Genomic DNA, 57,671 nt, shown 5'->3' on the forward strand with positions numbered 1-57,671 from the left:
ACCCTCAAAGGCGCCAGCTACCGGCTCCGCAACCGCGGCATCGACACGCTGCCCAGCATCAGAACCCAGGACACGGCAGACTAGAAACCACGAACCGGTGGCCTCGATTTAGAACGTCGGATCGGCCTCATTTTCGAGCGTTGTCGACAACGGTGCGCTGCACGGCGACGGTGAACCTGCCCGGCTTGGAGGCGAGACCCCGGCCATCCTCAGAAGGGGACAGTGACCTCATGGAGCCTCCAGACCTCTTGGAACCACCCCGCATCGACGAGCAGAACAGACGCCTGTGCCACGCCACCAGCAAGCGCACGGGGGAGCCGTGCAACGCCCCTGCCATGCACGGCATGGACGTCTGCCGCATCCATGGCGGGTCGGCCCCTCAGGCCCGCAGGAGCGCCCGCCAGCGCCTGCTCGACCTCGTCGACCCGGCGATCGCCACTCTCGCCCGCGAAATGGAGCAAGCCGAGAGCAGCTCAGACCGGCAGAGGGCCGCCAACAGCATCCTCGACCGCGCCGGGTACGCGCGCCTGCCCAAGATCGACGAAGACGAAGCCCGCGACATCCTCGTCCAACGCCTGATCGAACTACGCGACGCTCGGGTGAGCCGTGCGACTCGCGGCGCGAACGTGATCGAGGGTGCCGTCACCGAGCCGAGAAAAGCGCACTCACGAGAGACGGAGTAGGGCGGGTCCTCCGCGTGAAGACATAGCCGGAGTCCGACCGGACCCATTGGCCACCTTCCTGGCCCGCGGGCCGTGATGCGATTCACGCATCGTTGGGACCTTCGACTCTGACACACCTTGTTGGCAACGCGTTGGCTGAGGCCGACGGGGGCTACGTGCGTTGAACCTCTTGCATCATTTCGATGAGGGCTTGCTCCGATAGGGCCTCCAGCCGCTGATATCCGGCACGCAGCCGCACTTCCTTGGCCAAGTCCTTAATCGCTTGCCCTTGGTTAGGAGCTGTCGAGCCTTGCATCGCCTCAACGACAGCCCACATCACTGGTGGGCTTGATCCCAGCTCACGTTCGAATATGGCTTGCACCCGATCCTCGTTTGCGAAGACCCATCGGGTATAGGCGTGAGGGTCACCGGAATTGCGACTTATTGGTCGACTCATCGAGGAGTCATGCGTCAACTCCGCCATCCACCAAAGCCGTGCAATGCCGTGGCGCACCAAGCCTTGCCGGGTTGGCCGTAGCAGCAGCCAGCGGTCAAGCACCCGCCCCTTCCAGTTGCGCACGCCCTCCAACTGCCAACGTCCGAGCATGTACTCACGCTGGGTCGTGAGTGCGAGATAGGTCCACAGTCGTGGGTCGGCCGCGTTCGCGCGGTCGACGAGTCCAAGGCCTTGAAAGACGAGCACGGCGTTCTCGCCGTCGTCTTCGGGAACGAGCGAGTCCGAGAACTCGATGGCGCCCGCCAGTGGCAGCGTGTTGAGCGGGTCCAACACCAGGTTGTCGACCGCGGCGAAGAAGTCTTCAGGGTTCTCCGCTTGGTCCAACCGCTCCCTGATGAGGTTCAGGGAGTTATAGGTGAATACGAAATCGGATGTCAGGCCGGTCATCTAGTCCTCATCTTCCGTAAACAGTGGGTTCACCAAGGTGGAAGTGATGGCGTGGTCCAAGATCAGCTGCGCGGCCACAAGTGGTGAGGTTGCCCGGGCCGCGAAACGGTCGGCCAGATCCTGTATCGTCGAGTACCACGCTTTACCGGACAAGTCCTCGCTACTGGCATCCGCCGAATTTCGCTCCATGAAGGAGAGGGTCTCCATCAGGGCCGGCAGCACGACGAGCGATATCTGCAGGTCCGGCCTGTGTCCGAGGRCCTTGAGCCCCTCGGCCATTTGCACTGACATCACGATCACCACTTGCTCGTCGTCATCGAAGCGCAGGCGCAGATCTCGCGGGCATAGTGGGTCTGGAACGAGTCGGAAGCATGAGCCAAGTGGCGGCTGCATGGGGTCGAAGAGTTTGTCGGCGAAGAATTCGAATCCGTACCCGTCGGCGAGATAGTCCCCTACAGCGACGGCGAACGACTGGGTGCCGTAGTCAGTGTGTTGTCGCGTCCAGCGAAGATCCGACAGTGCACGCGCCGCGACGACAGCGACATCGACGCGCACTCGATCACGGACCATCCTTTGATCGATCCACCCTGCGTACGTCTTTCCATCCACGTGGTCGGCGATGACGTCGACCGCGAGGTCACCACTTGCCAACGTTGCGGCGCAACTCCACCGCACGACGAGCTGAGCGTCCCCCGCGCTGAGCATCGATCCAAGGTCCGGATCGTCCGAGCGGAGTCTGAACCTCACCTCGACGTCATCAACCAAGGGGGTCACGGCGATGTTCACGACATCGAAGACCGACGCCACGTCGTCCGCATGGCCCAGTACTGGATGCGGAAAGGAACCGTCGCGCACGACCACGTCACATCACCCCCAGCCTGAATCGTCGATTCTCGTTGAGCTTGATGCGCAACCGCACTGGCGATCCCGCCCGGATCGCCACATCCCTGATGGCGTTGCCGTCGACTTCAAGGTCGACCGGGCTGCCGTTGCTCTCGTCCGTGACGGCAGCGATCGGGAGCACGTAGTCCTCCTCCACCTGACCACCAGATCCCAACGCGCGAAGCCAGAGATCGCCTTCCACGTCATCGTCTGCCCTCAATGCGGCGATGATGTCGCCTGTGGCTTTGTCCGACCAACTGCGCATGCGCACTGAGCCCGCCGCGATCTTCGCCCGCCCCTCACCCGCCGCACCGTGGCCGGGAAGCCCGATGTCCCCCTTCTTGCGCCGCCCGTCCCCACCGGTGTCCTTGCCTTTGGCGATCGGATCGTCACCGCCCGAACTGGCGGGTTTCTGGACCCGGACGGCGACCGACCCGCCCCTCGTGTTCGTGACTCCCAGTTCATCGGCCGGCTTGCCCTGGATCCCGGCCGACTCACGGTCCGTACCCTCGGAGTTGGAAGGACGGCCGCCGTTGCCATTGGCGGGATCCCCTTCCACGCCAAGCGAAGACGGCAGGAAGCGGCTTAGACCCTTGATCTTGATTTCAGCGCCGATCTGCTGACCGACCTTGGCCTTCAGACCTCGACCGATGAAGTCCTTGACTGCCTTGACCGTCGCAGTCCCTCCTGCCGCCCGGCCAGGATCCCACTCGTTGTGCAGCGGAGGCTCAAGGACCCGCAGCTTGTCGTTTCCCTCGTCGTTGGAGCATTCCATGATCGCCGCATACTTGGCGGAGATCGAGTTGTGGCGGTACGTCGTGACATGCATCAGTTGTTTGCGCATCGTGATGGTGTTGAGTTTGTGAGGAAGCGCGTCGTCAACCTCGACAAAGAGACGCATCTCCCCGAGGCCGCCGACGACCTCGACGTAGGGGTCCGGGTCCATCATGGCCCGGTAGAAGGGCGCCGCTTCGGCGACCAGCGGGACACAATCACTCAAAGAACTCTTGTCAAGAACCCATTTGCGCGTGGGAGTGTGGCCCTCGACGATGAGCCGCCCGCGGTGGATCGCGACCATGAAGTCAGACACGAAGGCGTCGCGGATCGCGGTGAGTTCCGGATCGTCGCCAGCCTTCCCGTAGCCCAAGATGTAGACGTCGGTGCCTTGTTCCGTGCGGACGCCGAACGGGCCGATCGGACCGGGGGAGCGCAAGTAGTGGAAGTCGGTCGTGTCGTTCTTGTCCGTGAAGAAACCATCCGCTTGGCGGTACGCGCCGTTGATCTTGTGCGTTGCCAGCTGGCTGTAGCCGGCAAACACAACCTCTGAGGAGCCACGAGGGAGCGACGTCCAGAGAACGGTGCGCAAGTCGGAAGACATGGTGCCGACCGAGGAGCCGACGCCGAAGCTCCCTCCCCCACCGCCCTTCCCGGCGCTGATGCCTGCACCGCGGGTGAGCGCTACCAAGGGTTCGGCATAATCGTCCGCTCCCTCGCCACCCGTCAGTCCCAAGGTCCCGTAGTCCCCCACCCGGAGCACCATGATGGAGTCTTGGTCGACGGCATCTGCAGCGGCTTGGAGTCGCGTGTTCCCGGCGTCGATAGAGCGGGTCGCCTCATCCGCGGCTCGGAGATGGAGCCGAAGGGTTTCAAGGTCCGGGATGTCCGCGGTCGGCATCTCTGCCAACTCAAAGACCATTCGGACGACGCCGCTTCCGTCCTTGTCGACTGCGTCCAGCGAGTTCTGGCCCAACTCACGGGCCAAGGACATATCGGACTTGGACCCCTTGAAGTGCTCCTCGTCCGCGGAGGTTGCGCCTTGGGGTCGCGACAGGCCGGCCTCCTCGAAGTAGAACCCGTAGTTGCGCTTCACCTGAACTGAACCTTCCTGGTTGAGGGGGCCTGCGGATCAAAGAGTGCTCGGACCTCGCGCAGTTCTCGCTCGATCGGCTCGAACAGCGCGTCCACCTCAGCCTCGCCGTAGTCGTAGTTCTTTCGGTTGGACAGGTTGCCGAGCAGGTTGATCTCTCGTATCAGCCGATCCCCGCGGCTCACCGCGAGGCGTCTGAAGCGCTCGTTCTTGGACTCAACTGCCATGCCGATCCTCTCCCGAAGCCTAGGACAAGGCTACATATCCAGCATTTAGCCGTCAAGTATCAGCCCCCCGTCGAGGGCGAAGCGCCTTGGCGGCGTACCCGACCCGCGGCGTCGACATCCATGGCCGATATCGCTGTGCCGGAGGTCCGCTTGGGCAGCACCGACACCGAGGTGTTGCGGCGCGTTCAGCAGGCATGGCACCAGCTCATAACTGCGGCCCGGCTCCAGCGTGCCGACCGACTGGAGAAGAAGGTGAACTGGCTCATCACAGTTGACGGCGTGGGGGTCTGCGGCGCGCCGGTGGCTAGGTAGGCGTCGAGGTCTCCTGAAGAAAGAAGTTCTGACACTGCCCATCTGGAAGACCTCGGCATGCCCGACGCTACCTTCACCCGCCTTGGCCTCACCACGTTCTGCGTCTCGACGAGCTTGGCCTTCAGGTCGTCGGTCAACGACTCGAACCCGGCCGGGCCGTGCTGGCCTGCCGTGTCCTCGAGCCCGACCGGTCGTGCCGAGCCTGCGGTTGCGAAAGGACCGCTTGGGACAGCGTCACCCGGAATTGGCCCACGAACCCTTCGGGTGGCGACCCACGACGCTGGTGGTGACGGCCTGCCAGGGTGTCTGCGAAGTGCGCCGGGGCCGTGAAGTCCATGCGACCATCGGCGCATGGACAAGGTCACGGTGGCTACGCCCCCATCGTGGGTTCGTTCCACGCGGTCGTCGTTCGCGACGGTGAGGCCATGGCCCGGAACAACCAACTCTTCTATGCCTTATGAGAGTTGAGAGGCCTGCGGTGAACCCATGTTCGAGGGGCAGTTCGCCGATGGGACCAGGATCTTGGTCACCCAAGCGGATCATGCCTTCGCGGCGGGCCGTGGAGACCAGAAGCGACCGGACATGACATGAACGTCCATCCGGAGACCGAGCCCACGCAGCCACCGGTCAACCCGTCGGTTTCAGCGAGGTTCGCAAGGACGCGTGGTAAGGACACCAAGCCCGAGATGCTGGTGCGCCGCGAGCTGCACAGTCGCGGATTCCGTTACCGCGTAAATATGAGGCCGATCCCGGACCTTCGGCGCACTGGCGACATCGTCTTCCCGAGACAGCGTGTGGTGGTGCTCATCGACGGATGCTTCTTTCACGCGTGCCCGGTGCATCACGTCCCGCCCAAGACAAGGGCCAAGTTCTGGGCAGACAAGGTCGCGGCCAACGTGGAACGGGACAAAGACACGACGGCTCAGTTCGAGGCCGCGGGCTGGAACGTCCTTCGTTTCTGGGAGCACGAGCCTGTTGGCGGAGTGGTGGCACGGATCGTGTCAGCAGTCGAGGGGAGAAACGCAAATAGTCCTTAGACCGCGGTGCGGCATCCGCGGCGAGATGCGAGCCTTGCGGCAAGATCCGTCGGATGATGCGGAGCGAAGATCGAGATGCACTGTACGAGTCGTGGGCTCGATCAAGAAGCCTCCGTCACGTAGCAGAACTCCTACTTTCTCGTCGTGTCGATAAGGCCTACGTGAAGTTCCTGCCGCCTAGACAGGACAACGACAAGAACCAGATCTACCTAGGAAAGGACCTCGCAGGTGCGGCCTCTCTCCTCCCCTACGGCCACATCAAGGTTCGTGTCGGTGGCTCGCAAAAAGTAAAGGCTGATGGTAGGCCCATCTACCATGCCGACGTCCGGTTCGCTTGGCTGCTTCCGTTCGGCGGCATCGCCTTCGCTCCCCACGCCAAACTGACCTACCACCCTCAGTATCCCGAGGTACGGCTCTCCGGCCTGATTGAGGAATGTACGTGGCCACCTCGGAGCATGTATGTGCGCAGTCCCACCTCTCAGGTTCCGGGACGCGTCCTGGTTCTCGGAGTGGCAGGAGAGCAGGTCTTTGGGCTCCTGCTGCCGCCGACTTCGCTTGCAGCGCGTGAGCTGGCAGACCTCCGCAGTTCAATGACTTCCGAGGGGGTGCTTTATGCCTGGCCCTTCGCGCCCACGGCAGAACCTTCGATCGTGGAACGAGAGGTCCTCCTCGGCGAACTGCATGGGGTGGCGCAGCGACTCATCGTGCCCGGTTGTCGGATCGACAAATCAGGGACTCTGGTCCTGACCAACGCACCGAATGCAGGAGGAGCGACTCTGGAGGCCCAACTCGGGCTGCAGTCAAACCCTCAAAGCCGGCCAGACTTCTATGGCTGGGAGTTGAAGGCACATGTGGCCAAGAAGTTGGATCCAGTGACCGGTGCTGGATCGTTGACGCTGTTCACTTCCGAGCCCAGCGGGGGACGGTACAAGAAGTCGGGATTCGACGATTTCATGAGGGCCTATGGGCACGAAAACCCGTCCAAGGTCAACCGCTACAACCACGCCGGCACCCTGCGGGTCGGTAGCCCGTTCAGCCCCAAGAACCAAACTCGACTCGTGATGGTCGGCTACAACGGGGTAGCACGTGAGCATGACCCGGACGGCTATCTCGCTCTCGAGTCGGTCACGGGCGACCTCGCAGCGTCGTGGACGTTCGCGGACCTTCTGGACCACTGGCGAAAGAAGCACGCTCGGGCCGCCTATGTGCCGTACCTCAGCCACCCCAGCCTTGGCGGCTACCAGTACGGCACCGTCGTCCGCATCGGCGAAGGTGCCTCGTTCCTTGGGTTCCTGACTGCGCTTGCCGAGGGCCGCGTCTTGTATGACCCCGGGTCGTGGCTGCTGCACGACGGCACCGGCAAGAAGGTCGACGAGAAGCGGCGCAACCAGTTCAGGATCCAATCCACGAACGTCCACCGCCTTTACACCCGAATGTTGACTCTCCGCACGGAGGCGTACGCACCGAACAACGACCTGTCCTCGCGCAACCTCAGACGTCTGGGCGTGACGCTGCCAAGACTTGGTGCCCTCGCACCGTCCGAGGCCCGGCCACCATCCCCCGAGCTGAGGCTGTTCTAGACCGCCTCCGACAGGCGCTCATTGGCGGGAAGGATGCTCGGAACCATCTGTTCGGCCACCGCGCGGATGAGGGGGACCACGAGGCTATTGCCGAACTGACGGTACGCCTGGGTGTCGCTCACCGGGATCCGGTACTCCTCAGGAAAGCCCATCAGGCGAGCGCACTCCCTCGGCGTGAGGCGTCGCGGCCGCTTTCCCTCACCGCGGTCGACCAGAATTTCCGAGCCGTCCTTGTAGTACCTTGCCGACAGGGTGCGGGCGACGTCGTCGGGGCCGACGAGGCCGAAGCCGAACCCGTTTCCCGCCTTGCGATGCTTAGCGGCGTAGTCCTGCAGGTAAGCCCACAGTCGCGGCGTCAGCGTGTACTTGTCCGCGACCCGGGCCAAAGGCCCCTCGGTGTACGGCGTTTCGGGCTGCTCGGTGCCGTCCTCTGGATGGAGGATGCGGCTCATTCGGGGCGAGTCGGTCGGGATCTTCAGGTTCTCGAACTTGAAGCTGTGGTTTCCGTCGAAGCCGACAAAAATGATGCGACGTCGGCCTTGGGGCACGAACGGGCTGGCATCAAGGACCTTCGGGACGACCTTGTAGCCCAGCTCCTTCTCCAGCGTGTGCATGATGACCCTGAAGGTGTTCCCACCATCGTGCGAGACCAGATTCTTGACGTTCTCCAGCATGAAGGCCCTCGGACGCTTGGCCGCGATGATGCGGGCGACATCGAAGAAGAGCGTCCCCTGCGTCACGTCCTGGAAGCCGTGTGGCCGACCGAGGGCGTTCTTCTTCGACACGCCGGCGATGCTGAAGGGCTGGCATGGAAAGCCGGCTAGGAGGACGTCATGGTCGGGGACCTCCTCCTCGTCCACCGCCTTGATGTCGTCAGCGAACTCGTGGTCATCGCTGTGGCCGAAGTTCGCTGCGTAGGTCTGCTGGGCGTGCCCGTCCCACTCTGAGGTGAAGACGCAACGCCCGCCCACCTGCTCGAAGGCGAGCCTCGTGCCCCCGATCCCAGCGAAGAGGTCCACGAACCGGAACGTGCCGCCCCTGGGAGTCGTGTCGATATGCATGCGAATGGCGTCGCCGAGGTAGCCCGGGCAGGCCGACTCGTGGTTCTCCCACCGTCGGACGGTCCGTTCGTTGACGCACAACATCTCCGCGATCTCCCGGTGACTCTTCTGGCGTCGCAGTTCCAGCAGCATCTCGTGCGAACTCTTCTGGTGCATGTGGGGGATGTCAGCCTTCCATGGGGATCCTATGCGGACATATTGCCCGCGAACGAGCCTAGCGAGGAGGAGGCGCGCCGTGGCGGGCGCCAACCTATTGGACGGCACCGACGGTGATGGTCTCGGGGCTCGCGCCGTAGGTCGTCACGAAGCTTTCAGCACCTCCCCCGTCGCGGGGTCGGTTAGCCGGAGCCGCTTATCGGTCCACGTCCCACCACGACGCGGGTTGGGCAGCACCTCGACGGTCAGCAACTCGCGCAGCAGCGCCCGCTGGACGTCCACTGGGGCGTCAAGGAACTCCTGTGCGGGGTCGACCGCGTTGACGATCGGTGACGCCGTAGAGCGACGCAGCCCCTCCGCGATCCGGGCCTCAACGTCGGCCAATTGGGCCGTGACCATGGCGCTCGACTTCGTGAGCAGGGCCGCTGTGATTGAGCCCGCCGCATAGTCGTTCTCGAACTGCTCCAGTCGCGCCAGGAGGGTCATCCGCTCCTCCCGATCGCCAGCTAGCCGACCGTCGTCCTGAGGGCTCAGGCCAGCCACGACCCGGGGGTCGCGCAGAAGGCCGGCGACGATGTCGCGCACATACTCGTCTGTCTGCGCCGAGCTGATCGTGAGGTGCGCCTTGGCCGTACAGCGGTAGAGGTAAGTCCGGGTCCGCCGGTTGCTCTTGGGCGTGGCCCCATACGGTGCGGGCCGCAGCGGGGTGCCGCACAAGGCCTCCTGGGCGTCGTCCCCGCGAAGAGAGGGGTCCTCCTGCCTGTGCCCGCAGAGGTAGATGCCGGATCCCAGCCAGCGCGGCACGTTGCCCTTGGTCTCGGAGCGTCGCGAGGCATCGTTGAGGAGCCCGTGCACCGCCCTCCACGTCTCCTCTGGCACGACGGCATCCCACACCGCCTTGCCCACAATCTGCATGGTGCCGCGGCTTGCCCGCCCCGTGCTGAGTAGTCCGGCGTTGCGGGGACGCATAAGGACGTCACGGAGGAGCCCGTACGTCCACGGCTTGCCCCGTGAGGTCGTCAGGCCCTTGTCGCTGAGGTCCCGGGCGACCGCCGCCAACGAGCGCCCGGCAAGCACGGCGGTGCTCGCCTCGCGAATCACGTCGGCCTCGTCCTCCCGGATGGTGACCCCGTCGGCCTCGTACCCGTAGGGCCTCATGCCGCCCCGGTACTTCCCTGCCACGGCGGCCTGCTTCTTTGCAGCCCGCACACGGCCCCGGGTCTGGGCGGCTTCCTTCTGCGCCACGGCCCCGACGATGCGGGCGATCATCTGCCCGGTGTCCGTCGACAGGTCAAGGTCCCCAGCCGTGACGGTCGCAACCCTGACGCCCGTTGAGTCGCAGACGTTGATGAACGACTCCAACTCTGTGGTCCGGCGGTGCAACCGGTCTGGGTGCCACGCAACGATGGCCTTGACCCTCCCGGAGCGCACTGCACCCAACATCGCCTCGTACTGCGGTCGAGGCTTGCCGCTGTAGGCACTGATGTCGTTGTCGACGAAAGCTCCGACAACTTCCCAGCCGTTGCGCTCCGCGAGCGCCCGGCATTCGGTTTCTTGCCGCTCGACGCCGAGCCCTTGGCCGGTTGGATCGCTTGAGATTCGGGCGTAGATGGCGGCGGGCAGTGGGGGACCGGTTGTGCTGGACTCCATATGTATATTCTACGGTTTCGACTCGTCGAGGCGGCGCCCCGCGATGCCGGCCAGGCGGACGGCAAGACCTCGGGCGTCGTCGGCATCGAGCCGCTCGCCCACCCACTCCATGCCGTGCCCACGGTCGACCCAGATGCGTCCGTCGCCGTTGACGGCGATGTCGGTGACGCCCGGCTCGGCGAGCCAGGGGTCGAGCGGCCCGGCGCCGAGCACCCGCGAGGCCAGCGCCGACCGGGTCTCGGCGACACGGTGGGCTCCGAGCGCCCCACGCTCCTGGGTCGCCACCTCGGCCACCGCCGCGCGGTCAGGCCCGATGCCGTCGCGGACGCGCTGCCACACCGCTGGCGTGAGCGAGCCGCCGGGCCGTGGCTGGACGCTCACGCGGCGACCGCCTGGCCGGTGAGCCGCAGCAGCAGCTCGTCGGCGGCACGCACGACCTCGCCGCGTCCCCGAGCGCCCGGCGGCAGTCCTTCGGCCACCTCGGAGACGAGGCGCCGGTCGTCGCCGACCGTGGCCACGAGAGGCACGTCGAGGCCGTCCATGACGAGGTCCTCGAGGTCGGGCTCGATGCGGGCTCCGCGCAGGACGACCCACGGCTCGATCGGCAGCAGTGGCTGGGCCTCCCACGCCCGCCCGGCGTCACGCAGACGGCGGAGCAGGCCGCGCACGCCGGACACGACGGCGGCAGTCGCCGCGAGCTGCGGCACCTGGGTGCCGGACACGACGACGACCGCGTCGACGAGCAGCCCGACGCGGGCCAGCACGGACGGGTCTCGGGACAGGTCGAGAACCGTCAGGTCGTACGCGTCGGCCAGGCCGGCCACGACGTCGGGCAGGCTCTGCGCCCACCCGTCGCCCGTGTCGTCGAGCGGACCCACCCAGCCGGAGCCGCCGCTCCCCGAGAGCACGGGCACCCCGCACGAGACCGGGAGCTCGTCGGCGAGCCCGAGCCCGTCCACGACGCCCGCCACGTCCGCCAGCTCCGGCCAGCGCCACCCCGGCTCCTGCTCGAGGCCGAAGACGACGTCGAGAGACCCTGAGACGCGGTCGAGGTCGACGGCCACGACCGAGCGTCCGGCCGCGGCGGCGCGCACGGCGACCGCAGCCGCGAGGGTCGAGGACCCGACCCCACCAGAGGCCGGCACGAAGGCGATGACGTTTCCCATGTGCCCACCGTCACGCACGGGACGGAGCCGGCCCAGCGGCATACGCAAGCCGGTGGATACCCGGCCCCGCGCCCGAGGGGATGTGGACAAGCCGACCCAGCAGCACGCACCCGGCCCGGAAAATAGTGGTGGCCTTCGTCCGGGGGAAGACGAAGGCCACCTCACGAGACTGGCACCGGGGGGGAGGGGCCAGATCGCGTCGGTGCTCGACCCATGAGGGGAGCACCACCAACAATGCTGGACGCTAGTCCTTCGGATTGCAAACCGAGAAGTCACGACACGCGGTGATTTCTCGCGATTTGTCACGACACGACAGAAACGTTCAACTCCGAAGGCGCCGACAGATCCTCCCACACAAGGCGGAGGCCCCCCGACCAACGGTCGGAGGGCCTCCAGAGAAGCTCCGGGCTACCAGGCGTGCATTCTCGATAGTGTCGCCCCGGTTGTGCGCCCGGGGGTGGACTGTTCCAAGGGAACTGCTCTCGCGTGGGTACTCGGCCTCTTCTCGAGACATCTGTTCTGCGTGGATCCGGATCTACGCCTCTCGGCGATGTGGTTCCTGAGTCCGTTCTACTCCACGCCGTCGGCGTGGCGACACCCCCCACGTCGCCGCCGCGGCAAGAAACTGTCCACCCCCGTGGACATCCCGCACGAATCGCCGCTCCCGGCCTGTCAGCCAGGGCTCAGATGACTCAGGTGAGTCGTCCCGCCCGCACCGCGTCGCTGATCCGCTCCCCCTCCGCGGCGCCCCGGACCATCGCCTCCCCCGCCTGGGCGAGCCAGAGGCCGACGCCTGCGGCGCCACCCTGGGCGTATGCGGTGAGCGCGCCGAGGTAGGCCGGCCCACCGTTCGCCATGTGGCCGGCTTCGGGGACGGCGACTCCGGTCGGATCGAGCCCGAGGGCCTGGACGAGCGCGCGCTCCATGGCCCGGGCCACGAGCCCGTTGCCGTGGACGAAGGGGCGGATCGCGGCGATCTMTGCGTGCACGAGGGCGGCGACCACGGACGCCGGGACGCGGTTGCTGCCGGCCGAGGCGACGATGACGTCGGAGAGCGAGGCGAGGCGTGCGGCGACGACGGTCGGTGGCGGGGCCGGCCCGAGGTCGACGAGCTCGGTGCATCCCTCGTCACCGATGCGCGGACGGCCGAGGGCGTCACCGCTCACGACCGGCGACGCGGCGGCGACGTGGAGCCGAGCCAGCGCCTGGAGGGGCGCGGCGCGCACGAGCGCGACGACGCGCTCGCTCTCTGCCGTGGCCGAGACGGCGCCCTTGAGGGTGCGCAGACCGGGGTCGAGGTCGTCGGGCCAGTCGCGCGCGCCGCTCATCAGCTCGCGCACGACGTCGACGGGGAAGTCGGCACCGTCGAGGGCCGCGCTAGCCTGCGCACCGCGCACCCGGGACTCGGCGGAGGCCTCGGGGATGCGCCGACGCAGGGCCTCGTGGAAGCGGAGCGCCGTGCAGGCCTCCCGGGCGGCGTCGGCACGGGCGCGCACATCGGGCAGGTCGGTCAGCGCGGCCAGCTGGTCGAGCAGCAGGGTCCGGGAGGGCTGGGCATCAGGCACCGCCCCAGCGTAGGAGCGGTCGACGTGGCATCCGGACGTTCGACAGCCCTCGGGGGCGTGAGTACCCTCACTGACATGAGTTCGACCGTCGCACCGACCCGCGCGTGGTGGCTGCCCAGTTGAGGCGGCCCGTCGAACCAACCCGAGATCCGGAGCCGCCCACGGGCGGCTCCTCGCATGTCCACGACGTGTGGCGAGGTCTCTCCCGTGGGCACCCACCACGACCAGGAGAGACCATGACCAGCATCACGAGCAACAGCGCGATCAGCAGCACGACCCGCTCCGCCACACCGCCTGCCCCCGGCGACGCCGACGAGAGGGCGACGTATGCCGTGGCCCTGGAGCGCAGCGCCGTCCTCGACGCGCTCATCGACGAGCACGCCGTCGGAGTCGACGGCACCGGCACCGAGGGCGCCGCACGTTTCCGGATGCTCACCGGCGACCGTCCCACCGGTCCGCTCCACATCGGCCACTACCTCGCCAGCCTGCGCAACCGGGTCAGGCTGCAGGACAAGGGCGTCGAGACGTTCGTCGTCATCGCCGACTACCAGGTCATCACCGACCGCGACTCGGTCGGCGAGATCGGTGCCAACGTCCAGGGGCTCGTGCTCGACTACCTCGCCGCCGGCCTCGACCCGACTCGGACGACGATCTTCACGCACAGCGCGGTGCCGGCCCTCAACCAGCTCATGCTGCCGTTCCTGTCGCTCGTCACCGACGCGGAGCTGCGCCGCAACCCGACGGTCAAGGACGAGCTCGCCCTGTCCGACGGACGGCCACTGTCGGGCCTGCTGCTCACCTACCCGGTGCACCAGGCAGCCGACATCCTCTTCTGCCACAGCCGGATCGTGCCGGTCGGCCGGGACCAGCTGCCGCACCTCGAGCAGACACGAGCCATCGCGCGCCGTTTCAACCAGAGGTATGCCGCGGGGCACAGCGTCTTCGCCGAGCCCGAGGCGCTGCTCAGCGAGGTCCCACTGCTGCTCGGGACGGACGGCACGAAGATGAGCAAGAGCAAGGGCAACGTCATCAACCTGCGCGACAGCGCCGACGAGACGGCCGCCCGGGTCCGGGCCGCGCGGACCGACTCGGAGCGACGGATCACGTTCGACCCCAAGGGCCGTCCTGCCGTGGCGAACCTGCTGACGATCGCGGGACTGTTCCTCGACGAGGCACCGGAGGCGGTGGCCGAGCAGGTCGGCGACGGCGGCGCCCAAGCCCTCAAGAGCGTCGTCACCGATGCGGTCAACGAGTCCCTCGCCGGGCACCGGGCGCGGCGGGCCGACCTCGCCCGCGACCCGGCATACGTCACCTCGGTGCTCCACGAGGGGAACGCGCGCGCCAACGAGGTGGCCGAGCGGACGCTGGCGACGGTGCGGGCGGTGATGGGGATGAGCTACTGAGACCCGCGAAACCACATCGCCTCGCCGGCGCCCGGGAGGGCGACGTGCCCAACGAGCAGGACGAGGCCAAGGATCGTGCGGACTACGAGGCGCTCTCACGGATCGACGGGGGCGCCTGAGTGCCACCACCCGTCGAGACTCGACTGCGCCGGAGGCGACGCAGGCGGACCCCCTTGCGGGAGCGCTGGATCCGCGCCTCGGCTGCGAGGTCTGCCTGGCGCATACCCTCCTCGTCGAGGCGCAGACCCTCCTCGGGGCCCGGCGCTGTGCCCCCGCGGGAGGCGGGGATCCACCAGCGGTCGGCGTCGTCCTTCGGCTGGTCGGGATAGGCGTCCATCGCCTCGGCGAGCACGACCTGCAGGCGGTCCCGCAGCTGCTCGGAGACGGCGTACGGCTCGGCGTCGGGTGCGGGACTCAGCGGTTCGCCCACCACGATCGTGACCGCCGTGCCCCGGCGGAGGCTGAACCGACCACCCACGGTGAGGATCCGCTGGCTGCCCCAGACGGCCACCGGGATGAGCGGCACCTGGCACCACGTCGCGACCGCGGCCGCGCCGGGACGAAACGGCCGCAGCTCCCACGAGTGCGAGATGGTCGCCTCGGGGAAGAGACCGACGACCTCACCCGCCCGGGCCCTCGCGACGGCGTGGCGCAGCGCGACCTCACCGTGTGCTCGGTCGACGGCCACGTGCCCCATCGCCCGCATCGCGGCACCGACGAGCGGTGGGGTGAAGACGCCCTGCTTGGCGAGGAAGCGGACGAAGCGACCCCGCTGTCGTCCGACGAGACCGACGAACAGGAAGTCGAGGAAGCCCACGTGGTTGGCGGCGAGCACCGCGCCACCCTCGCGCGGCAGGTGCTCAGCGCCCCGTACGTCGATGCGCAGCCCGAGCGCGGCGAAGACCCCGAGGGCGGCACGGATGACGAGGCGATAGGTCCGGTCGGTCACACCACATCTTCGTCACGGCCACCCGCCCGGATGGCCCCGACACCCCCACCACTCGAGGGAGTTCGGGCGTGCGCTCAGGCGCTGCCGTGGGTCTCCTCGCGGATCGTGTCGGCGACGATCTGCTCCTCGCTCGGGGTCGAGCGCCGCAGGGTCGTCGTCGTCAGCGGGTGGTCGGCGGTCTGCCGCAAGCCGCGGACGCCGTCGTCGATGACGAACTCCGCGCGGGTGAACGCCTCCGCGCCGGGTGTCGTCACGACCGGCACGCACCGGAAGCGCGCCGTCAGCTCGGACGGGGTGATCGTCGTCGAGACGTAGCCGCGCAGGTTGGTCCAGAAGCGCAGGTTGGGGTTCCACGCGGCCCACGGGTGCTGGCCGGTCGGGCTGTCGTAGCCGTTGCCGCCCGACGTGATCGAGCTCGTGATGAGCTCCGAGCCGACGACCTCGCCGGGCTGGTCCCAGTCGAGGTAGAGGTCCGAGGCCCAGTGGGCGTGCACGTCGCCGGTCAGCACGACGGGGTTGCGCACTCCGGCATCGAGCCAGCCCTGGGTGACCCGCCGACGCGACGCGCGGTAGCCGTCCCACGCATCCATCGACACGGTCGTCCGCGCCGTCGCGTCGTTGTCGCGCTGCCCGAAGAAGACCTGCTGGCCGAGCAGGTCCCACCGCGCCTCCGACTGCCGGAAGCCGTCGAGCAGCCACTGCTCCTGCTCCATCCCGGGCAGCGAGCGCGTCGGGTCGTCCGCCGCGGGACAGTCCTTGTAGCCGTCGCCGCAGGCCTGGTCGGAGCGATACTGGCGCGTGTCGAGCATGTGGAAGTTCGCGAGCCGACCCCACCGGACGCGGCGGTAGAGGTCGAGGTTCGGGCCGTCCGGCATCGACGAGCGGCGCAGCGGCATGTTCTCGTAGTACGCGCGGTAGGCCGCGGCCCGGCGCTGGAGGAACGTCGGCGTCTCGGCGACCTTCTCGGGGACGTCCCCGGCGTAGTTGTTGTCGACCTCGTGGTCGTCCCAGACGGCGAGCCACGGCGCAGCGGCGTGCGCAGCCTGGAGGTSGGGGTCGCTCTTGTACTGCGCGTAGCGCTGCCGGTAGCCGGCGAGCGTCGTCGTCTCCGGGCCGGCATGGTTGCGGCCGACGCCGTTACCGCCACCCTCGTACTGGTAGTCCCCGAGGTGCAGGATGACGTCCGGCCGCTCCTCCGCGAGGCGCCCATAGGCCGTGAAGTAGCCCGCGGGGAAGTTCGAGCACGAGACGAACGCCATGGCGAGCGCCGACGGGGTCTCCCACGGGTTCGGCGCGGTGACCGCCCGACCTGGTTCGGAGAGGTGCTTGCCCAGACGGAAGCGGTAGAAGTACTCCCGCCCCGGTCGGAGGCCGTGGACCTCGACGTGCACGGAGTGGGCCCAACCGGGCTGTGCCGCAATGGATCCCGCCTTGACGATATCGGCGAATCGGTCGTCCGACGCGACCTGCCAGTTCAGCTGGTAGGTGGCGGACGGCATACCACCGAGTCCGTCGGCGGCGAGCGGGTCGAGGGCGAGGCGCGTCCAGAGGACGAAGCCGTCGGGCTCGGGGTCGCCGCTGGCGACGCCGAGGGTGAAGGGGTTGGCGGCCGGGACGACGGCCGCCGCGCTCGGACGGCTGTCGAGGACGACGCCGGCCCCGGCGAGGGCGACGGTCCCGGTGGCGAGGCCACCACGGAGAAGGGTTCGGCGAGAGGGCAGCTGGTGAGTCGTGTCCATGTCGTCCACATTTGTGACTCCGCGGCCGGCGCAGCCCACCACGCGGAGAACCTCAGGTGAAGCGTTGGGCCGGATGGCGTATGCCGTCCGCCCGCCGCGGGTGCCCACGGGCCCGACCGCTCGTCCTCGGACTCGGACCGCTCGGCGGGCTACTCGTCGGTAGCGATGAGACCCGGCTCACTCCGCCCTTGAACCGCGAACTAGCCTGCGTTTGAGTTGTGCATCAACCACGTCGACCCCGCCGAGCACGCGGGCGGCGCGACCGCACCATCGTCGATGCGAAAGGGTGACACCAGTGAGCGAAGAGCCGCTCGACAACCTCGTCCATGAGGGACTGACCTTCCCACCGCCGCCCGAGTTCGCCGCGCAGGCGAACGGCACGGCCGACCTCTACGAGCAGGCGGCTGCCGACCACGAGGGTTTCTGGGCCGATCAGGCCCGCACCTACCTGACGTGGAGCACGCCGTTCACGCAGTCGCTCGACTGGAGCAACCCGCCCTTCGCGAAGTGGTTCGCCGACGGCGAGCTCAACGCGTGCGTCAACGCCGTCGACCGCCACGTCGAGGCGGGGCGGGGCGACAAGGTCGCGATCCACTTCGTCGGTGAGCCCGAGGGCGACACCCGCGACATCACGTACGCCGACCTCCATGCCGAGGTGCAGCGCGCGGCCAACGCCCTCGCCGACCTCGGCGTCGGCAAGGGCGACACCGTCGCGATCTACCTGCCGATGATCCCCGAGGCCGCGGTCGCGATGCTCGCCTGTGCCCGACTCGGCGCCCCGCACTCCGTCGTCTTCGGCGGCTTCTCGGCCGAGGCCCTGCACTCGCGCATCGACGACGCCAAGGCGAAGGTCGTCATCACGTCAGACGGCGGCTACCGCCGCGGCGCCCCGTCGGCCCTCAAGCCCGCGGTCGACGCGGCCCTCGACCACGACGACACGTCGGTCGAGCACGTGCTCGTCGTCAAGCGCACCGGCCAGGACACCGCGTGGAACGACCGCGACGTCTGGTGGCACGAGGCCCTCGAGAAGGCCGCGCCGACCCATGAGGCGCAGCCCTTCGAGGCCGAGCACCCGCTCTTCATCCTCTACACGTCGGGCACGACCGGGAAGCCGAAGGGCATCTTCCACACGACCGGCGGCTACCTGACGCAGGCGGCCTACACGAACGCCGTCGTCCACGACGTCCACCGCGACACCGACGTCTACTGGTGCACGGCCGACATCGGCTGGGTCACCGGCCACTCCTACATCGTCTACGGGCCGCTCACCAACGGCGTGACGCAGGTGATGTACGAAGGCACCCCTGACACCCCGCACCAGGGGCGCTGGTGGGAGATCGTGCAGGACTACAAGGTCACGATCCTCTACACGGCTCCGACGGCCGTGCGCACCTTCATGAAGTGGGGCGCCGACATCCCGGCGAAGTTCGACATGGGCTCGTTGCGGCTGCTCGGGTCGGTCGGCGAGCCGATCAACCCCGAGGCGTGGCTCTGGTACCACAAGCACATCGGCGGGGGACGTGCCCCGATCGTCGACACGTGGTGGCAGACCGAGACCGGCGCCATCATGATCAGCCCGCTGCCCGGCGTCACGACCCTCGAGCCCGGCTCGGCGCAGAAGCCGATCCCCGGCATCAGCGCCGAGATCCTCGACGACGAGGGCAAGCCGTTCACGACGCCCGAGCAGGTCGGCTACCTCGTGCTGACGAAGCCGTGGCCGTCGATGCTGCGCGGCATCTGGGGCGACCCGGAGCGCTACAAGGAGACGTACTGGTCGCGGTTCGGCGAGAAGTACTACTTCGCCGGCGACGGCGCGAAGTACGACGCCGACGGCAACATCTGGCTGCTCGGCCGCGTCGACGACGTCATGAACGTCTCCGGCCACCGCCTCTCGACGGCTGAGATCGAGTCAGCCCTCGTGTCGCACCCGAAGGTCGCCGAGGCCGCGGTGGTCGGCGCCAACGACGAGACGACGGGCCAGGCCGTGTGCGCCTTCGTCATCCTGCGCCAGGAGTTCGTCGAGGAGGCCGACGAGGTGGGCGAGGGCAAGGACCTCGTCCAGGAGCTGCGCAACCACGTGGCCAAGGAGATCGGTCCGATCGCGAAGCCACGCTCGATCATGATCGTCGGCGAGCTGCCCAAGACCCGCTCCGGCAAGATCATGCGACGCCTCCTGCGTGACGTGGCCGAGGGTCGCGAGGTCGGCGACGTGACGACGCTCGCCGACAGCTCGGTCATGGACCTCATCAAGACCGGTATGTCGACGGGCTCCTCCGACTGACCCATCGATCACCGGCGCCCAACCCGATGCCGATGCCGCCCCTCCCGCGCACCTGCGGGAGTGGGCGGCGTCGGCGTGAAGAGGCCCGAGAGGTCGTGTGCCTGTACCCTGCGGTGGCGTGACCCCCCGGCTGTACCCGGCGCGCCACCCCAGGGCCTGGTCGTCCGCTGCTGCGCCGGGTCCGAGCCCTCACCCCCACCCAGCACCTCGTCCATGGAGTCCCGTGCGCCCCACTCGCCGACAGCCCGTCCCCCGTGCATGCCGCGCACACGTCGACCTGCGGACGTGCTGATGAGCACCTCTGCACACGGAGGCCGGCCCGAGCTCGCCGACCCGGCGCGCCCAGACGGCGCCGTCCTCGTCGGAGGTTCGGGTCAGATCCTCGACGCGGACGTCGAGGATGCACGCACCACCGTCCAGACGGACGCAACGCGGGTGCGTCCCCGACCAGACCTGGCCTGGATCTCATGGCTGCGGTTCGTGGCCATCGCCGCAGTGGTCACGATCCACACGGTGGGCTACAACGCGCTGGAGCCCGGGGCCCGGGGCACACTGCGTGGCACCACGGCCATCTACCTCGACGTCCTGGGGGTCTTCGCGGTCCCGGTGTTCGTCATGCTGAGCGGCGCCCTGCTGCTCGACCCTGCCCGCTACCAGGGGCCGCGTGAGTTCCTACGCAAGCGCGCCCTCCGGCTCCTGCCGGCCATCGTGTTCTGGCACGCGTGGTACTTCCTCGTGCGCAGACTCCTCCTCGACCAGGACCTGGGGCTGAGCGACGCCGCGGCCCAGGCACTGAGCGGCAAGCTCTACGGCGCCCTCTACTTCTTCTGGATCGTGCTGGGCCTGGCGGTGCTCACACCGTTCCTCATTCCCTTCGTGGCGCAGGCGACGCGCCGCCAGATGCTGGTCGTGGGCACGCTCGGGTGCCTGATGACGGCCGTGAGCCAGGCGACGGCGCAGTGGCGCGACGCCCCCGACGTGTTCGTCGAGACGGCCTGGACGTGGTGGGTCCCCTACCTCGGCTACTTCCTGCTCGGCTGGGCGCTGCGCGGTGTCGTCCTGCGAGGCCGAGCGCTGTCCGGGTCCCTCGTCGTGGTTGTCGCGCTGGGAGCACTCATGCCGTGGCAGTGGCGCAACCCCGACGCACCGGAGTGGCTCGAGACGATGAGCCCGGCCTGGTACTACAGCATCACGGCGATGGTCTACTCGGCGGCGCTGTTCCTCCTCTTCCAAGGAGCGATCCGGCGCGACGGACCGCTGCACCGCCTCGCCTCGCCCCGGATGAGCTCGCTGGCGCGAACCCTCGGTGACGCGACCATGGGAGTCTTCGCGCTCCACCTCACGATCCTGTTGTGGGTCTTCGAGTGGCCCGTCATCGGTGGCGAGCACACGGCGGGGAGCACGGTGGTCCTGCTCATGCGCATCGTGGCCGTGCTCGCGTTGACGTACGCCATCGTCCTACTCCTGCGACGCGTGCCGGGAGTCAAGCGCCTGCTCTGACGCGGTTCCGCCTCCGCCCGAAGCCGGACCCCTGGACGCCCTGGGTCCGGACGTCCGGTAGAGGTGACCGTCACTTCCTGACGATGCGGATCTGCAGCGCCTCGATGCGCAGCGAGCGCCCGGTCGTGCCGGCCGTCGCGCCGTTGGACACCCAGCCCATCCAGCCGATGTTCTGCACGTGGACCCGATAGCTGATGGTGTAGCGCGTCGCGAGGTTCCCCGTGAGCTTCAGCTGGATCGCCTCCATGCGGAGCGACCGCCCCACCGTGCCGATGACGGCGCCGGGAGCCTGGTAGCCCATCCAGCCGATGTTCTGCACGTGGGCGTTGCCGACGACGGACCCGGTCGTCGTCGTGTTGGTGTCGGTGATCTTGATCGCCTCGGCGCGCAGGGACCGACCCGTCGTCCCGGTCATCTGACCGGTCGACACGGTGGGCTGCCAGCCGATGTTCTGTACGTGGGCGGAGTAGCGCAGGACCGGCACGTTCGCGCCGTAGGCATGGGCGAGGTACGAGGCGCGCTGTGCGGCCCACGAGCGGAGCAGCACCACCTCGGCGGCCCAGGTCGATTTGATCGGCGAGTGCCCGCCGTTGAAGGCGATCACCGAGGTCTGGCCGAGGATGTTGGGCCAGACGACGAAGTTGTGGCTGGCCGACTGCAGCAGCTGCGTCTGGTAACCGTCGATCGTGGAGGGCACGACGTTGACGAAGGGCTTCAGCGTCTCGTACGTCGCGTTGGCCTGCGCCGCGAACGCCTGGTTGCGGAAGAGCTGCGTCCACCAGTCGAAGGGGCCGTTGCCCTTGATCGTCAGGAGCTCGTTCTTGACGTAGTCCTCGGTGGGGTTGCCGCCGCGGTTGGTGGTGGCGTAGTTGCCGAGGGAGATGTCGTAGTCCCATACCGGTCCGGCGTGCAGCTTGTCGGTCGGGCCGTCCTTGTAGAAGAAGACGCTGGACGATGCGACGTCAGGGTTCTCGACGAACTCCGAGACGAAGTAGTACTTGACGAACGAGTCGACGTCGATGAGGGCGCTGATCTTGGTCCAGTCCGGTTTCGGTGCGTAGAGGAGTCCCTCGAGGGTGTTGATCGTGCTCTGGACCTCGTCCCACCCGGCTTGGGTGTCGGCATCGAGCACCACCCCCGGGTCGTTCTTGAACCCGACATAGGAGTCCTTGAGCGTGAAGATCGACCGGCTCCTGGCCGTCGTGAAGTGGAACGGTTCGGCGGCGCCGAAGTGGCTGTCCATCTCGACGAGGACGCCCTGGGGGCTCGTCAGCGCGACGTGGCTGTCCGGCTTGGTCGGGTCGAACTTCGTCACGGTCACCTTGTCGGTCAGCAGGTAGCTGCCGAGATCCTCGCCGTTGACGACGAGGTCGACGAACCGCGACTCCGGGGTGGCGAACATGCCGAACTGGCGGGCGAGCTCGAGCGTCGCCTTGTTGCGCATGAGTGACGGGTCGGCCCGGTTGGCGATGAGGATCCACGTCTTGCCCGGCAGCATGCCCAGGATCGCGGTCTTCTTGTCGAACTTCAGCTGGTAGGACTTCTTGTCGAGCGTCCAGGTGAAGTTGCCGTGGCCCTTGATGGTCGGGCAGCCGACGCCGAGGGGCGCGACGTCCGTGGGCAGTGTCGTGCACGCGAGCGTCTGGGTGGTCGTGCCGTCGGCGACGTCGACCTGGCTCGCGACGGGAACGTCCTTGTTGGCATGGACGAAACCCAGGGAGTCCTTCGCGGGCAGGTCGGTCAGCGTCAGGTAGACGGTCGGCAGGTCCGTGACCGTCGCGGGTGGCGTGGGCACGGCCGCGGTCGCGGCCACGGCGGGCCCCACCAGGGCCAGCGTCGCGAAGAGCGAGAGGCTCGCAACTCGAAGGTTTCTCATAAGCAAAGAATGCAGCTACTAAAGGTGTGCGAGATCAGTTTGGAAATTGTCGGATTTGATCTCGACTGCAATTCATGACAATGCGTTCTTTTTCTCATTTGTTTATCGCCAAGTCTGAAATATCGTGCATTCACGACGTTCACATCGCCACACCCCGACCGACCGGACCACCGACCGGCACTGTGGCATGGGTCACAGCCGCAGCACCGGGCCGTCAGGAATGCCCGACGACCCGTGATAGTTGGTTGAACCGTGAAGCAACTTCGTATCGTCGTGTCCTCCACCCGCCCCGGCCGCATCGGCCCGAAGGTCGCCGAGTGGGTGGCCGCCCAGGCACCCGCGAGCGAGTGGGAGGTCGAGCTGCTCGACCTGTCGTCGCTGCCCTTCTTCGACGAGGAGGACATGCCGCGCAACGGCAACTACGCCAAGCCGCACACGAAGGACTGGGCCTCCAAGGTCTTCGAGTCCGACGCGATCGTCGTCGTGACGCCGCAGTACAACCGCAGCTTCCCGGCGCCGATCAAGAACGCCATCGACTACCTCTTCGCCGAGTGGGACGCCAAGCCCATCGCCCTCGTCGGCTACGGCTGGAGCGGCGCGAGTGACGCCACCGCCGACCTCACGAAGGTCCTCCAGCACGTCAAGGCCGACGTCGTCGGCTCGACCGGGCTCGTCTTCACCCAGGACGTCTCCCCCGCCGGTGAGATCGACGTCACCGACGAGCGTCGCGCCGAGCTCGGCGCGCTCGTCGACGCGCTGGCCGCCAAGGTCGACGAGCCCGTCGGCGCCACCGCCTGACCCCAGCACACGCCTCCCGACGGGGGCCGCCCACCACGGGCGGCCCCCGTCGTCGCTCCCCGATGGCGTATGCCGTCACTCCGCCGGGCTCCCCCGCCGCCGGGGCGTCGGCCGGCGTATCAGACGCACCGCCACACGCTCCGTCTGACAGGTACGCCTTTCGGTCGATTCGCCTGAAGTGATGCGGCCCCGGTGCTTGACTGGATGGGCGCCACGGATGGGAGGGCGGTTGTGATGGGCTCACAGCTGCGCGGGCCGGCAGAGGTCGCGCCATGACCCATGTCCTCGACGCGCTCCCGCTCGACTTCGCCGACCCGAAGGTGCAGCAGCTGGAGTCGGCCCTGATCCAGACCTTCCCGACGACGGGTGACCTGCGCATGGTGCTGCGCAAGTCCGGCATCTCCGAGGCCTACGTCAACCTCCTGCAACCGACGGCCGCCGCGTGGCAGGAAGTGCTCGACGTCGCCCGCAAGCAGGACCGCCTCAGGGTCCTCGTCGCTGTGGTGATCCGCGAGCCGAACTCGGCCGCGATCCGCCCCACGCTCGAGGCGCTCCTCGCCGACACGCTGGCAGCGACACCGAGCGCCGAGGCGCCTCCTCCCGACGAGCCGATCGCCTGGAAGAGCGACCCCACCCCCGACGGGCTCGAGCGCCAGATCGGGGCCCAGTCGACCCTGCTCGACGTGTCGTTCCTCCAGCGCGGCATCGAGATCAGCCCGTCGGTCGTCAAGCTCGTCGTGACGCTGAACGACGAGATGCGTTACAACGGAACGGGATTCCGCATCTCCGACGACCTGCTCCTCACCAACCACCACGTCCTCTTCGACGACCAGGGTCCGGCCACGACCGTCGAGGCGTGGTACGGCTACGAGCGGTCGTTCGCAGGGGCGACCCGGGAGCCACAGGTCATCGCCTGCGACCAGGGCACGATCGTGGGGCGCAAGGACCACGACTGGGCAGTCGTCAAGGTCGCGAGTCCCCTTCCGGCACAAGCACGCCCGATCGCGATCGCGGGGGCGCCGACGCCGGCGGTGGCGGACCGGGTCTACATCATCCAGCACCCCGACGGGCGGGTGAAGCAGATCGGGATGGTGCACAACACCGTGGTCAAGGTCGACGACGACAGGATCGGCTACCTCACCGACACCGAGGGCGGCTCGTCGGGCTCGCCGGTCTTCGACGAGCAGTGGCGCCTCGTCGGGCTGCACCACCGGTGGGAGACAGACGTCGTGGGCGGCCGACGGCGCATCTACAACCAGGGCGTCCGCATCGAGCGCGTCGTCGAGGGCCTGGCGGCCGCAGGAGTCGTCCTGGAGGGGGCGGGCTGACCATGGGCTATCTCGACCACCGGTTCGACCCCGGCACCCCGGCCGGCCAGTACGTCGTGGAGCGACTCGGTTCCCGCTACTTCGAGAAGCAGCCGATCCAGGAGCTGGCCCTGGCGGCCGGCGTCCAGCGCGACCAGATCTTCTGGGAGCAGAAGGCGTCGCAGCTGTGGATCGACGTGCTCGAGACGGCGTGGAAGCAGCAACGGTTGCGCCTGCTCTTCATCGCCATCTCCCAGGACGCCTGCGCCGACCGGATCTTCCAGGACCTCGCGGCGGAGCCGACCGATCACGAGGTCGTCGAGATCCCGCCCCAGTCTGGTCAGTCGGACCAGTCGGCCCCGTCGCAGCCGGTCGTGGCCGGAGCCGTGGCCGCCGTCGCCGAGGCGGTCGGGGCGATGTTCACCGCCGCGGTCCTCTGGGACGACGTGCCGCTCATCGACCGCACCGACCTGCGCGGCCACGTGCAGCGGATGCTCGGACCCGGCGGTCGGCGGGCGCTGCTCGTCAGGGGCCCCAGCGGTGCCGGCAAGACCCACACCCGCCAGTTCATCCGCTACGTCTCCGAGAACGCCGTGCCACCGAACGGCACGAAGCCGAAGGTCAGCCCGGTCGACGCCGCCCGCCGAGCCGGCAGCCCGATCGACGTCCGTGAGCTGGCCGACACGGTCGCGCGCTTCGTCGTCGGTGAGCCCGCACCGAACTTCGACCCGACCGCCCAGCCGCAGACCGTCGTGTGGCTCTTCAAGGACTGGCTCGTGGCGGAGGTGGCCGCCAAGGGCGACATCCAGGACTGCTGGCTCGTCTTCGACGGCTTCGACCGGACGACCGCCACGGCCGCGGCGCTCCAGCTCGTCATGGAGCTGGCGCAGTCGGCCGCGGTCCGTGACCTCGGGCCGGTGCGCGTCATCGTGCTCGGCTACGACGACCCCCTCTCTGAGCCGGACCAGGCCCTCGTCGAGCCCCTCCACCACCCCGGCGACGACGACGTCAAGGCGTTCATTCGCGCGTACGCAACACGGGCGCAAGGCATCTCACCCGGAGCTGACGCGGTCGACGCCGTCTTCGACGAGCTGCTCAGCGACGGCGGTCCCGTCGCCGACCGCCGGCTGGTCGAGCTCGGTCCGAGCGCGTTCGCTCTCTGTCTCGACGTGTTCGGGGCGCTCCCGTGAGCGGGTCCCCGTCCGGGCGGACCCCCGTCGTCACGGCCGAGGACGTCCGGGCCCGGCTGGCCCAGCGGGCGTCGGCACGGTCGGCACCGTCAGCCCCGAGGCCCCAGCCCACCGCGCCGGAGGCCTCGGGGGCAGCCGCCGTGCCCTCGTCGACGAGGGACGTCGAGCCTGCCGCGACGGGCCCCACCAGTGACGCAGCCGCCCCGGACCCCGCTCGGCAGCGCCTGCGCGAGCGGGTCGCGTTGCTCGACTACTTCACCGTCGACGCCCTCGAAGGCCGTACGACGCGAGAGACCCCGCGACACAAGGAGATCGACGGCTTCATCGGCGCCGACTGCGAGCTCGTCACCACGAGGTCAGGAGGGGGCGCGTGGCGCCTGCGGCCTGAGGTGCGCGCCGACGTCCTCAGGTCACTCGGCCCCGGCAGGGCAGTCGCGCTGACGACCGGGCGGTGGGCCGTCGCCCCCGCACCCGACGACGTGACCCACCGGATGGCGGTCCGTCTGATCCAGGGGGACACGACGCTCCGCGCGCTCACGCCGGCAGAGCTGACCGGCATACTCAAGGCTGCCGTCTGGCTGGAGGGTCTCGGGCTCGACCTGCCGGCCGCCGCGGACGTGCAGTCGGCCCTCGACCTGGCCAACGTCCTCACCCCACTGCGGGCGGTGTCCACGCCGGACTTCGTCGGACGCGAGGAGGAGCTGGCCCAGCTCGAGGCCCACGTCATGGGTGGTCCCGGAGGCCTCCCCCTCGCCCTCCACGGCCCCGGCGGCGTCGGCAAGTCGACCCTCCTCGCGACGTTCGTGCTCGACCACATCGAGGGGACGGACGCGCGCCCGCCGATGCCCTTCGCATACCTCAGCTTCGAGCAGGCCGAGCTCGACCCGGAGTTCCCGATCGGGCTCATCGCCGAGGTGTGCCGTCAGCTCGCTCTCCAGTCGACTGAGCTCGCCGGGCCGCTCGGCGAGCTGCGCCGGGAGATCGTCGCCGTCGTGGAGGCGGAGGCGGCGCTGCAGCGCGAGACGTCGAGCTCCCGGGGGCTCGGCACCAAGGACGCCGTGCGTCGGCACGTCGACGAGGACTCGTTCCTCATGGAGCTGAGCCAGCGGCTGCGGCGCGCCTGGGGCAGCAAGCCGGTGCTCGTCGTCCTCGACACGTTCGAGGTCGCGCAGCGGCGGCGGCGCTCGACGCTGGGCCGGCTCAACCGCACCCTGCAGAGCCTCCAGCGTCAGCTGCCGTCGCTGCGCGTCGTCGTCGCGGGTCGGGCCGAGGTGACCGAGCTGCAGGTCGAGAACCGCCCGCTCGAGGGGCTCGACGACACCCAGGCGAGGCAGTTCCTGCGCCGCGCGGTCGCCGACCTCGCCGTGACCGACGCGCTCGTGGACTCCGTCGTCGAGCAGGTCTGGGGCAACCCGCTGAGCCTGCGGCTCGCCGCCGACCTCATGCGCCGCGAGGGTCCCTCCGTGCTCGCCACGAAACGTGGTCGACGGCGGCTGCTCTTCGACCTCCGGGCGGAGCAGGTGCAGGGCGTGCTCTACCGCCGGATCCTCGACCACGTGGCCCGGCCGATCCGGCCGCTCGCCAACCCGGGGCTCGTCGTCCGGCAGATCACGCGTGAGGTCATCAGCGACGTCCTGGCGGTGCCGTGCGGTCTCGGCGAGCTCGCGCCGGAGCGGGCGGCCGAGCTCTTCGAGATGCTGCGCGGAGAGGTCTCGCTCGTCACCGAGTCGCGGCCCGGCGTCCTCGTGCACCGTGCCGACGTCCGCCAGGAGATGCTGCCGCTGCTCGACGCTGAGAGCCCGGAGCGGGTCGCCGAGATCCACCACCGCGCCGTCGCCTTCTACGGCGCCCGCTCCGGCACCGACGACCGCATCGAGGGGCTCTACCACCGGCTCATGCTCGGCCAGGCGTCGTCGACGCTCGATGCCCACTGGGACCGCGGCGCCGGGCCGTTCCTCGAGCCGGCGATGAGCGAGCTGCCGCCGTCGTCGCGGGTCTACCTCGCCGGCAAGCTGCGGCTCGAGGTCGACGCCGCCGACCTCGCCGAGGCCGACTACACCGCCTGGGCGCGGCAGGCCACGAAGCAGGCCAGGTCGCTGCTCGACTCCGGTCGCCCGGCCGCCGCGTGGGACCTCCTCGCCGCCGACGACCGCCGGCCGCGCCTCGTCGAGGTCAGCCGACTGCGCATCGAGGCGCTGGCCACCCTCGGTCGTCACGAGGAGGCGATGGCCGAGGTCGACGCGGCGGTGAGCGCTGCCGAGGAGCGTCCCCTGTCGCTCGACTACATCGAGCTGTGCATCGTCGGTGGCCGCGTCGCGGAGGACGCGGGCGACCTGGGGCGGGCGGCTCGGCTCTTCGTCGACGCCCGGGAGAGCGCCACCGACTTCGGGGCGCGGTCCGCGGCGCTGACGGCCGGCGTCGGCGTCCTGCGGATGGTCCGGCGCCAGGGCGGCCTCGGCTCGCAGTCGGCGACCCGCCGTCTGCGCGGTGAGCTCATCGCCGAGGCGGCCGGGCTCACCGAGCAGGACAAGGCGAGCCACCCCGGTCTCGTGCGCGAGCTCGCGGCAGAGCTCGGGGACGCCGTGCCGAGCCTGCTCGCCGACGCCTCCCTCCACGTCGGGGTCACCTCGGCCGGCGACGACGCCTCGGGCCACGACGCGAGCACCCTCGACGTCATCCAGGCCAACATCCGCCGGACGATCGAGAGCGACCCCACCATCGGGCCGACCGACCGAGACCTCGACGAGGACGACGAGGAGACCGCTCCCGACGTCGGTGACCTGTCGTCGGCGGTGCAGGGCCACGCCCTCGCCGAGGCCGTCAAGGCCCTGCCCGACGACCTCGACCTGCGCGAGTCGGTGAAGAAGTACTGGCAGGGCGAGGCCGACCGTCCGTCGTTCGACTACAACGCCGACAGCTGACCGCTGACGGGCGACCGCACCACGCGAGAGGGGACGTCATGCCCACGAAGCCGAAGGCCGATCCGCCGGACCCGAAGCCCGATCCCGCGCCGGGTCCCGCGCCGGGTCCCGCGCCGGGTCCGGCACAGCCCGGGCCGGCGAAGCCGGACCCTGCGCCGGCGCCCACGCCGCCGACCAGTGCCTCCGCGAGCGGTGCAAGCTGGCGCTGGCTCTTCTGGGCCGCCATCGCGATCGTCTTCGCCTACGTCGTGTTCGTCCTGCTCGCCTTCGTCCGCGCCGACGACAAGCTGCCCGAGACGGACTGGAGCCGGTCGGTCTACGTGCTGCTCGGTGTCGAGGCCCTCGCGTTCACGGCCGTCGGCTGGCTCTTCGGCCGCGAGGTGCACCGCGGTGAAGCGCAGGAGGCGCAGAAGCACGCCGACGAGGCGAAGCACGTCGCGACGCTCGAGAAGGACCGCGCCGACACCGCGAAGGACGCTGCAGCACAGGAACGTTCGCGGGCCGACGCAGCCCAGACGAAGGGCCGGATCCTCGCGAAGGCGGTCCACTCCCTCACGGAGCCGGCGGCGACCGGCAGCGGTCCCGGCGGCGGTCCCGGCGGCGGTCCCGGCGGCGGAGACGAGAGGTCGCCTGCCGGCGGTCGCACCCGCGGCATCGACAGCCCGGCCGCCGGCTCGACGCAGGCACTCCGCAACATCGCCGACGAGCTCTTCCCGTCGGACTGACGCCGGACCCGTGGCTGCGACGGCTATGCCGCCCTCCCGCCGTCGGGCGCGTGAGGCCGGCTTTCGCGTCCGTTTCGCCGACGAGCCGTCCGATCCGGTGATACAAAGCGGGCATACAGGGCATACGTGTCGTTCCTGAAACAGCCCGGGACGCGGCCGCCCCCCGCCCCCACCCGGAGGATGCATGTCGCACGACGACGCCAACGCGTCTCACAGCCCGAGCCGACGCACGGTCGTCAAGGGTGCCGCCTGGACGATGCCCGCGGTGCTCGTCGCCGCGCCGGCGCCGGTGGTGGCGGCGTCCGTGGCCCCGCTCACCTTCTGCGGCTCCGCCTGCAAGCTCCCGGGCGGCTCGTCGGACACGTACAAGGGATACGTCTTCGAGCTCGTCGCCACGAGCGCCGGCGGTTCCGACAACACGGTCACGGTCATCACCGGGGTGACCGTCGACGGCATCGCTGAGCCGCACTACTCCGTGTCGGTGAAGAGCGGCTCCTGCACGTGCTCCTCGTGCGGCAGCGCCCCGACGAACCACCAGTGGTGCACCCGGAGCGGCGCCGGCACGCAGCGGGTGCTGCTCTACACCGACGGAGCGGCGAGCGGCACGAGCTCCAACAGCGAGGTCTGCGTCACCTACACCCGCTACCGATGCGACTGCTCGCCGATGGTCGGCTCGCAGCCGGTCACGATCTGCAGCGGTCGGCGCTCGACGCCGCCGATCACGGACGGTGGCGGCGCCTGCCGGATCTCCGACGTCTTCCCCCTGCCCGCCTGACCCACACGCGGGGCCGACGGCATCGCGTGTCGCACACCCCCTCCGAGGCACTACCGTCAGGGGGTGAGCGAGCGCAGCCTGGAGTCCGAAGCACCCGAGACCGATGCCCCTGAGGTAGAGCCGGGCGCGGTCGAGCCCGAACGCGTCTCGTTTGCCGACCTCGGTCTCGACGACAAGGTGCTCAAGGCGCTGCGCGATGTCGGCTACGAGTACCCGTCGCCGATCCAGGAGGCGACGATCCCGGCCCTGCTCGACGGCCGCCACGTCGTCGGGCTCGCCCAGACCGGAACGGGCAAGACGGCGGCCTTCGCGCTCCCCATCCTCAGCCGGCTCGACCTCAAGCAGAAGAGCCCGCAGGCGCTGATCCTCGCGCCGACGCGCGAGCTCGCCCTGCAGGTCTGCGAGGCGTTCGAGCGGTATGCCGCCCACCTCAGGGGGGTGCACGTGCTGCCCGTCTACGGCGGGCAGGCCTACGGCGTCCAGCTGAGCGCGCTGCGCCGCGGCGTCCACATCGTCGTCGGCACCCCCGGCCGCATCATGGACCACCTCGAGAAGGGCACGCTCGACCTGAGCGAGCTGCGCTTCCTCGTGCTCGACGAGGCCGATGAGATGCTCAAGATGGGCTTCGCCGACGACGTCGAGACGATCCTCGCCGACACCCCGGACGACAAGCACGTCGCGCTCTTCTCGGCGACGATGCCCGCGCAGATCCGGCGCATCTCGAAGAAGTACCTCCAGGACCCCGTCGAGATCACCGTGAAGACGACGACGTCGACGGCGCCGAACATCACGCAGCGCTACCTCACGGTGAGCTACCCGCAGAAGGTCGACGCCCTGACCCGCATCCTCGAGGTCGAGAACTTCGAGGGGATGATCGTCTTCGTCCGCACCAAGAACGAGACCGAGACGCTCGCGGAGAAGCTCCGGGCGCGAGGCTTCTCGGCGATGGCGATCAACGGTGACATCGCCCAGAACCAGCGCGAGCGCACCGTCGACCAGCTGAAGTCCGGCAAGCTCGACATCCTCGTCGCCACCGACGTCGCGGCCCGCGGGCTCGACGTCGAGCGCATCAGCCACGTCGTCAACTACGACATCCCGACCGACACCGAGTCCTACGTGCACCGCATCGGCCGCACCGGCCGGGCCGGCCGCAGCGGTGACGCCATCTCGTTCGTCACGCCGCGCGAGCGCCACCTGCTCAAGGCCATCGAGAAGGCGACCCGCCATACGCTCACCCCGATGAACCTGCCCACGGTCGACGACATCAACGCGACGCGCCTCACCCGGTTCGACGACGCCATCACCGAGGCCCTCTCGACCGACAAGGTCGACTTTTTCCGCGACGTCATCGCCCACTACGTCAACGAGCACAACGTGCCGGAGGCGGACGTCGCCGCGGCCCTGGCCGTCGTGCTCCAGGGTGACGAGCCGATGCTGCTCGACCCGGAGCCGGTCCGTGCTGCGCGGACGTTCGACGACCGTGGCCCGCGCGACCGTCGTGACGACCGCGGTGACCGCGGAGGTCGGCCGGGTCGCAACGACCGGAGCGACCGCGGAGACCGGGGCGACCGGGGACCGAGGCGCGGCACGTCCGGCCCGATGGCGACGTACCGGATCGCGGTCGGCCGACGACACAAGGTCGAGCCGCGCCAGATCGTCGGAGCCCTCGCCAACGAGGGCGGCCTCGGCCGGCAGGACTTCGGGCACATCGACATCCGCGCCGACCACTCCCTCGTCGAGCTGCCGGCGACGCTGCCGCCCGGCACGTGGGACAAGCTGCGCTCGACGCGCATCTCGGGTCAGCTCATCGAGCTGAGCGAGTCGCAGGAGCGCGGCAGCCGTCCGGCGCAGTCCAAGCCGTACCGCAAGGGCCCGCACGACTGACCCGGCTCGTCCTCGAGGCACTCCCGACGGCGCACGGTGTGCTCCCCCCTGTCGGCCAGCACACCCTGCCGTTCCGTCAGCTCCTGGCCGGCCCGCCACGTCCTCCCTGACAACGGCGAACCTCCACGAACTCGTCCAGCCCCCACCCCCGTCGTGCCATTCTGAAGGCCGACGTGGTCGCGCGTCGAGTGTCGCTTCGGACACCTTGACCTCGGCCTCGATCGGCTCTTCGCAGAGCTTCGGGAGAAGGCGGTCACGGGACCGTCCCCGTTGGAGGAGGAGACGTGTCGCAGAGTCGTGAGGTGGCAGCCGCGAGCGTGGCGCGAGACCTCGCTGTGGCTGCCGCGCGCGGCGAGACCTTGCTGCCGTTCCTGCCGGCCGTCGTCGAGGTCCTCCGAGCCGACACGGGCGTGGGGCTCACCCGCCTCCGTCGGACCGGCCAGCGCATCGACGTGTCGGTGGATGTCGCCGGTTCGGTCCCGATCACGCCGGCGATGGGTCGCCTCGCCGCCGAGGTCGCCGACCGGCACCCGGCGATCCCCGTGCTGTCGACCGCCGGCGCGGTCCGGGTCAGCGACCTCGTCCCGATCAGGGACTTCTGGCACACGGACGTCTACGAACGGATGCACAGACACGTCGGCGGGCGATACCCGGCGGCGATCATGCTGCACAGCTCGGCGACCGACGTCGTGTTCCTCGGCGCCCACCGCGGCACCGTCGACTTCAGCACGGAGGACCTCCACCTGCTCGAGGCGATCCAGCGCCCACTCGTGGCGGCGCTGGCGTTCCGGGCCGCGCTCGACGAAACCATCGCGGTGCTCAGCAACGACGGGACGGCGCTGACCTGCGGCTCCCTCTGCGAGGACCTGGCGCCGATCGCCGCCCTCTGCGCCGCCTACCGCCCCACCCAGCGCGAGGCGGAGGTGCTGAGCCTCGCCGCCGCCGGGTGGACCAACCTACGCATCGCCCGCCGGCTCGGCATCACCGAGCGCACGGTGCGCAAGCACCTCAGCTCCGTCTACGAGCAGTCGGGTCGCCGCGGCAGAGCCTCCGCCGCGGCATGGTGGGCCGCCCAGCAGGACCACGGCTGAGCGATGGCGTATGCCGTCCGCTCCGGCCCGCGCGCCCCGACCTTCTCGTAGGGTCGGCACATGGGGGACGACTGGACCGCACCACTGCCGGTGCGGCGCGTGCGACGGTCGACCGACGCCACGCTCACCGCCACACAGTGGCCGGCGACTCTGGCCCCGATCGCGCACGTCCTCGACGGAGGCCTCGACCTCGCACCCGCGACGATCGTCGTCGGTGAGAACGGCACCGGGAAGTCCACGTTCGTCGAAGCGGTCGCGGTGGCATACGGCCTCGCTCCCGAAGGCGGTTCGACAGGCGCCTTGCACGCCACGCGCCCGACGGAGTCGCCTCTGTCACAGTCGATCTCACTGGAGCGGGGTGCGGGCGCCTCGAGATGGGGCTACTTCCTGCGCGCCGAGACGATGCACGGCCTGTTCACCTACCTCGAGGACAACCCGTCGCGTCGCCCCGAGCCGCGCTTCCACGAGCTGAGCCACGGAGAGTCGTTCCTCGCGATGCTCAACTCGGACCGCTTCACCGGTGAGGGCTTGTTCGTCATGGACGAGCCCGAGGCCGGACTGTCCTTCCACGCGCAGCTCGCGCTCGTCGGGGCCCTGATCCAGCTCGTCTCGCAGCCCGGCGTGCAGGTCCTCATCGCGACCCACTCGCCCGTCGTGGCGAGCCTGCCCGGTGCGCTGATCCTCGAGTTCGACGAGGACGGCATCCACGAGCGGGCCTGGGACGACCTCGACGTCGTCGACCACCACCGCCGCTTCCTCGAAGCGCCTGAGCGCTACCTGCGACACCTCCGCTACTGAGCCGGCGCGACGGCCTCGACGGGGACGACCGGAGTGGTCCGCCCACCGACCGGGACCAAGCGACGCAGTCGCATCGACGGCCGCTCGACGAGCAGCCACGACGCCCACGCGACCGGCACCGTCACCACGACGGACAGCACCGCGAACCACTCCAGCCCCACGGCCTCAGGCACCCCAGCCACCGCCATGAGCTGTTGGAGCGGGAACGCGAAGAGGTAGACGCCGTAGGAGATGTCGTTCCGCGCGCCGATCCGGATCGGCAGGCGCGCACCCAGCCACAACAGCACAAACGTCACCGGCACCGGAGCGATCGCACAGTAGACCGGACCGTCGAGAAGGAGAGTCCCCACGACGACAACCGCAGCTCCCGCACCGGCCACGAGAGACGTCGGCAGCCGCTCTCGGACGAACCACAGCAGAGCGCCGGCAGCGAAGAAGGACCACAGCAGGGTCAGGTCCCGAGTGACGTTCATCCCGATGCCCGTGACGCTCTGGACCATGGTGGCCGCGCTGAGAGCCAGGTAGGCACCAGCTGCGGCGCGTCGCCGGAATCCCGGCACGGCGAGAAGGAGCCCGAACATGACGTAGGCGGCCGCCTCGAACGGAAGGCTCCACGTCGAGGCGTTCCAGAGGCCGAAGAAGGCGACCCCCTCAGGCGTGCCACCGATGCCCATCTGCGTCGTGAACAACAGCGAGTTGTTCACGACGTAGCCGGCCCCGCTCGCCCAGTCGTAGGCCGTGTGCGTCACCACGCTCGACAGCGGGGCCACGACGATCGCCGTGAAGAGCAGAAGCGCCCAGTAGGCGGGCATGAGCCGAAGCGCCCTCCGCCAGAGGAACGGCCGCATGCCCATGCGGGCCCGACTGCCTGCGATGAGATAGCCCGAGATCGCGAAGAAGCCCTCGACGGCGAAGTCGCCCATGTGGGCCCAGGGCCCGGGCCTACCGGTGGCGGCCTTGTAGGAGTGGTCGACGACGACGAAGACGGCGAGCAGCAGGCGGATGGCGTTGAGCGCGTTGTCGCGGTCGTCCAGACGCAGGCCGACGGGAGCCGGGCCGACGCTCCCCCTCGGTGTCATGGGGCGAGCGTGCCCGAGCGCTGGCACGCCCTCCGCGCGCCCGTCGCCTCTCATACTCGGGACCTCAGCAACGCATAGCCACCAGACTGCTCGACCAGCTGCCAGTTACCGGTGGCGCGCATGGCGGGGACGGCGGCCGCGTCGGCCGGAAGGGCGGCATACGTGCATCCGACCTGTTGGGGATAGGTCTGCCACCCGGGCTCTGCCGCGATGAAACCGAGGTAGGCCCTGATGCGCTCCACGGTGTAGAGCTCGACGCGCGTGTCCATGGTCGGGCGCAGTCCAGGGTGCTGGAGCATGAGCCAGCCGCCGTCAGCCTGGTCGTTGCACACGACCGTGCCGGCAGGGAGCCGGGCGAGCGCGGCATCGAGGCCGTTGGGCCCGATGCCCGGAGTGGCCGCCGCCGCCGGGGCGATGAACGCTGCCAGCACGAGGCTCACGACACCGGACACCAGCACCGCCAGTCGCTCGCGGCGTGGCGGGCTGGAGACCGTCTCACGGGTCACCCGCTGGATGGCTGCGGCAGCAAGGGGCGCTAGGACGACCGCAGCCAGCCCCGTGGTCCGGGACCATGTCACGGCGAGCACCAGGGCCAGAACGGCTAACAGCGCGACCGTCCATTCCCCACGTCCACGCACGACCTGGTCAACGACCACGACGGCCACCAGCAGCATGGCCGCGACGAGACCCGGATCAGCTAGGCCCGGTGGCTGCCACTCGCTGATCAACCCGGTCACTCCGCTCACCTGAAAGGGCGAGACGAAGAGTCTCGGTCCCACGGGCGTCAGGGCTGCGAGGGCCACCGAGAGCACGGGCACCACGGCGAGCCGAGCCGCTTGGCGGACGGAGCCCCGCTGCTCGAGGACCATGCCGACCACCACGAGCCCACCGATTGCCGGTCCCACGAACCACATGCCATGGCTGCACGCCCAGAGCCAGGTGAGGGGCACGAGCCACCAGCGGGCACGCCCGTCCTCACGGGTCGTGAGCCACGCGCTCGTCGTGATCGCGGCCAGTGCGAACGTGACGAGCTGGGGTCGGGGCGAGAGGCTCCCGCTCAGGGCGACGAAGGTCACGGCGAGGACGAGAGCTGAGACGAGGGCGGACGCCCGGCGTCGGCACGCGGCATACACGGCCAGGCCCACGAGCAGCGTGCCGAAGCAGAGGAGCCACACCACTCCGGGGAGACCGTAGGCCGCATGGGCCCAGTACATGAGCACCTCGGGCAGCCACTGGTTGAGGATCCACACCTTCTCGGTCGCGGCGCCGAACGGGTCGTGGAGGACGAACTGCCCTGTCTGCGTGAGGTGCTCGCCCGCCACGACGTGCCAGTAGGCGTCTGGGTCCTTGAGGGGGCCGAGCGGTTTGAGGGCGAACAGCGCAAGGACAAGGGCCGGCAGGAGCCAGCCGAGCCGAGCCGCCGGCGAGCTTGACCCGTGATGGCGGGCCGCGCCGGCCATCGAGTCCGTGACGACGGCCACGGTGTCGATCAGCCGCCGAAGGCCTGCATCATGCGGATGCCGCCGGGGCCGATGATGACGATGAAGAGGGCGGGCAGGATGCAGAACATCAGCGGGAAGAGGATCTTGATGGTGACCTTCTGGGCCTTCTCCTCCGCCTTCTGGCGACGGACGAGGCGCATGTTGACGGTCTGCTCGCGCAGGACCCCCGCGATGGGCAGACCGAGACGGTCAGCCTGGACCAGGGCGGTGATGAAGTTCTTCACCTCGGGCAGGGTGACGCGGTCGCCCATCGAGCTGAAGGCCTCACCGCGCGACTTGCCGATCTGGATCTCGGACAGGACGCGGGCGAACTCGCCGGAGATGGGGCCCTTGACGTTGCGGGCCACCTGGAGCAGCGCCGAGTCGAAGCCCTGACCGGCCTCGACGCACACGCTGAGCATGTCGAGAGCGTCGGCCAGGCTCTTGCTCGTCTCCTCCTGCCTGCGCAGGGCGACATTCTTCATGAGCAGGTCGGGGAGGAAGAAGAGAGCGGCACCGCCGATCACGGCGAAAAGGAGGGCATTGGGCAGTTGGAACTTGCCGTAGAAGGCCCCGAGGACGACGCCGATCAGCAGGGCTGCGCCCTTGAGGCCGAGGATGCGCTCGACGGTCCAGCCCGCGGGGTTGCCGGCCTGGTCGAGCAGCTTCGTGTAACGGTCGTCCGCACCTCCGGGCGACAGCGCTCGGGCCAGGCCCTTCGTGCGCTCGAGGATGGGGGCCACCAGCCGGTCCTTGGCCGCCAGGTCGGTCGTGACGACCTCACGACGGTCGACCGAGGCGTCGATGAGCATGAGGGACTTGGCCACGCCACGAGGTTCGCCCGTGCTGAAGCTGAGGCTCAGTGTGGCGATGAGCAAACCGATCGCGATGAGTCCGGCAGCGACATAGACCGGGTTCACATTCATGTCAGACCTCGATCTTTACGACTTGGCGCATCCACACGATGCCGACACCGAGGGAGATGAGTCCACCGACGCTCATGAAGAGGCCCGCCGTAGTCGTCCAGAGCAGGCTGACGTACTCGTAGTTGACCTTCGTCATGTAGATGAAGATGAAGATCGGCAACGCCACGAGGATGTAGGCCGAGAGCCGTCCCTCGGCGGAGAGCGTCGCGACCTGACGGTGCAGCGACTCGCGCTCGCGAAGTGTGCCCGCGGTGGTGCGGAGCGTGTCGGCGAGGTTGCCGCCGACCTCACGCTGGATGCGGATCGCCATGACGGTCCAGTGCATGGAGGTGCTCTCCATGCGGTCAGCCACACGCTCGAGGGCGTCCGAGATGTCGGTGCCGATGCGCGTCTCTGCGAGGGCTCGGCTGAACTCCTTGCCGGCAGGCTCGGCGGCATCCCGGGCCACGGCGTCGAGGGCCTGGGGCAGTCCGAAGCCACTGCGGAGGCTCGTCGAGATGAGGAGCAGGATCTGGGGCAGCTGTGCCTCGAACTTGCGGGCCCGGCGTGAAGCCGCGAAGCGCAGACCCACCGGCATGATGAAGACGCCCAGGACGACGCCGAAGATGAGCCCGACGAGCTTGGCCTGCCCACCGAGGACGAGGCCGACGGCCGCGCCCACGATGACCGCAACCAGCCGAAGGACGAGCCACTCCCCCGCCCGGAAGGGCAGGTCGGCGCGTTCGATGAGGGCCATCGTCTTGCTCGTCGACTTGCGGTCCTTCATGACGCGGTCGCCCATGTCGAGCAGCTGCGCCGTGATGGTGCTCTGCGCGGCCTTCATCTCCTGGCGGGAGAGCGTCACCGTGTCGCCCACGACGTAGGAGTCGATCGAGGCCACCCGGCGCTCACGCTTGGTCTGGAGCGTCGGCATGAGCGACGTCGAGAGCACAACGAAGAGGGCCAGTGCGAGCAGTCCGCCGGCGATGAGAGGCGTGCGATCCGTGATGGGCACCGGGCCCAGGCTGAGGCCCGCAGCCTGAGGTGCGGGCGCCGCTACCGGTGCTGGCGTCGACGCTCCCGCTGGCTTCGCTGCTGTAGCCGGCGCCGTGAAGGTCACATCGCGGGCAAAACCGAACGGGGTGCTACCTGCGACGCCGGAGATCTCGTACCGGTGAGGACCGTTGAGCGGCTTGGGGATTGCGGACGAGAACTGGACCTGTCGGTTGAGTGCCTGTGCCGATGCCGCGAATGCCGCGCTCACGCCCGCCGTGTTGTCGGCGGCCACGACGGTGCCACCGTTGGTGTCTGCGAACGCTTGAAGAGCCTTCGTGGCCTCGGGGTCGTTCGTGTTGAAACGCACGACGTCGACGCGGATGCCACCAGCCTTCAGCTTGGCGACCGCGTTCGTGAGTGCGAGAGCCTTGTTGTCGGCCACGGTGTCGGCACCGTCGCTGAGGAGGACGATGCTCCGGTCTCCCGTCCCGCTCAGCGCGGCAGCGGCACTCTGCATGGCGGCATACAGGCTCGTGTCCCCGCGAGAGTCGAGGCCGTTGATGACGCGCTGGGCTGCGGCTCGGTCGACCGTCGGCGCGAGGTCGACGCCCGCAGTGTTGGCGAAGGAGGCGACCCCGACCTTGACGTCAGCGGGAACCGTCTTGAGGTAGGTCGCAGACGCCTTGCGCACCGTCGACATGCCCTGGGCGCCCATCGAGCCGCTCGTGTCGATGACGAGCATCGCGCGGCGGTCGAGCTTGGCGGCCTGCTTGACGGTCGCGGGGAACGGCTCGTCGTCGACCTTGAGCTTCAGCGTCTTGGGGTCGAGCTGCACGTCCACCTTGCTGCGGAGCGTGATGACGCCGGTCACGGTCGAGCCCGAGCCCGACGAGGTCGCCTTGACGTTGCTGAGCCCCACAGAGACGTCGTCGGCCCTCGCGATCCCGGCAGGCAGAACCACCAGCCCGACCACGAAGGCGGCCAAGCCGGTGACGAGACGCCGGGTCGAAGGGTTCACAGCGCCGACCGTGAGAAGAGGTTGACGGGCAGCTCGACACCCACGTCGGCGAGGTCGGAGGTGAACTTCGGGCGAATGCCGGTCGGCATGAGGCCGCCGAGGAACCGGCCGTTCTCGTCACGGCCCGCACCGTAGTTGAAGGTGAAGATGTCCTGGAGAGTGATGACGTCCGACTCCATGCCCACGACCTCGGAGATCGCGACGATGCGGCGCGTCCCGTCCTTGAGTCGCGACTGCTGGACGATGAGGTCGACGGCGCCGGCGACCTGCTCGCGGATCGCGCGCACGGGCAGCTCGACGCCGGCCATGAGGACCATCGTCTCCAGACGGGCGAGGCTGTCTCGCGGCGTGTTGGCGTGGACGGTCGTGATCGACCCGTCGTGACCGGTGTTCATGGCCTGGAGCATGTCGAGTGCTGCGCCGTCACGGATCTCACCGACGATGATGCGGTCGGGACGCATACGCAGGGTGTTCTTGACGAGCTCGCGAATGGAGACGAGACCGCGACCCTCGATGTTCGCCGGACGCGCCTCCAGCCGCAGCACGTGCTGCTGCTGCAGCTGGAGCTCGGCGGCGTCCTCGATGGTGACGATGCGCTCGTCGTGGGGCAGGAAGGAGCTGATCACGTTGAGGGTCGTCGTCTTGCCCGAGCCGGTGCCGCCGCTGATGATGATGTTGCGGCGGCCCTTGACGCAGGCGCTGAGGAAGTCCCGGACGTTTTCGGTGAACGTGCCGAACGAGATGAGGTCGCGGTCGGTGAACGGGTCGGCCGAGAACTTTCGGATCGTCAGCATCGACCCGTCGAGAGCGATCGGCGGCACGACGGCGTTGACACGGGACCCGTCGGGCAGGCGCGCGTCGACCATGGGGCTCGACTCGTCGACACGACGGCCGACACGACCGACGATCTTGTCGATGGTGCGCCGCAGGTGGGCCTCGTCCGAAAAGCGCGCGTCGACCGGGAAGATCTTGCCGGCGCGCTCGATGTAGATGTCCTCGGCGCCGTTGACCATGATCTCGGAGACCTCTGCGTCACGCAGGTAGGGCTCGAGGGGTCCGTGGCCGAGGATGTCGTCGGAGACGTCCTGGGCGATGCGGGTGCGGTCGGAGTGCGAGAGTGGCGTCTGCTCGGAGTCGATGACCTCCTGCAGCGTGGTGCGCACCTGTGACGCGAGCTCGTTCTCGCTGAGGTTGGGGTCGTAAAGCCGTGGGCCGAGCGAGGCGACGAGGGCCTGGTGCACGCGCTCCTTGACGCCGGCAAAGGGGTCGACGCCACGGCGGCGGACGGGCGCCGCGCCATTCGTGATGCGGACCTGTCCGTTGGTGCTCGGCGCGGGCTCGTTGATCTGGGTCGACTGGCGGGCCCGCTCGAGGCGTTCGGCGAGGTTGCTCATCTCTTGCTCCCGAAGAGTCCGAAGCTGCGCTTGGCGCCGTTCTGCAGGTCCTCGCCGAACCGGCGGCGGATCTCCTGGTCGGCGAGGTCGCGGATGGCGAGGGACACCGGGTTGCGCGGGTCGTCGAGGACGAGCGCGACGCCACGGTTGACCGAGGCCGGCACCGTGAGGCTGTTCGGGACGTTTGCCGAGATCGGCGCCTTGAGGGCGGCCTCGACGTCGTCGGGCTTGAGCCCGACCTTGGCGTCGGAGCGGTTGAGCACGATGGTCCGGGCCTCCCTCGAGGCGCCGAGCGTGTCCAGGGTGTTGATCGCGATGCGCAGGTTCTTGACCGCGGGGATGTCCAGCGTCGCGATGAGGACCGTGAGGTCACTGACGTCGAAGGCCGCGAGCACGTGCTCGGTGAAGGACGGTGGGGTGTCGACGAGGACGTAGTCGTACTGCCCCCGCGCCACGCGGAGCAGCTCGATGATGACGTGCGACGGGACGCGGTCGGCGTCGGCCGGGTCAGCCGGAGCAGCGATGACGTCAAGGCCGCTCACCTCGTGGCGGGTGACGACGGACTGCACACCTTGGTCGTCGAGGTGGCCGCTCATCGCGACGACGTCTCGCACCGAGCCGTGCGGCTGGAGCTGGAGGCTGATCGCGACGTCGCCAAACATGAGGTCGAGGTCGACGAGGAGCGTCTTGGCTCCGATCGAGGCGAGGTAGACGGCGAGGTTGGTCGACATCGTCGTCTTGCCGACGCCGCCCTTGGCGCTGAAGACGGTGATGATCTTGCCGTCACGCCCTCCGACCGTTGTCCCGTGGCCACTGAGCTGCTGCGTGAGCGCCACTGACCGGCGAACCGCGTCGGCGAGCGCCGTCTGGTCGTCGGCCTGGACGACCTCGCGGACGCCGCTGCGCAGGGCCTGCGCGAGCGCCGTGACGTCGAGGCGGTGCCGGAGCAGGATGACGCCGAGCTCCGGACGGTCGATGCGCTCGCGCTCGGCCAGCTCGCAGGCCGAGTCGAGATCGATGTCGGGCCCGATGACGACGAGGGACTGGTTGCGGTCCTCCTCGAGGGCACGGCTGACGCGTGGTGCCGAGTTGAGGTGCAGCGCATCGCCGCCGAGGGCGAATCGGTAGGTGTCAACCGCGGCCGGGTCGTAGTCCCAGAGGATCGTCATTGGCCGGTCACCGCATCTCGCAGCTGGAGGTCCGTGACCTCGAGGCCCGGGTCCATCTTGACGTCTGAACCACGCAGGGCGCCGTAGAGCTGACGGTTGTTGATGCCGTGGATCAGGACTGGAGCATCGGTCGGCTTGATGGCGACGGTGACGAGGTAACCCCCGCTCGCTCCGGCAGCCGTGGCGGGCTGACCCTCGACGGGCGGGGCAGCCGCCTGGCCGGCGAGTGGCGCGTCACCCATGGCGATCACCAGGACGTCCGGCAGGAGCAGGCTCGTGCCGTGGACGTCGTTCTCGTTGAGAATCTTGGCCTCCGGGGTGTCACGAAGGTCCTTGATCTTGTACGACTGGTAGAGCGCGATGTGTGATCCAGGGGTCACGAACTTGCCCACTCGGGCGGGGTCGGAGAGCTGGAGTGACACGGCCAACATCCCGGTAGGGACCTCGATCGCCTTCGTGCCCGCCGGCGCTGTGCCGAAGCGTGCCGCCAGCAGGTACTCGCCCGCCTGGATGTCGGACGTCGCCAGGAGTGCGTTGTTGTCCGCGTTGATGTCCTGGAGCGCACCGACGGGGACGGCCTTCGAGCTCACGGAGGTCTGGGCGATGAGCCCGGTGCGTTGAGCGTCCTTGAGCGTGGTGCCTGCAGGGATCGGCTGCTGCGCCACCCAGACCGGAGCCGGCGACTCAGCGGCGATGGCTCGGGCGTCGGCGTTGCGCGCGTACGTGATGACGAGCAGGCCACCACCGAGGGCCAGGGCCAGCGCCACGACGATGGCGAGAATACGACGGTTCATGCGGAGATCCCCCAGAGAAGAGAGTGCCTAGGACTGCTGTCGTTCTTGTAAGTGGTCGGTCTCAGTTCGACAGGTCCACTACGGTCGCCCCGGTCGTTGACGTACCACCACCGGTGGTGGCGTCGTCGTCGCTGAACACATAGCGGATGAACTTGCCGACAAAACCCAAATCCGAGTTCTTGTAGGAGGCAAAGACCGCAGCCGCGTCGGAAGGCAGGTACTCAAGAACTGGGTCGTTGTTCTTGAAATGCCAACCGCGAATCTGGATCGCCGCGTACTTCTTGACCTGGTAGCTCTTCTTGTCTGCCGAAATCGTGTCGAAGACGGGGAACAGCGCGACCACGGTCCCCCCAGCCTGCAGAGTGGCCTTCCAAGTCGTCAGGGTGCTGGTGCAGTAGGCAGGGAAGTTGTTGCCGGGATCGCTGGTCTCCCAGCTGCCAATCAGAGTCTGCACACTGCACGTACCGGCTGGTTCTGGAGCGAGCCACCCGAACCCCCCCGGAAGCTCCTGCCCTGAACCCGTGTCATGGCAGCCATCGGTTCCCTTGGCATCGCTGATGCCGTGAGACAAGAGATATTGAAGGGAGCCGTCGGCGGTAGCGCTCGAATCGATCTCACAAGAGGAGAAGGTGAGGGGCATCTTGGCAGTGCCGCCCGTAGGCGCCCCCCAACGGGCCGTCGCTGTGGCCGAGACGCTGATGTCATTGATGCCAAAGACGCGGCCGAACCACGTGTTGATCTTTCCCGCGGCGGCGCCGTCCTCCTGCGCTGCGGTGACCACCGTCACCACTCCAGTTCCGGTGTTCAGCGAGACCGAAGTCACCGCGGATTTGGCATCGTTCGCAGCCGAGTTCGCAAGAACTCGAGGAATGCTGCTGGTATTGCTTGTGTCAGTTGCGGTGGCGCAGGCCACCGAGGCCGCGTCCTTTGCACACGCATCAGCCACTGAGAGGGCGGCCGTGTCGGCGCCCGCCTGGAGTTGCGTCTTTTCCCAGTAAGCGTGGCCCATGTCAAGGGCCATGGCGGCGAAGCCGAGGAGCAGGGTCAGACTGGCGGCCACCACAATTGCAGTCGCCCCGCGGTCCCGACGTCCGAACCGCACATGGTTCCAACGGCTCATCCACCACATCGCATGGCCGCCTTTCCCGTCATCGTCGAGGGCAGGAAGGTAAACGCACCCGTGAGGGACGAGAACGACTTAGTCGTTGTAATTGTCACCGTGGAGCCGGCGGGGCAGGTGCCCGAGGCCACTCCACCGACTGTCGCAGTCACTCCACCCACGCCAGGCGCAGCGTTTGTGACCACCGTCGATAGGTTGAAAGTTGACTCGGAGTAGTGAATCGCGTAAGCCCGGGCACCTTCCCGCGCCGCTGATGTCACCGTGATCTGCTGGTTGAACCAGTTGCCGAACTCGATGATGCCGAGGACAAGAGCGAGGAGGACTGGTGCCACGAGTGCGAACTCCACGGCGGATGCGCCGCGCTCAGTTCTGGCCATGCCAGATCGCCCTCCCAAATTGTGCGGTGACGTCCGTAGCCCCCCGGCGTGGACGTGGTGTGAACTATCAGACCTGCTTGGCGACGTTGTCGAACGTCGTGGACAGGTTGTTGCCGAGCAGTGAGACGGCGGCGATGATCACGACGGCGATCAGGGCGACCATGAGGCCGTACTCGACGGCGGTCGCGCCGCGCTCGGAGTTGAGTCGGCTCTGGATCTTGGCAGCAAGCTTGGTCATTTCGTTCTCTCCCTGGCGGTGTGGCACTACGCCCGAACTATGTGAGTTGGAGCTCGTAGGACCCCTCCACGAGCGAGCCGCGGGTGCGAGACCGTACCCCCGGCCTCGCACCCGCGTCGTTTGCTCAGACCTTCTTCGCGACGTTGTCGAACGTCGTCGAGAGGTTGTTGCCGAGGAGGGAGACAGCAGCGATGATCACGACAGCGATCAGGGCAACCATCAGGCCGTACTCGACAGCGGTCGCGCCGCGCTCACGGTTGAGCAGCGTCTGGACCTTGGCAGCAATCTTGGTCATGGTGAAGGGTTCCTCCCAGTGATGCAGGGCCACCCGAATGTGCCCCCCGCTGAGGGAAGATTAGGTTGCAGGATGCAGCGTGTCTTGAAAATCGTTGAAGTTCGCAACGCGCACCCAAAGTTCACCTTTCGGACAGGGCGAGATGAGAGCGTTGGGCCGACCTAGACACCACTGTCCGCGGGCAGCCGGTGGCAGCGAGGAAGCACAGGGAGACGTTGGCACTCGACACGAACGCACCGGGACGCCGCTGGGTCCTGCCCATCGGGGTGATCGTCACTCTCGGCGTTCTGGCCAGCGTGGTTGCCCAGCTGACGATCATCGGGTCTGACGCGTTGTGGCTGCCCGCCCTCGGCGACGCGATCCGCCGAACGGGGTCAATTCCGAACGGGATCCCTTTTGCTGCAGCGGATTCGGCTGGCTGGGTCAACACCACCGCCCTCGGCCAGCTCCTCTTCTCATACGCCTTCACCCTCGGCAGCATCGGCATTGTCATCACCCAGTTGGCGGCCGTGGTGCTGGCTCTCGGCACTCTGGCTCTGTCCTCCAGCACGCTCGGCGCCAGGTCACTGGCAACCTCCGTCTCTCTGGTCGTGGTCGCCCTGGGCGCTGCTGCTCCGCTGCTCATCGCCCGCGCGCAGCTCCTGTCCTTGCTTCCGTATGCCGTCCTGCTCGTCCTGCTTCGACGCGAGCAGGAACGACCCACCTCAGCCATCTGGTGGACGGTGCCCCTGGTGGCGATCTGGGGGAATCTGCACGGCGGCGTGCTGGTCGGTGTCGCGGTCCTCGGCTGCTATCTGGTCTTCTCCCGACTACGCCAATCCCCCTTCACCGCTGTCGGTGTGGGTTTGGCAGCTCTGACGGCCACGTGTCTCAATCCGGGCCTGCTCGATGCGCCCCACTACTACCTGGGTGTCTTCGGTGGTGAGGCCACGAGTGATGACTCCGGGATGTGGAGCCGGCTGAGCCTGACGAACCCTTTCGACATGCTTCTCGTCGTTGGGGCGTTGGTTCTGCTCTCCCTGGGCCTTCGCCGCCGAAGGCCGTTGTGGGAGTATGTCGCCGGCGTCGGTCTCGCGATCGCGACGGTCACCGCCGCTCGCCACGGGATCTGGCTGCTGCTCTTCCTTGCCACCCCCGCTGCTCTGGGTTGGGCCCGACTCGGCGAGGAACCGGTCCGGGCAAGGGTCTCCCCGCCACGCCAGAGCATGGCGGCCGTCGCGCTGCTTGCCGTTGCGTGCGTGCTGGTCGCACTGCGCGCCCCTACCTTCGCAGCCACGGACGCCGAGGCGACCTCGCTCGCCAGCGCCACGCGAGGCCAGGTCGTACTGGTCGAGGAACCACTCGCCGAGTCTCTCGCCGCGGCGGGGGCGACCGTGTGGGTGAGCAACCCCCTGGACGCGTTCACGGCGAGTGACCAAGCGGCATACCTCGCCTTCATGAAGGGCGACGAGACCGGGGCCAGACCAGCGCTGGAACGTGCCGACGTCGTTGTGGCAAAACCAGATTCACCACAAGCCCGCGCGGCGATCGCGAACGGGTTCGTGAGAGCGACCAGAGTGGCTCAATACGTGCTGCTCAGACGTGCCTAGTCAGAGACCAAGGCCTTCGTGACAGGCAGCCCTGAATGCACCCCGATTCCAGCCGCTTCGGGTTCGCACTCGTCAGACAGGCGAGCGGGGCCGGCCCCTCTCATAAGTCGCTCCAACGGTCTCTCGAAGGTCGAGTAGAGCAGGTAGGAAACGCCAAGGACCGCCGACATCACCAAGAAGCTCCCCAAAGCGACTCCGATCGCCGAAGGGGATGCCAGCAAGGGTGCCGTGATGGCCAGGACGAGGGGATGGGCCATGTACACGCAGAAGGACCACTGCCCCAGACTCACCATCAGGTGGGACCGAAGCGGAGATGGCGCAGCCGCTATGTCGATGTGAGCACAGGTAACGATCAGGGCCACGAAGCTCGGCGCCATGGCCAAGGTCAGGGCCCATCGATCCTCGAGACGATATCCGGTGAAGACCGGGACGAAGAGAACGACGAGGTACGAGAGGACGAGTGACGCGACAGCCCAACGCATGCGTACCCGGGGAGCAGCTCCGCGCATGACGGCGGTGGCTGCCAATGCTCCACACGCGAACTCGACCACGCGGAAGGCAGGGAGATGGAAGAGCAGCTGTCCCCACTCGGCGCTGTGCAACTGGACCGCAACGCCGATCGCCCCCGCCGACGCGACGACCGCGGCCGATGTCAGGAACGGACGACGTACGCGCCAGAGCGAGCCGACGATGAGCGGGAAGACTGCATAGAAGAAGAGCTCACACGAGAGGGACCACGACACCCCGCTGAAGGACCGCACCACTGCATCGTCCGGTGACCACGCTTGAAGGAGAAGAACGTTGGTTGGAAGTGCCGACCATTTCGGTGGCGCACTGAACGGCAGCATGGCAACGACGATGAACAGCAGGTGTACCGGGTAGATCCGAGCGAGCCGGCGCCGGTAGAAACGCGTTGCATTCGCCTTCACGTCCGAGGAGTAGGTGAGCACGAATCCGCTCAGGACGAAGAAGAACGTGACCCCCACGTATCCAGCACCCATCAGACGTCCGAGCAGCGGGAAGTTGGGGATGTAGGAAGCGAGGTGAAAGAGCACGACGAGCGCAGCCGCGATGAACCGCAGACTTGTCAGCGAGCGCAGGTGCGCCGAACTCTCAGTCCCCAAGGCTCCCCACCCCCCGCCAGACCACAACCAGGTGTGCCCAGAGCGTCGCCGTTCCGCGCGCCTTGAGCCTAGAGGGACGTACGCATTGCCTCGGCGGTTTTGGGGAAGAGCGCCCCCACGAGCGCTCTCGATGCGGTGACCGAAAGGTTAGGGAAAGGGCTGGTGACTCGGATCAACAGGCACCGTGAAGACATGAGTCACCCAGTAGTACTGAGCCACCAGACCGGTCGTGATCACGACGCCGAGAATCGCCCACGGGGCCCAACGCACCCCTTTGAGGTAGTCGACCCCGACCCCCGGAAACGGCCAGAGCGGCGCGATCGCAAGCATCAGATATCGAAGAATGCTGGGGCTTGGCCTGCTCGCCAGGATCAGGTACAGCGGGTACGCGACGGACCACAGACGAAGCTCCCGACCCCACCGTTCGGCACCTGGCCGCAGGCACACCACCGCCACATAGAGCAGCACGCCGATGGCGAAGATCCCCCGCGGAGTCAGGTGGAGCATGTCCTCGGCCCAGCCGCCCAGGCCAGCGTCGTTTACCGGCCACGCGGCCTGGGTCTCGAAGAAGGCGTTCCGTCGACCGGTTGTCGCCCAGGCGACCAAGGGCCACAGTCCCGCGGTCGCCAGCACCGCAATGGTGGCTGCCACCTCGGCGACGGGGAGCCGATGCTTCGCGGCCTCACCGTGCTGCAACCGCCAGTCGCGGAAGAGCACCACTCCCAGCACTACCCCGAGCGGGAGCGCAATGGGTCTCGTCAGCGACAGCACGACCGCCAGCGAAACCGCCGCCGCAAGCCTGCGGCGAGCCGCGGCTCCGATGAACAGCACGATGAGGAGCAAGGCCAGCCCCTCCGTGTACGCGACCTGGAGAACGGGTGCTGAGACGTAGGCCATGACACACGCGACCAATGCGCCTGCCCCCCAGAGACCCATACGGACCCGAACGAGATTGAAGAGCGCCACCATGGCGGCAGCCCCGGACAGCAGGCTGACCACCCATGCGCTCGGAGCAAAACTCATGCCAGTCGCGGAGGCCACCCCCCGGACGAGCATGGGGTAGGCGGGATAGAACGCCCATTCGTTCTGCTGCACGACGCCGTCACCATCGAGCGAAAGCGTCGAGGGGTAGCCATTCTCGGCGATGGACCGGTACCAGTTCCCGTCCCAGTTTTGGACCACGCCTAGATAGCCTGGAGCCGCGGGCATCGGCGACGTCACGTGGTAGCCCGGAGCTGACCGTTCCAAGGCGACCTGATGAGTAGCACCGATGGTCAGGAAGACCGCACCCACCACGGTGAAGGCCAACCAGATGGCCAGCGGCGGCACGAGTCTGGTCCGAAGATGCACGCGGCCCGCCGGCGTATCTGGCACACGCCATTATTGGGTCACGACGGCCGAAATCGAGGACCTCTTTCGTGCGATTCGTCGGAGACGATCTGCTGGTGACCGCCACGCGTCACCGGCATCTGCACAAGCGACGTGTCCGCTGAGACCGCCATTGACGTGTCTCCACCATCGGGTGAAGCCAGACTTCCCGAACCGCGCGCACAACAACGGTGTCCGCTTTATGCTGGCGAGGTTTTCGACTACACAGTTGGGGGACCTGGACGTGACCGACGAAGGCTTCGGCGCTCTGCGCATCGCGGCCATCGTGCCGTGCCACAACGAAGAGGCCGCTGTGGGGCGGGTCGTGACCGACCTCCGACGCGCGGTGCCCTCCATGGATGTCTTCGTCTACGACAACTGCAGCACGGACAGAACCCGCGAGGTGGCCGAGGCTGCGGGCGCAGAGGTTCGCGTGGAAGAGCGACCTGGCAAGGGACATGTCATCCGTCGCGCCTTGGCCGACATCGACGCCGACGTCTACGTGATGATCGATGGCGACGACACGTACGACGCCTACGCGCTGCCGGAGATGCTGACCACACTCCTCGACGGACCGTTCGACCAGGTCATCGGTGTCCGTGTTGCAGCAGGGAAGAGCGCCTACCGAGCCGGCCACCAGCTCGGTAACCGCATGTTCAACCAGGTCGTGTCGCGCATCTTCGGTCGGCCGGTCACAGACATGCTCAGTGGCTACCGCGTCTTCTCACGCCGCTTCGTCAAGTCCTTCCCGGCGATGTCACGCGCCTTCGAGATCGAGACCGAGCTCACCGTTCATGCGATCAACAACCGCGTGCCTCAAAGCGAAGTGCCTGTGACGTTCGTCGATCGTCCGGAAGGCTCTGAGAGCAAACTTCGGACTTATCACGATGGCTTTCGGATAGCTCGCATGATCACCCGCCTGATGCACCATGAACGCCCCCTGGCTCTCTACTCCACGATCGCAGCACTCGCCATGCTCACCGCTGTCGGGATCGCAGTCCCTGTCGTCCAGGAGTATCTCGACACCGGGATCGTCGGCCGCTTCCCGACTGCCTTCGGCGCAGCCTCCCTGGTCATCGTCGGATTCATCATTCTCGTCGTCGCCATCCTGCTGGACGGCCTACGCAAGGTGCGTCAAGAGACGACCCGCATCGCGTACATGACCATTCCAGCGCTGCCTCGCCTTGCCCGACGCAGCTCAACAGGGACAGTCGGAGCCCAGCCGGGCAAGACCACCACTTGGCGCGAAGCCATCTTGGAACCGAAGACTTCCGCGGCCATGGTCACCCAGCTCTTCGCCGAGCAGTCATCGGAGCACGTGTGAGCATCAGCGTCGTCGTCGTCGGATTCGGCGACGAACCGGTTCTGAGCGAATGTCTACAATCGATCAGGGCACAACTGCACGACGACGACGAGCTGATCCTCGTCGACCACGGCGTCACGGAGCTCCCGCCCTGCACGGGCGTCACCGTGGTCACCCCCGGGACCAACACGGGCTTCGGTGGTGGCTGCGCCGCCGGAGTTGCTGCGTCTCGTGGTGACGTCCTGGCATTCGTGAACTCCGATGCCGTGTTGCACCAGGGTGCCATCGCAGCGCTCGCTGATGCACTGGCAGAGCCCACGGTCGGTCTGGTCGGAGGGATCGTGCTGCTGCCCGGCACTCCGGAGACCATCAACTCAATGGGGCTCCCGGTGCATCTCAGTGGTCTCAGCTGGAGCGACGGCTATGGAGAGGCCCTCGCCCCGTCGCACCTGAAGCCCCGACAGCTCACGTCCGTGGCCGGCGCCCTGTTTGCCTGTCGTCGCGAGACCTGGGATCTGCTGGGAGGTATGGACCCTGCGTACTTCATGTACCACGAGGACACGGACCTCAGCCTGCGCTGTCACCTCGCCGGTCTCGACGTCGTCCTCTGCCCCGACGCGGTCGCAACGCACGCGTACGAGTTCTCGCGCAATCAGGACAAGATGTTCTATCTCGAACGAAACCGTGCTCTGACCGTCCTAGCGGACTACCCGAATCACCTACTCGCCAGAGTGTTTCCAGCACTTCTAGTCCTTGAGCCGCTCTATCTGTGCGTCGCCATCCGGGACGGCTGGGGCTGCCAGAAGCTTCGGGCATGGTGGTGGCTGCTGCGGCATCCCATCGTCGTTGTTGCACGGAGGCGCCGCGTGCAGGCTGCGGTCCGGGCCCCCCGAGCCCTCGACGACGTGCTCTCGCCGTCCGTGACGCAAACCCAGCTCTCGCAGCCGGCGGGATCGGCTTTCCTCAACCGCGCGTTCGCGGCCTACTGGAAACTGGCTCAACCACGCTCGAACACCACGTGCACGTCGCGACACTCCGAGATCAACTACAGGGAGAGCGCGGACATCGATGTCTGAGCCTGGAGTGATCGTCTTGGCCGTGTATCGGCCTGATCCAAGTCTGTTGAAGCGGCAGCTGCAGTCGATCAGCGACCAATCACTCGGAGAATGGCGCTGCATCATCGGCATTGACGGACCAGACCCGGCGGCCACCTCGCTAGTCCGGGGTGCCATCGGCGATGACTCCCGGTTCGAGGTCGTGGAGTACCCTGACAACCTCGGCATTTATTTGCATTTCGAGCGACTGCTTGCCCTGATCTCTCCCGGCGCCCCATGGTTCGCTCTCGCGGATCAGGACGACTATTGGCACGTGTCGAAGTTGGACGCGCTAGTGGCCACGTTGGACAGAGAAGGAACTTCGGGCGCATCCTGTCAGGCGCGGCTGACGACTCCGAGAGGAATCGAACTTGGCCAAACGTCTCGTCGAGCCAAGGAATTGATCCCTCTGTTGTTGGTTAATGAAGTTACCGGATGCCTAAGCATCTTCAGGACGGAAGTTCTTGAGATCGCCATGCCCTTTCCGACACCGTCGAATCTCGCAATACACGATCACTGGCTCGGGGTGTGCGCCATGTCGTTAAGTGGGTTCCATGTAACGGATACAATATTGCACGATTATGTCCAGCACTCAGGGAACGCGATCGGGGAGAAGGGGATTAAGAGCCTCAACCGCGCCTTGATAGACCTACTTCAGGGGCGCGAATCATGGAAGACGATCACATCAGACCCTTGGGAATGGCGAGTCGCCATGGCTCGCACACTGAAATGCCGCACCTCTCTAGGGGAGTCAAAAGGCCTTGACTCAATTGCACGAGGAAAGTTCACAGGGCACCTGCTCGCACTCATGACGGCTCAATCTGCTTCCGGGCAAGTTCCCATCCGCGTCGCAACTGCCCTATCCATTGCCGCTGCTTGCAGGTGGCGCGACATCCAATTGCCTCCGTTCACGGACATCCGAACAGGCTATCGCTAGCGGATCCGAGACATTCACGGGGATATGGGGACGAGACAAGGAAAGCAGGGCTGCCAGCATCACATCCGTACCGGGCGTCGGCCGGGATCCGCGCGAGGAGTCCGCGAGATGCCCCATCTGCGGTGCACGAGGGTGCCCAGTGGAACTCAAGCAGTTGCTCTACATCAGGGACGTATGCAGCGAGAGTCGGCAGAGCGTAACCACACCTCCACGGCGAGCCGCGCCGCTCTCCCAGCCGAAACGGTCAATGCTCGGGTCGTGAGTTCCAGATCCCCTTCTGCCCTGACTGCGGTCGGTGGCAGCGCCCTGGCTGTCATCGGCCTCGGGGCTGTGCGCATGAAGATCGTCGCTGTCACCGTCGGCGCCTCCGGAGTGGGCACTTTAGGTGTCGGCCTAGCTGCCGCGGGCACCCTCGCGACGCTTCTGGGGTTTGGACTGGCAACGAGCGGCGTCTCGGCGATCGCAAGATCCAAGTCGCAGCCGCTGCAACGAGACCTCCTCCTGGTTGCCCTCGGCACAGCCGGCCGCACCCTCGCTACGATCGGTGGCCTGATAGCTGGTCTGTTCTGGCTTGTCGCCGGGCCCGAGAATGGAGAAAGAGCGACCCTTTCGATTGGACTCGCCATCGCGGTTGGGAGTGCTATCGGGGTCTCCCGGTGGAGCGCTGCCTTGAACGGCACCCAGCAATTTCGGCGCATCGCCGCCGCCCAACTCACGTCGGCGGTCCTCGTCACCGGTGCAGTGGCACTCGTTGCGGCCCGTAACCCCGAATTGACGGTGTTCATGGCCCTGGCTCTCCCCCCACTTTCGCTACTTGGAGCCATGCGTCTGGCGTCTGGCGCACAATTGCGGCCCCTCGGAAAAAATTCACTCCGGAGCCAGTGGAGCGTATTGCGACCCTTAATCGGCACGGGGATGGCCGCAAGCTCCGGAACGCTGCTGATGAGCGCCAGCCAGGTCGCCGCCTCAGCCTGGATCTTTCACAAATACGGCGGCCAAGCCAACGGATACTTTCAGGCATGCTGGATGCTGACGAGCCTCTATCCAGTATTCATCCTCGCAACTATGACGGCTGACTACTACCCGCGGATCTCGACCATGACGAAAGGCTCTCGGGAACTTCACTACGCAATCGATACACAAATGCGACTGTCCTTGCGCTCCGTGATCCCGCTGGCAGTTTCGATGGCCGCATTCGCACCACTCATCCTTTCCATCGTCTTCTCGCGAGAATTTCAGTCCTCCACCGGCCTCCTGCGATGGTTCCTAGTCGGCGAAGCCTTCAAATCGGGCTCCTGGCCCCTGTCTTTTCTTCTCCTGGCCCAAAACGCGCGGAGGTCATACATCCTAAGCGAAGCGATCTGGAGCATTGCATTTCTGCTCGTTCTTGTCTGGCTCACAATATACAGCCCGGAAGGAGCAGGAGTCGCATACTCCGTAGCTAACTGTCTCTTCTTCGTGCAACTAGCAATACGCACGAAACATCGCCCATCCGCCTTCGTGATCAGTGGGATGCTCGTCGGGACTGTCGCGCTTGTCGTAAACTCTATGCCATTCGGACAGACGGATCTCCAGATCTCGATACCGGGTGCAACCCTTGCTCTTGGACTGATCGCTTGGATTGGCTACAGCACATTTAAGGAGCGCCGTGCAGCTGCGACCTGAACTAGACCAACCAGCTCTTGTGCGCTTCCAGCGCCCCAGCCTGCCGAGCCTGAACGAGGTCGCGGCATACTGGGCTCCAGCGCAAGAGAGCCACTGGTACTCGAATAATGGGCCTGTACTGTCCCGCCTAACTGGGGCTTTCGAGGAGTACCTTGGCGGCGACGCCCTAGCTGTACCCGTCAACAACGCCACATCCGCCCTGATGATCGCGCTTCGCGCCACGTGTCGTCCGCGACCGGGATCAACTGTGGTGATGCCGAGTTATACCTTCGCCGCCACTGGAACCGCAGCAATCTGGGCGGGCTTTGAGCCCCGCTTCGTTGACGTCAACCTCGACCATTGGCACGCCGACGCAGCTGCTGTCGCGGATGCCGTCGAGCGAGAGAAGCCAGTTGCGCTCCTCCTCTGTTCCACCTACGGCATCACACCTCCCAAGGCGGTGGTCGAACAGTGGGAATCCATCGCCGCGGCGGCGAATATTCCTCTCATCGTGGACTCGGCGGCCGGGTTTGGTTCACGTGACGTGGATGGCATGTTCCGGCCAGTGGGAAATTGTGAGATCTTCTCTTTTCATGCAACAAAGCCCTTCGCTATAGGCGAGGGTGGCTTAGTAGTTACTCGCGAACCGCGGCTCGCTTCTTCGCTGCGGCGCCTTACAAACTTCGGATTTGACGAAGACCGCATACTAAGACGTGAGATTGGCATGAATGCGAAGATGGATGAGCTGCATGCGGCCGTAGCACTGGCGGTAATGGACAATTACGAGAGCATTTTGGCTCGGCGTCGAGGTTATGCGGCGACACTGGTTGAGAAGTTCGCGACCGCCGGGCTAAGCCCGCAGGTAGGCATGGAAGGTGCGGCGCACCAGTTCTTGCCACTGATGTGCACCAGCGGCGAGCAACGAATCAAGCTGTTGACCGCCGCCAAAGTGAAGAACATAGAGTTGCGAACCTACTTCTCCGAGCCGCTACACACCATGCCCGGTTTTGCAGAATTTCGACGCGAAGCGGGCACTCTCGCCGCCACTGAGGTGCTTGCTTCAAGAATAGTCTGCCTTCCTCTGTACAACAACATGGACGACGAGACCATCGAGCGAATCTCGGACCTAGCGGAAGTGGTGAACAGCGCGTGACCCGGCCGCTAAGGACCCAAGGACTCGTATCCAGTGCAGAAAGACACTACAACAAATTGTCGCGCGACATCTTGCTTAGTGCGCGGCCGACATATGTGAAGGAGTGGATTCGATCACGGCTTGAGACGAGTCTCGATCGAACGGAGTTAGAGCGGGTCCGGCGAGAACGCTCACCCGAGAGCCATCGGCCCCTCGTATCTATCCGAATCGCGACATACGCAGCGGGAGATGCCATACGCCGTCCCATAGAATCGTGTCTTGCTCAGAGTTACACCAACTTTGAGGTGGTCATTGTTGGGGATTGTTGTGATTCGCGAACGGCCGCAGTCATTCGTGAATACACCTCCGACTCCAGGGTCCATTTTGTAAACTTGGGTATGCGTGGGCAATACCCACAATCTGGCCCAGAGATGTGGCAGGTCGCGGGGTCCACTCCGATGAACGTAGGTTCCCTGCTGGCGCGTGGTGAGTGGATCGCCCCTTGCGACGACGACGACGAGTTCACCCCCGACCACGTGGAGGCACTGGTCGGTCATGGATTAGCGACCGGAGCCGAGATGGTCTGGAGCGACGCACAAATGCAACAGCCGGATGGCGCGTGGAAGCCGACGCCCGGACCTCCGCTTAATCACGGAAGGATTAGTCATGGCTCAGTCCTCTTTCGGAGTGACCTGAGATTTATGATGCTGAATCGCAGAAGCTACCTGATGAATCAACCTGCTGACTGGAACCTATGGCAGCGGATGAGCAGGGCCGGCGTAAGAATCGCTTACCGGCCTGGAGTCACGTACCGCCACTATCTCAACCCGGGTAATGGAGCGCCGGACCTGTGAGTGCTTCAACCACGCGCGAAGGAATGAGTACCAAATGCTCAACTGGTTGATGCGGTATCAGCCTGTCATAGCGATCGTCAATGAATTCGGGGCGACGGACGTCCTGGACGTTGGTGCGGGGTGGCATGGCATCAGTCGCTGGTGGGACGGTCGTGTCGTTCAGACCGACCTGATCTTGGAGGGCCGACCCAAAGGCCTGGAGGCTCGAGGTAGCGCCTCTTATGTTAAGGCAACGGCCGAGAACCTGCCCTTCGCAGATGGTGCTTTCGACTTCACCGTTAGCCTCGATATGTTTGAGCACCTTCCAACCGAAATTCGGACGACGAGTGTCAGGGAGCTCGTCCGAGTATCACGGCGGGGTGCAGTCATCGGATTTCCGGTCAGCGGAAGCGCCGAAAGCGTCGATCTCAAGATTGCGGCGGCGTGCAGACGCATGCGCCGTCCGATCCCTTCATGGCTGTCTGAGCACTTGGCGCAAGACTTCTACCCAGACCGCAGCATGCTGGAGGACGCCCTTCCCCCGACATGGCATATTACTCGAGAGGTCCCTAACGGACACGTCTCTGTGCAGCGCTGGCTAGTGTTGGCTGAACTGACACCTGTCCTTGCAGCCGCGAGCCATTTGCTGGAGCGTGCCCTGCGCCGCGTTGGTCAGTTGCCCGATCTAGTCCATCGGCCGCCCGCATACCGGACAATCTGGTTGGTCGAGCCAACGCCGCCCACGGCACACGCTCGGCTTCCTTAGCCCTATCGCGAATTGCGCCCTCGTCCGAAAAGCACCAACCTGCGCGAGCCCCGAGTATGTGCCCGCTCCGCCGATCGGGCGGCCTCGTCCTCGCGCAGCTGCTGGAGCAGCGTCTTTGGCTTCGGCGGCGGCCAGTCCTGGGCGCGCGGGTCCTTGGTGTCCATGTAGTACTCGGTCCACCCGTAGTCGTCGCGGTAGCGCAGCGTGCCGTCGCCGACGTAGTACCAACCTGCTGGCTTGTCGTTCACCGTCAAACCCCCAATATCACTCACCCATGGTGGGAGCCCCCCTCCCGAGCCACAATCTACGGCCGCCAACCGCCCGGAATCTACCGATGTCTAATTAGTCCGATTTGACCGTGGCGCAGTGCGTTCCGTCCTGCGGCGTCGGCCGCACGGCCACCTTCGGACCTCTGCATGCCACGCCGCCACCTCCGGCTCGCGGACGCCTCCCGGACCGCGTCTCGGGCCGGGGTCGTTGCCTCGCTAGAATCGAGGCGGCTCACGGCGACGACGCGAGTGGCCATGGTGTGCCGGGAAGTCTGGTCGGCGGCCCATGACCCATCCCCGAAGGGACCCCAGGTGAGCGACCACGACCCCACCACGACCCCGCCGACACCCGCTCGAGACAGCGCCGGTAACCGGCTGCTCGGCCGAGGCAGCTGGCGTGAGGCTCGCTACGTCGCCGACCTCCTGCGCGCCGAGACGGT

The 57,671-nt window shown here is 67.3% G+C and carries 51 protein-coding genes and 1 pseudogene (1 of these 52 running past the window's edge); 26 read left to right on the forward strand and 26 right to left on the reverse strand.

The features are described 5' to 3' along the window. Nucleotides 1–230: 230 nt before the first annotated feature. The gene (locus tag AB4Y83_RS08885) at nt 231–683 is read left to right on the forward strand and encodes an HGGxSTG domain-containing protein (protein WP_442296598.1); all 453 of its coding nucleotides are present in this window, start codon (nt 231–233) and stop codon (nt 681–683) included. Nucleotides 684–834: 151 nt separating this feature from the next. Here AB4Y83_RS08885 and AB4Y83_RS08890 read toward each other — a convergent pair whose 3' ends face one another. Genes AB4Y83_RS08890 through AB4Y83_RS08905 form a run of 4 tightly spaced genes read right to left on the reverse strand, consistent with a single transcriptional unit; the run spans nt 835 to nt 4,542 of the window. Then, a complete protein-coding gene (locus tag AB4Y83_RS08890; protein ID WP_442296599.1) occupies nt 835–1,566 on the reverse strand; it encodes a DUF6339 family protein in 732 nt (243 codons plus the stop codon). Then, complete coding sequence (locus AB4Y83_RS08895; RefSeq protein ID WP_442296600.1) at nt 1,567–2,427, reverse strand: hypothetical protein; 861 nt, start codon at nt 2,425–2,427, stop codon at nt 1,567–1,569. It abuts the gene before it with no gap. A gap of 1 nt (nt 2,428) precedes the next feature. Further along, nucleotides 2,429–4,318 carry a hypothetical protein gene (locus AB4Y83_RS08900; protein ID WP_442296601.1) on the reverse strand — a complete coding sequence of 630 codons (1,890 nt, stop codon included), beginning with the start codon at nt 4,316–4,318 and terminating at the stop codon, nt 2,429–2,431. Further along, nucleotides 4,315–4,542, reverse strand: a complete 228-nt coding sequence (locus AB4Y83_RS08905; RefSeq protein WP_442296602.1) for a hypothetical protein — start codon at nt 4,540–4,542, stop codon at nt 4,315–4,317. The genes AB4Y83_RS08900 and AB4Y83_RS08905 overlap by 4 nt, the downstream gene beginning before the upstream one ends. Nucleotides 4,543–4,662: 120 nt before the next feature. On the opposite strand from AB4Y83_RS08905, the gene AB4Y83_RS08910 reads away from it, so the two are divergent. From AB4Y83_RS08910 to AB4Y83_RS08925, 4 genes and pseudogenes are all read left to right on the forward strand, one after another. Beyond that, nucleotides 4,663–4,854, forward strand: a complete 192-nt coding sequence (locus AB4Y83_RS08910) for a hypothetical protein (RefSeq protein WP_442296603.1) — start codon at nt 4,663–4,665, stop codon at nt 4,852–4,854. Nucleotides 4,855–4,911: 57 nt separating this feature from the next. Further along, nucleotides 4,912–5,164 (forward strand): annotated as a pseudogene (locus tag AB4Y83_RS08915) (ISL3 family transposase); the annotation flags it as partial. A gap of 277 nt (nt 5,165–5,441) precedes the next feature. Next, nucleotides 5,442–5,891: a very short patch repair endonuclease gene (locus tag AB4Y83_RS08920; RefSeq protein ID WP_442296604.1), complete on the forward strand. Its 450-nt coding sequence runs from the start codon at nt 5,442–5,444 to the stop codon at nt 5,889–5,891. A gap of 161 nt (nt 5,892–6,052) precedes the next feature. Further along, entirely contained in the window at nt 6,053–7,471 is a 1,419-nt protein-coding gene (locus AB4Y83_RS08925) for an MvaI/BcnI family restriction endonuclease (RefSeq protein WP_442296605.1), read from the forward strand. Here the strand turns inward: AB4Y83_RS08925 and dcm are convergent. The 5 genes from dcm to AB4Y83_RS08950 form a co-directional block, all read right to left on the reverse strand. Further along, complete coding sequence (gene dcm / locus AB4Y83_RS08930; RefSeq protein WP_442296606.1) at nt 7,468–8,688, reverse strand: DNA (cytosine-5-)-methyltransferase; 1,221 nt, start codon at nt 8,686–8,688, stop codon at nt 7,468–7,470. The two genes, AB4Y83_RS08925 and dcm, sit on opposite strands and share 4 nt — an antisense overlap. 144 nt (nt 8,689–8,832) lie before the next feature. Beyond that, nucleotides 8,833–10,338 (reverse strand): recombinase family protein, encoded by a 1,506-nt coding sequence (locus AB4Y83_RS08935; protein WP_442296607.1) that lies wholly within the window; start codon nt 10,336–10,338, stop codon nt 8,833–8,835. Nucleotides 10,339–10,347: 9 nt separating this feature from the next. Continuing rightward, nucleotides 10,348–10,719 carry a hypothetical protein gene (locus AB4Y83_RS08940; RefSeq protein ID WP_442296608.1) on the reverse strand — a complete coding sequence of 124 codons (372 nt, stop codon included), beginning with the start codon at nt 10,717–10,719 and terminating at the stop codon, nt 10,348–10,350. Continuing rightward, complete coding sequence (locus AB4Y83_RS08945; RefSeq protein ID WP_442296609.1) at nt 10,716–11,504, reverse strand: hypothetical protein; 789 nt, start codon at nt 11,502–11,504, stop codon at nt 10,716–10,718. The genes AB4Y83_RS08940 and AB4Y83_RS08945 overlap by 4 nt, the downstream gene beginning before the upstream one ends. Nucleotides 11,505–12,196: 692 nt before the next feature. Beyond that, complete coding sequence (locus AB4Y83_RS08950) at nt 12,197–13,069, reverse strand: hypothetical protein (RefSeq protein ID WP_442296610.1); 873 nt, start codon at nt 13,067–13,069, stop codon at nt 12,197–12,199. A gap of 236 nt (nt 13,070–13,305) precedes the next feature. Between AB4Y83_RS08950 and trpS the strand changes: the two genes are divergently transcribed. Beyond that, nucleotides 13,306–14,472, forward strand: a complete 1,167-nt coding sequence (trpS, locus tag AB4Y83_RS08955; RefSeq protein ID WP_442296611.1) for a tryptophan--tRNA ligase — start codon at nt 13,306–13,308, stop codon at nt 14,470–14,472. A gap of 82 nt (nt 14,473–14,554) precedes the next feature. Here the strand turns inward: trpS and AB4Y83_RS08960 are convergent, their stop codons facing one another. Both AB4Y83_RS08960 and AB4Y83_RS08965 read right to left on the reverse strand, forming a co-directional pair. Continuing rightward, nucleotides 14,555–15,421 (reverse strand): lysophospholipid acyltransferase family protein, encoded by an 867-nt coding sequence (locus AB4Y83_RS08960; protein WP_442296612.1) that lies wholly within the window; start codon nt 15,419–15,421, stop codon nt 14,555–14,557. A gap of 74 nt (nt 15,422–15,495) precedes the next feature. Further along, nucleotides 15,496–17,160 (reverse strand): alkaline phosphatase D family protein, encoded by a 1,665-nt coding sequence (locus AB4Y83_RS08965; protein WP_442296613.1) that lies wholly within the window; start codon nt 17,158–17,160, stop codon nt 15,496–15,498. Between the two features lie 295 nt (nt 17,161–17,455). On the opposite strand from AB4Y83_RS08965, the gene acs reads away from it, so the two are divergent. Both acs and AB4Y83_RS08975 read left to right on the forward strand, forming a co-directional pair. Then, nucleotides 17,456–19,441: an acetate--CoA ligase gene (gene acs / locus AB4Y83_RS08970; protein ID WP_442296614.1), complete on the forward strand. Its 1,986-nt coding sequence runs from the start codon at nt 17,456–17,458 to the stop codon at nt 19,439–19,441. Between the two features lie 291 nt (nt 19,442–19,732). Then, nucleotides 19,733–20,941, forward strand: coding sequence for an acyltransferase (locus AB4Y83_RS08975; RefSeq protein WP_442296615.1), 1,209 nt, complete (start codon nt 19,733–19,735; stop codon nt 20,939–20,941). Between the two features lie 70 nt (nt 20,942–21,011). Here the strand turns inward: AB4Y83_RS08975 and AB4Y83_RS08980 are convergent, their stop codons facing one another. After that, nucleotides 21,012–22,817: a CotH kinase family protein gene (locus AB4Y83_RS08980; protein ID WP_442296616.1), complete on the reverse strand. Its 1,806-nt coding sequence runs from the start codon at nt 22,815–22,817 to the stop codon at nt 21,012–21,014. Nucleotides 22,818–23,069: 252 nt separating this feature from the next. Here AB4Y83_RS08980 and AB4Y83_RS08985 point away from each other — a divergent pair, with 252 nt between their 5' ends. The 9 genes from AB4Y83_RS08985 to AB4Y83_RS09025 all read left to right on the forward strand — a co-directional run bounded on the left by AB4Y83_RS08985 (nt 23,070) and on the right by AB4Y83_RS09025 (nt 34,306). Beyond that, nucleotides 23,070–23,615 carry an NADPH-dependent FMN reductase gene (locus AB4Y83_RS08985; protein WP_442275790.1) on the forward strand — a complete coding sequence of 182 codons (546 nt, stop codon included), beginning with the start codon at nt 23,070–23,072 and terminating at the stop codon, nt 23,613–23,615. Between the two features lie 272 nt (nt 23,616–23,887). After that, nucleotides 23,888–24,943 (forward strand): trypsin-like peptidase domain-containing protein, encoded by a 1,056-nt coding sequence (locus AB4Y83_RS08990; protein WP_442296617.1) that lies wholly within the window; start codon nt 23,888–23,890, stop codon nt 24,941–24,943. Nucleotides 24,944–24,945: 2 nt separating this feature from the next. Beyond that, on the forward strand, nt 24,946–26,112 hold the full coding sequence (locus AB4Y83_RS08995; protein ID WP_442296618.1) for a hypothetical protein: 1,167 nt from the start codon (nt 24,946–24,948) through the stop codon (nt 26,110–26,112). Continuing rightward, a complete protein-coding gene (locus AB4Y83_RS09000; RefSeq protein ID WP_442296619.1) occupies nt 26,109–29,033 on the forward strand; it encodes an AAA family ATPase in 2,925 nt (974 codons plus the stop codon). The genes AB4Y83_RS08995 and AB4Y83_RS09000 overlap by 4 nt, the downstream gene beginning before the upstream one ends. A 38-nt stretch (nt 29,034–29,071) precedes the next feature. Further along, complete coding sequence (locus AB4Y83_RS09005) at nt 29,072–29,758, forward strand: hypothetical protein (protein ID WP_442296620.1); 687 nt, start codon at nt 29,072–29,074, stop codon at nt 29,756–29,758. Nucleotides 29,759–29,942: 184 nt separating this feature from the next. After that, the gene (locus AB4Y83_RS09010; RefSeq protein ID WP_442296621.1) at nt 29,943–30,533 is read left to right on the forward strand and encodes a hypothetical protein; all 591 of its coding nucleotides are present in this window, start codon (nt 29,943–29,945) and stop codon (nt 30,531–30,533) included. Between the two features lie 63 nt (nt 30,534–30,596). After that, on the forward strand, nt 30,597–32,417 hold the full coding sequence (locus AB4Y83_RS09015) for a DEAD/DEAH box helicase (protein ID WP_442296622.1): 1,821 nt from the start codon (nt 30,597–30,599) through the stop codon (nt 32,415–32,417). A gap of 284 nt (nt 32,418–32,701) precedes the next feature. Then, the gene (locus AB4Y83_RS09020; protein ID WP_442296623.1) at nt 32,702–33,508 is read left to right on the forward strand and encodes a LuxR C-terminal-related transcriptional regulator; all 807 of its coding nucleotides are present in this window, start codon (nt 32,702–32,704) and stop codon (nt 33,506–33,508) included. Between the two features lie 60 nt (nt 33,509–33,568). After that, nucleotides 33,569–34,306, forward strand: a complete 738-nt coding sequence (locus AB4Y83_RS09025; protein ID WP_442296624.1) for an AAA family ATPase — start codon at nt 33,569–33,571, stop codon at nt 34,304–34,306. Here AB4Y83_RS09025 and AB4Y83_RS09030 read toward each other — a convergent pair. The 11 genes from AB4Y83_RS09030 to AB4Y83_RS09080 form a co-directional block, all read right to left on the reverse strand. Beyond that, nucleotides 34,300–35,385: an acyltransferase family protein gene (locus tag AB4Y83_RS09030; protein WP_442296625.1), complete on the reverse strand. Its 1,086-nt coding sequence runs from the start codon at nt 35,383–35,385 to the stop codon at nt 34,300–34,302. The genes AB4Y83_RS09025 and AB4Y83_RS09030 overlap by 7 nt on opposite strands. 50 nt (nt 35,386–35,435) lie before the next feature. Further along, nucleotides 35,436–36,866, reverse strand: a complete 1,431-nt coding sequence (locus AB4Y83_RS09035; protein WP_442296626.1) for a hypothetical protein — start codon at nt 36,864–36,866, stop codon at nt 35,436–35,438. A gap of 8 nt (nt 36,867–36,874) precedes the next feature. Next, complete coding sequence (locus tag AB4Y83_RS09040) at nt 36,875–37,792, reverse strand: type II secretion system F family protein (RefSeq protein WP_442296627.1); 918 nt, start codon at nt 37,790–37,792, stop codon at nt 36,875–36,877. Between the two features lies 1 nt (nt 37,793). Then, nucleotides 37,794–39,785: a type II secretion system F family protein gene (locus tag AB4Y83_RS09045; protein WP_442296628.1), complete on the reverse strand. Its 1,992-nt coding sequence runs from the start codon at nt 39,783–39,785 to the stop codon at nt 37,794–37,796. Continuing rightward, complete coding sequence (locus AB4Y83_RS09050; RefSeq protein WP_442296629.1) at nt 39,782–41,179, reverse strand: CpaF family protein; 1,398 nt, start codon at nt 41,177–41,179, stop codon at nt 39,782–39,784. Before AB4Y83_RS09050 ends, AB4Y83_RS09045 begins: the two co-directional genes overlap by 4 nt. Beyond that, nucleotides 41,176–42,348, reverse strand: coding sequence for an AAA family ATPase (locus AB4Y83_RS09055; RefSeq protein WP_442296630.1), 1,173 nt, complete (start codon nt 42,346–42,348; stop codon nt 41,176–41,178). The genes AB4Y83_RS09050 and AB4Y83_RS09055 overlap by 4 nt, the downstream gene beginning before the upstream one ends. After that, the gene (gene cpaB / locus AB4Y83_RS09060) at nt 42,345–43,142 is read right to left on the reverse strand and encodes a Flp pilus assembly protein CpaB (RefSeq protein ID WP_442275776.1); all 798 of its coding nucleotides are present in this window, start codon (nt 43,140–43,142) and stop codon (nt 42,345–42,347) included. The genes AB4Y83_RS09055 and cpaB overlap by 4 nt, the downstream gene beginning before the upstream one ends. A 61-nt stretch (nt 43,143–43,203) precedes the next feature. Further along, on the reverse strand, nt 43,204–44,262 hold the full coding sequence (locus AB4Y83_RS09065; RefSeq protein WP_442296631.1) for a pilus assembly protein TadG-related protein: 1,059 nt from the start codon (nt 44,260–44,262) through the stop codon (nt 43,204–43,206). Continuing rightward, nucleotides 44,259–44,639: a TadE/TadG family type IV pilus assembly protein gene (locus AB4Y83_RS09070; protein ID WP_442296632.1), complete on the reverse strand. Its 381-nt coding sequence runs from the start codon at nt 44,637–44,639 to the stop codon at nt 44,259–44,261. The genes AB4Y83_RS09065 and AB4Y83_RS09070 overlap by 4 nt, the downstream gene beginning before the upstream one ends. Nucleotides 44,640–44,706: 67 nt before the next feature. Beyond that, nucleotides 44,707–44,877, reverse strand: coding sequence for a Flp family type IVb pilin (locus tag AB4Y83_RS09075; protein ID WP_442275772.1), 171 nt, complete (start codon nt 44,875–44,877; stop codon nt 44,707–44,709). 124 nt (nt 44,878–45,001) lie between these two features. Next, entirely contained in the window at nt 45,002–45,172 is a 171-nt protein-coding gene (locus AB4Y83_RS09080) for a Flp family type IVb pilin (protein WP_442275771.1), read from the reverse strand. A 215-nt stretch (nt 45,173–45,387) separates the two neighbouring features. On the opposite strand from AB4Y83_RS09080, the gene AB4Y83_RS09085 reads away from it, so the two are divergent. Next, nucleotides 45,388–46,761, forward strand: a complete 1,374-nt coding sequence (locus tag AB4Y83_RS09085; RefSeq protein WP_442296633.1) for a hypothetical protein — start codon at nt 45,388–45,390, stop codon at nt 46,759–46,761. Here the strand turns inward: AB4Y83_RS09085 and AB4Y83_RS09090 are convergent. Next, nucleotides 46,758–47,885: an acyltransferase family protein gene (locus AB4Y83_RS09090; RefSeq protein WP_442296634.1), complete on the reverse strand. Its 1,128-nt coding sequence runs from the start codon at nt 47,883–47,885 to the stop codon at nt 46,758–46,760. The genes AB4Y83_RS09085 and AB4Y83_RS09090 overlap by 4 nt on opposite strands. 147 nt (nt 47,886–48,032) lie before the next feature. Then, nucleotides 48,033–49,214 carry a hypothetical protein gene (locus AB4Y83_RS09095; RefSeq protein WP_442296635.1) on the reverse strand — a complete coding sequence of 394 codons (1,182 nt, stop codon included), beginning with the start codon at nt 49,212–49,214 and terminating at the stop codon, nt 48,033–48,035. 283 nt (nt 49,215–49,497) lie between these two features. On the opposite strand from AB4Y83_RS09095, the gene AB4Y83_RS09100 reads away from it, so the two are divergent. The 7 genes from AB4Y83_RS09100 to AB4Y83_RS09130 all read left to right on the forward strand — a co-directional run bounded on the left by AB4Y83_RS09100 (nt 49,498) and on the right by AB4Y83_RS09130 (nt 56,962). After that, on the forward strand, nt 49,498–50,577 hold the full coding sequence (locus tag AB4Y83_RS09100) for a glycosyltransferase family 2 protein (RefSeq protein WP_442296636.1): 1,080 nt from the start codon (nt 49,498–49,500) through the stop codon (nt 50,575–50,577). After that, nucleotides 50,574–51,632, forward strand: coding sequence for a glycosyltransferase family 2 protein (locus AB4Y83_RS09105; RefSeq protein WP_442296637.1), 1,059 nt, complete (start codon nt 50,574–50,576; stop codon nt 51,630–51,632). The genes AB4Y83_RS09100 and AB4Y83_RS09105 overlap by 4 nt, the downstream gene beginning before the upstream one ends. Continuing rightward, nucleotides 51,625–52,587: a glycosyltransferase gene (locus AB4Y83_RS09110; protein ID WP_442296638.1), complete on the forward strand. Its 963-nt coding sequence runs from the start codon at nt 51,625–51,627 to the stop codon at nt 52,585–52,587. The genes AB4Y83_RS09105 and AB4Y83_RS09110 overlap by 8 nt, the downstream gene beginning before the upstream one ends. Nucleotides 52,588–52,923: 336 nt before the next feature. Then, nucleotides 52,924–54,252: an oligosaccharide flippase family protein gene (locus tag AB4Y83_RS09115; RefSeq protein WP_442296639.1), complete on the forward strand. Its 1,329-nt coding sequence runs from the start codon at nt 52,924–52,926 to the stop codon at nt 54,250–54,252. After that, on the forward strand, nt 54,236–55,384 hold the full coding sequence (locus tag AB4Y83_RS09120) for a DegT/DnrJ/EryC1/StrS family aminotransferase (RefSeq protein ID WP_442296640.1): 1,149 nt from the start codon (nt 54,236–54,238) through the stop codon (nt 55,382–55,384). Before AB4Y83_RS09115 ends, AB4Y83_RS09120 begins: the two co-directional genes overlap by 17 nt. 95 nt (nt 55,385–55,479) lie before the next feature. Continuing rightward, nucleotides 55,480–56,217 carry a glycosyltransferase family 2 protein gene (locus tag AB4Y83_RS09125; RefSeq protein WP_442296719.1) on the forward strand — a complete coding sequence of 246 codons (738 nt, stop codon included), beginning with the start codon at nt 55,480–55,482 and terminating at the stop codon, nt 56,215–56,217. A 49-nt stretch (nt 56,218–56,266) separates the two neighbouring features. Continuing rightward, complete coding sequence (locus tag AB4Y83_RS09130) at nt 56,267–56,962, forward strand: class I SAM-dependent methyltransferase (protein WP_442296720.1); 696 nt, start codon at nt 56,267–56,269, stop codon at nt 56,960–56,962. A 2-nt stretch (nt 56,963–56,964) separates the two neighbouring features. Here AB4Y83_RS09130 and AB4Y83_RS09135 read toward each other — a convergent pair whose 3' ends face one another. Beyond that, nucleotides 56,965–57,210 (reverse strand): hypothetical protein, encoded by a 246-nt coding sequence (locus AB4Y83_RS09135; RefSeq protein ID WP_442296641.1) that lies wholly within the window; start codon nt 57,208–57,210, stop codon nt 56,965–56,967. Nucleotides 57,211–57,543: 333 nt separating this feature from the next. On the opposite strand from AB4Y83_RS09135, the gene nhaA reads away from it, so the two are divergent. After that, on the forward strand, nt 57,544–57,671 hold the start of the coding sequence (nhaA, locus tag AB4Y83_RS09140; RefSeq protein ID WP_442296642.1) for a Na+/H+ antiporter NhaA. 1,228 nt of this gene lie beyond the right edge of the window; the window shows 128 of its 1,356 coding nt (coding positions 1–128); it begins with the start codon at nt 57,544–57,546; the stop codon falls past the right edge of the window.

This window comes from Terrabacter sp. RAF57, from assembly GCF_052113925.1.
Taxonomy (GTDB): Bacteria; Actinomycetota; Actinomycetes; order Actinomycetales; family Dermatophilaceae; genus Terrabacter.

What these genes read in the sequence shown, in the direction of transcription:
- AB4Y83_RS08885 (WP_442296598.1), top strand. Translation starts at nt 231, where the DNA reads ATGGAGCCTCCAGACCTCTTGGAACCACCCCGCATCGACGAGCAGAAC.
- AB4Y83_RS08890 (WP_442296599.1), bottom strand. Translation starts at nt 1,566, where the DNA reads ATGACCGGCCTGACATCCGATTTCGTATTCACCTATAACTCCCTGAAC.
- AB4Y83_RS08905 (WP_442296602.1), bottom strand. Translation starts at nt 4,542, where the DNA reads ATGGCAGTTGAGTCCAAGAACGAGCGCTTCAGACGCCTCGCGGTGAGC.
- AB4Y83_RS08910 (WP_442296603.1), top strand. Translation starts at nt 4,663, where the DNA reads ATGGCCGATATCGCTGTGCCGGAGGTCCGCTTGGGCAGCACCGACACC.
- AB4Y83_RS08920 (WP_442296604.1), top strand. Translation starts at nt 5,442, where the DNA reads ATGAACGTCCATCCGGAGACCGAGCCCACGCAGCCACCGGTCAACCCG.
- dcm (WP_442296606.1), bottom strand. Translation starts at nt 8,688, where the DNA reads ATGCACCAGAAGAGTTCGCACGAGATGCTGCTGGAACTGCGACGCCAG.
- AB4Y83_RS08935 (WP_442296607.1), bottom strand. Translation starts at nt 10,338, where the DNA reads ATGGAGTCCAGCACAACCGGTCCCCCACTGCCCGCCGCCATCTACGCC.
- AB4Y83_RS08945 (WP_442296609.1), bottom strand. Translation starts at nt 11,504, where the DNA reads ATGGGAAACGTCATCGCCTTCGTGCCGGCCTCTGGTGGGGTCGGGTCC.
- trpS (WP_442296611.1), top strand. Translation starts at nt 13,306, where the DNA reads ATGACCAGCATCACGAGCAACAGCGCGATCAGCAGCACGACCCGCTCC.
- AB4Y83_RS08975 (WP_442296615.1), top strand. Translation starts at nt 19,733, where the DNA reads ATGAGCACCTCTGCACACGGAGGCCGGCCCGAGCTCGCCGACCCGGCG.
- AB4Y83_RS08980 (WP_442296616.1), bottom strand. Translation starts at nt 22,817, where the DNA reads ATGAGAAACCTTCGAGTTGCGAGCCTCTCGCTCTTCGCGACGCTGGCC.
- AB4Y83_RS08990 (WP_442296617.1), top strand. Translation starts at nt 23,888, where the DNA reads ATGACCCATGTCCTCGACGCGCTCCCGCTCGACTTCGCCGACCCGAAG.
- AB4Y83_RS08995 (WP_442296618.1), top strand. Translation starts at nt 24,946, where the DNA reads ATGGGCTATCTCGACCACCGGTTCGACCCCGGCACCCCGGCCGGCCAG.
- AB4Y83_RS09005 (WP_442296620.1), top strand. Translation starts at nt 29,072, where the DNA reads ATGCCCACGAAGCCGAAGGCCGATCCGCCGGACCCGAAGCCCGATCCC.
- AB4Y83_RS09010 (WP_442296621.1), top strand. Translation starts at nt 29,943, where the DNA reads ATGTCGCACGACGACGCCAACGCGTCTCACAGCCCGAGCCGACGCACG.
- AB4Y83_RS09025 (WP_442296624.1), top strand. Translation starts at nt 33,569, where the DNA reads ATGGGGGACGACTGGACCGCACCACTGCCGGTGCGGCGCGTGCGACGG.
- AB4Y83_RS09030 (WP_442296625.1), bottom strand. Translation starts at nt 35,385, where the DNA reads ATGACACCGAGGGGGAGCGTCGGCCCGGCTCCCGTCGGCCTGCGTCTG.
- AB4Y83_RS09040 (WP_442296627.1), bottom strand. Translation starts at nt 37,792, where the DNA reads ATGAATGTGAACCCGGTCTATGTCGCTGCCGGACTCATCGCGATCGGT.
- AB4Y83_RS09050 (WP_442296629.1), bottom strand. Translation starts at nt 41,179, where the DNA reads ATGAGCAACCTCGCCGAACGCCTCGAGCGGGCCCGCCAGTCGACCCAG.
- AB4Y83_RS09055 (WP_442296630.1), bottom strand. Translation starts at nt 42,348, where the DNA reads ATGACGATCCTCTGGGACTACGACCCGGCCGCGGTTGACACCTACCGA.
- cpaB (WP_442275776.1), bottom strand. Translation starts at nt 43,142, where the DNA reads ATGAACCGTCGTATTCTCGCCATCGTCGTGGCGCTGGCCCTGGCCCTC.
- AB4Y83_RS09065 (WP_442296631.1), bottom strand. Translation starts at nt 44,262, where the DNA reads ATGAGCCGTTGGAACCATGTGCGGTTCGGACGTCGGGACCGCGGGGCG.
- AB4Y83_RS09070 (WP_442296632.1), bottom strand. Translation starts at nt 44,639, where the DNA reads ATGGCCAGAACTGAGCGCGGCGCATCCGCCGTGGAGTTCGCACTCGTG.
- AB4Y83_RS09075 (WP_442275772.1), bottom strand. Translation starts at nt 44,877, where the DNA reads ATGACCAAGCTTGCTGCCAAGATCCAGAGCCGACTCAACTCCGAGCGC.
- AB4Y83_RS09080 (WP_442275771.1), bottom strand. Translation starts at nt 45,172, where the DNA reads ATGACCAAGATTGCTGCCAAGGTCCAGACGCTGCTCAACCGTGAGCGC.
- AB4Y83_RS09110 (WP_442296638.1), top strand. Translation starts at nt 51,625, where the DNA reads ATGTCTGAGCCTGGAGTGATCGTCTTGGCCGTGTATCGGCCTGATCCA.
- AB4Y83_RS09115 (WP_442296639.1), top strand. Translation starts at nt 52,924, where the DNA reads ATGAAGATCGTCGCTGTCACCGTCGGCGCCTCCGGAGTGGGCACTTTA.
- AB4Y83_RS09130 (WP_442296720.1), top strand. Translation starts at nt 56,267, where the DNA reads ATGCGGTATCAGCCTGTCATAGCGATCGTCAATGAATTCGGGGCGACG.